This window comes from Streptococcus cristatus, from assembly GCF_001578775.1.
Taxonomy (GTDB): Bacteria; Bacillota; Bacilli; order Lactobacillales; family Streptococcaceae; genus Streptococcus; species Streptococcus cristatus_A.
Genome location: NZ_KQ969062.1, coordinates 898,001 through 948,363, shown reverse-complemented (window position 1 = coordinate 948,363; position 50,363 = coordinate 898,001). Strand labels below are relative to the sequence as shown.

At 40.4% G+C, this 50,363-nt stretch carries 69 protein-coding genes, 1 tRNA gene and 2 pseudogenes; 9 read left to right on the top strand and 63 right to left on the bottom strand.

Annotated elements, in window-relative coordinates; genetic code table 11:
- On the bottom strand, positions 1-1,584 hold a 1,584-nt coding region (locus SCRDD08_RS04740; RefSeq protein WP_231089329.1), incomplete at its 3' end, for a UvrD-helicase domain-containing protein.
- Positions 1,585-1,730: 146 nt separating this feature from the next.
- Between SCRDD08_RS04740 and SCRDD08_RS04735 the strand changes: the two genes are divergently transcribed.
- Positions 1,731-2,921: a cation diffusion facilitator family transporter gene (locus SCRDD08_RS04735; RefSeq protein ID WP_061422653.1), complete on the top strand. Its 1,191-nt coding sequence runs from the start codon at positions 1,731-1,733 to the stop codon at positions 2,919-2,921.
- A gap of 7 nt (positions 2,922-2,928) precedes the next feature.
- Here the strand turns inward: SCRDD08_RS04735 and SCRDD08_RS04730 are convergent, their stop codons facing one another.
- The 4 genes from SCRDD08_RS04730 to SCRDD08_RS11655 form a co-directional block, all read right to left on the bottom strand.
- On the bottom strand, positions 2,929-3,777 hold the full coding sequence (locus tag SCRDD08_RS04730) for an amino acid ABC transporter substrate-binding protein (RefSeq protein ID WP_061422652.1): 849 nt from the start codon (positions 3,775-3,777) through the stop codon (positions 2,929-2,931).
- An 11-nt stretch (positions 3,778-3,788) separates the two neighbouring features.
- Complete coding sequence (locus tag SCRDD08_RS04725) at positions 3,789-4,418, bottom strand: amino acid ABC transporter ATP-binding protein (protein WP_061422651.1); 630 nt, start codon at positions 4,416-4,418, stop codon at positions 3,789-3,791.
- Between the two features lie 8 nt (positions 4,419-4,426).
- The gene (locus SCRDD08_RS04720) at positions 4,427-5,068 is read right to left on the bottom strand and encodes an amino acid ABC transporter permease (protein ID WP_061422650.1); all 642 of its coding nucleotides are present in this window, start codon (positions 5,066-5,068) and stop codon (positions 4,427-4,429) included.
- 386 nt (positions 5,069-5,454) lie between these two features.
- Positions 5,455-5,601 (bottom strand): hypothetical protein, encoded by a 147-nt coding sequence (locus SCRDD08_RS11655; RefSeq protein ID WP_196756171.1) that lies wholly within the window; start codon positions 5,599-5,601, stop codon positions 5,455-5,457.
- Between the two features lie 599 nt (positions 5,602-6,200).
- On the opposite strand from SCRDD08_RS11655, the gene SCRDD08_RS04710 reads away from it, so the two are divergent.
- Positions 6,201-6,746 carry a DUF4145 domain-containing protein gene (locus tag SCRDD08_RS04710; protein WP_231089328.1) on the top strand — a complete coding sequence of 182 codons (546 nt, stop codon included), beginning with the start codon at positions 6,201-6,203 and terminating at the stop codon, positions 6,744-6,746.
- A gap of 711 nt (positions 6,747-7,457) precedes the next feature.
- Here SCRDD08_RS04710 and SCRDD08_RS04705 read toward each other — a convergent pair.
- The 48 genes and pseudogenes from SCRDD08_RS04705 to SCRDD08_RS11870 form a co-directional block, all read right to left on the bottom strand.
- Entirely contained in the window at positions 7,458-8,204 is a 747-nt protein-coding gene (locus SCRDD08_RS04705) for a CHAP domain-containing protein (RefSeq protein WP_061422648.1), read from the bottom strand.
- Positions 8,188-8,319, bottom strand: coding sequence for a hypothetical protein (locus SCRDD08_RS12085; protein WP_269139710.1), 132 nt, complete (start codon positions 8,317-8,319; stop codon positions 8,188-8,190). Before SCRDD08_RS12085 ends, SCRDD08_RS04705 begins: the two co-directional genes overlap by 17 nt.
- 11 nt (positions 8,320-8,330) lie before the next feature.
- A complete protein-coding gene (locus SCRDD08_RS04700; RefSeq protein ID WP_061422647.1) occupies positions 8,331-8,534 on the bottom strand; it encodes a phage holin in 204 nt (67 codons plus the stop codon).
- A gap of 3 nt (positions 8,535-8,537) precedes the next feature.
- On the bottom strand, positions 8,538-8,933 hold the full coding sequence (locus tag SCRDD08_RS04695; RefSeq protein ID WP_061422646.1) for a phage holin family protein: 396 nt from the start codon (positions 8,931-8,933) through the stop codon (positions 8,538-8,540).
- A 9-nt stretch (positions 8,934-8,942) separates the two neighbouring features.
- Positions 8,943-9,209: a hypothetical protein gene (locus SCRDD08_RS04690; RefSeq protein WP_061422645.1), complete on the bottom strand. Its 267-nt coding sequence runs from the start codon at positions 9,207-9,209 to the stop codon at positions 8,943-8,945.
- Positions 9,210-9,267: 58 nt separating this feature from the next.
- A complete protein-coding gene (locus tag SCRDD08_RS04685) occupies positions 9,268-11,316 on the bottom strand; it encodes a DUF859 family phage minor structural protein (protein ID WP_061422644.1) in 2,049 nt (682 codons plus the stop codon).
- Positions 11,316-14,903, bottom strand: coding sequence for a phage tail spike protein (locus tag SCRDD08_RS04680; protein ID WP_061422643.1), 3,588 nt, complete (start codon positions 14,901-14,903; stop codon positions 11,316-11,318). The genes SCRDD08_RS04685 and SCRDD08_RS04680 overlap by 1 nt, the downstream gene beginning before the upstream one ends.
- The gene (locus tag SCRDD08_RS04675) at positions 14,903-16,357 is read right to left on the bottom strand and encodes a distal tail protein Dit (protein WP_061422642.1); all 1,455 of its coding nucleotides are present in this window, start codon (positions 16,355-16,357) and stop codon (positions 14,903-14,905) included. The genes SCRDD08_RS04680 and SCRDD08_RS04675 overlap by 1 nt, the downstream gene beginning before the upstream one ends.
- Complete coding sequence (locus tag SCRDD08_RS04670) at positions 16,354-19,974, bottom strand: tape measure protein (RefSeq protein WP_061422641.1); 3,621 nt, start codon at positions 19,972-19,974, stop codon at positions 16,354-16,356. Before SCRDD08_RS04670 ends, SCRDD08_RS04675 begins: the two co-directional genes overlap by 4 nt.
- 15 nt (positions 19,975-19,989) lie before the next feature.
- Entirely contained in the window at positions 19,990-20,577 is a 588-nt protein-coding gene (locus SCRDD08_RS04665) for a Gp15 family bacteriophage protein (protein WP_061422640.1), read from the bottom strand.
- A complete protein-coding gene (locus SCRDD08_RS04660) occupies positions 20,577-20,948 on the bottom strand; it encodes a hypothetical protein (protein ID WP_061422639.1) in 372 nt (123 codons plus the stop codon). The genes SCRDD08_RS04665 and SCRDD08_RS04660 overlap by 1 nt, the downstream gene beginning before the upstream one ends.
- A gap of 26 nt (positions 20,949-20,974) precedes the next feature.
- Positions 20,975-21,433, bottom strand: coding sequence for a phage tail tube protein (locus tag SCRDD08_RS04655; protein WP_061422638.1), 459 nt, complete (start codon positions 21,431-21,433; stop codon positions 20,975-20,977).
- Positions 21,434-21,437: 4 nt separating this feature from the next.
- The gene (locus SCRDD08_RS04650; RefSeq protein ID WP_061422637.1) at positions 21,438-21,845 is read right to left on the bottom strand and encodes a minor capsid protein; all 408 of its coding nucleotides are present in this window, start codon (positions 21,843-21,845) and stop codon (positions 21,438-21,440) included.
- A gap of 2 nt (positions 21,846-21,847) precedes the next feature.
- Positions 21,848-22,192, bottom strand: a complete 345-nt coding sequence (locus tag SCRDD08_RS04645; protein WP_061422636.1) for a minor capsid protein — start codon at positions 22,190-22,192, stop codon at positions 21,848-21,850.
- Positions 22,192-22,518 (bottom strand): putative minor capsid protein, encoded by a 327-nt coding sequence (locus SCRDD08_RS04640; RefSeq protein WP_061422635.1) that lies wholly within the window; start codon positions 22,516-22,518, stop codon positions 22,192-22,194. The genes SCRDD08_RS04645 and SCRDD08_RS04640 overlap by 1 nt, the downstream gene beginning before the upstream one ends.
- Positions 22,508-22,900 (bottom strand): hypothetical protein, encoded by a 393-nt coding sequence (locus SCRDD08_RS04635; protein ID WP_061422634.1) that lies wholly within the window; start codon positions 22,898-22,900, stop codon positions 22,508-22,510. Before SCRDD08_RS04635 ends, SCRDD08_RS04640 begins: the two co-directional genes overlap by 11 nt.
- A 42-nt stretch (positions 22,901-22,942) precedes the next feature.
- Entirely contained in the window at positions 22,943-23,206 is a 264-nt protein-coding gene (locus SCRDD08_RS04630) for a hypothetical protein (RefSeq protein ID WP_061422633.1), read from the bottom strand.
- A gap of 10 nt (positions 23,207-23,216) precedes the next feature.
- Positions 23,217-24,098, bottom strand: coding sequence for a hypothetical protein (locus tag SCRDD08_RS04625; RefSeq protein WP_061422632.1), 882 nt, complete (start codon positions 24,096-24,098; stop codon positions 23,217-23,219).
- Positions 24,099-24,115: 17 nt separating this feature from the next.
- The gene (locus SCRDD08_RS04620; RefSeq protein WP_061422631.1) at positions 24,116-24,685 is read right to left on the bottom strand and encodes a phage scaffolding protein; all 570 of its coding nucleotides are present in this window, start codon (positions 24,683-24,685) and stop codon (positions 24,116-24,118) included.
- Between the two features lie 141 nt (positions 24,686-24,826).
- The gene (locus tag SCRDD08_RS04615; protein WP_061422630.1) at positions 24,827-25,975 is read right to left on the bottom strand and encodes a phage minor capsid protein; all 1,149 of its coding nucleotides are present in this window, start codon (positions 25,973-25,975) and stop codon (positions 24,827-24,829) included.
- Entirely contained in the window at positions 25,944-27,515 is a 1,572-nt protein-coding gene (locus tag SCRDD08_RS04610) for a phage portal protein (RefSeq protein ID WP_061422629.1), read from the bottom strand. The genes SCRDD08_RS04615 and SCRDD08_RS04610 overlap by 32 nt, the downstream gene beginning before the upstream one ends.
- Positions 27,516-27,526: 11 nt before the next feature.
- Positions 27,527-28,840: a PBSX family phage terminase large subunit gene (locus SCRDD08_RS04605; protein WP_061422628.1), complete on the bottom strand. Its 1,314-nt coding sequence runs from the start codon at positions 28,838-28,840 to the stop codon at positions 27,527-27,529.
- Positions 28,827-29,306 carry a terminase small subunit gene (locus SCRDD08_RS04600; protein ID WP_061422627.1) on the bottom strand — a complete coding sequence of 160 codons (480 nt, stop codon included), beginning with the start codon at positions 29,304-29,306 and terminating at the stop codon, positions 28,827-28,829. The genes SCRDD08_RS04605 and SCRDD08_RS04600 overlap by 14 nt, the downstream gene beginning before the upstream one ends.
- A 195-nt stretch (positions 29,307-29,501) precedes the next feature.
- Positions 29,502-29,885, bottom strand: coding sequence for a hypothetical protein (locus SCRDD08_RS04595; RefSeq protein WP_231089327.1), 384 nt, complete (start codon positions 29,883-29,885; stop codon positions 29,502-29,504).
- The gene (locus tag SCRDD08_RS04590; protein ID WP_061422626.1) at positions 29,882-30,559 is read right to left on the bottom strand and encodes a DUF4417 domain-containing protein; all 678 of its coding nucleotides are present in this window, start codon (positions 30,557-30,559) and stop codon (positions 29,882-29,884) included. Before SCRDD08_RS04590 ends, SCRDD08_RS04595 begins: the two co-directional genes overlap by 4 nt.
- A gap of 66 nt (positions 30,560-30,625) precedes the next feature.
- A complete protein-coding gene (locus SCRDD08_RS04585) occupies positions 30,626-31,006 on the bottom strand; it encodes a hypothetical protein (RefSeq protein ID WP_061422625.1) in 381 nt (126 codons plus the stop codon).
- A gap of 10 nt (positions 31,007-31,016) precedes the next feature.
- Positions 31,017-31,160: a hypothetical protein gene (locus SCRDD08_RS11650; protein ID WP_196756170.1), complete on the bottom strand. Its 144-nt coding sequence runs from the start codon at positions 31,158-31,160 to the stop codon at positions 31,017-31,019.
- Positions 31,161-31,178: 18 nt separating this feature from the next.
- The gene (locus SCRDD08_RS04580) at positions 31,179-31,574 is read right to left on the bottom strand and encodes a hypothetical protein (RefSeq protein ID WP_061422624.1); all 396 of its coding nucleotides are present in this window, start codon (positions 31,572-31,574) and stop codon (positions 31,179-31,181) included.
- A gap of 12 nt (positions 31,575-31,586) precedes the next feature.
- Positions 31,587-31,844 (bottom strand): hypothetical protein, encoded by a 258-nt coding sequence (locus SCRDD08_RS04575; protein ID WP_050125249.1) that lies wholly within the window; start codon positions 31,842-31,844, stop codon positions 31,587-31,589.
- 22 nt (positions 31,845-31,866) lie between these two features.
- Positions 31,867-32,238, bottom strand: coding sequence for a hypothetical protein (locus tag SCRDD08_RS04570; RefSeq protein WP_061422623.1), 372 nt, complete (start codon positions 32,236-32,238; stop codon positions 31,867-31,869).
- Positions 32,228-32,641, bottom strand: coding sequence for a RusA family crossover junction endodeoxyribonuclease (locus SCRDD08_RS04565; protein ID WP_061422622.1), 414 nt, complete (start codon positions 32,639-32,641; stop codon positions 32,228-32,230). Before SCRDD08_RS04565 ends, SCRDD08_RS04570 begins: the two co-directional genes overlap by 11 nt.
- A 7-nt stretch (positions 32,642-32,648) precedes the next feature.
- The gene (locus SCRDD08_RS04560; RefSeq protein WP_061423263.1) at positions 32,649-33,041 is read right to left on the bottom strand and encodes a beta-sandwich lipoprotein; all 393 of its coding nucleotides are present in this window, start codon (positions 33,039-33,041) and stop codon (positions 32,649-32,651) included.
- Positions 33,042-33,048: 7 nt separating this feature from the next.
- Complete coding sequence (locus SCRDD08_RS04555; protein ID WP_061422621.1) at positions 33,049-33,390, bottom strand: DUF1372 family protein; 342 nt, start codon at positions 33,388-33,390, stop codon at positions 33,049-33,051.
- A 223-nt stretch (positions 33,391-33,613) separates the two neighbouring features.
- Complete coding sequence (locus SCRDD08_RS04545) at positions 33,614-34,351, bottom strand: hypothetical protein (protein ID WP_061422620.1); 738 nt, start codon at positions 34,349-34,351, stop codon at positions 33,614-33,616.
- Position 34,352: 1 nt separating this feature from the next.
- Positions 34,353-34,790 (bottom strand): hypothetical protein, encoded by a 438-nt coding sequence (locus SCRDD08_RS04540; RefSeq protein ID WP_061422619.1) that lies wholly within the window; start codon positions 34,788-34,790, stop codon positions 34,353-34,355.
- A gap of 9 nt (positions 34,791-34,799) precedes the next feature.
- The gene (locus tag SCRDD08_RS04535; protein WP_061422618.1) at positions 34,800-35,219 is read right to left on the bottom strand and encodes a helix-turn-helix domain-containing protein; all 420 of its coding nucleotides are present in this window, start codon (positions 35,217-35,219) and stop codon (positions 34,800-34,802) included.
- The gene (locus tag SCRDD08_RS04530) at positions 35,216-35,419 is read right to left on the bottom strand and encodes a hypothetical protein (RefSeq protein WP_061422617.1); all 204 of its coding nucleotides are present in this window, start codon (positions 35,417-35,419) and stop codon (positions 35,216-35,218) included. The genes SCRDD08_RS04535 and SCRDD08_RS04530 overlap by 4 nt, the downstream gene beginning before the upstream one ends.
- 21 nt (positions 35,420-35,440) lie before the next feature.
- The gene (locus tag SCRDD08_RS04525; RefSeq protein WP_061422616.1) at positions 35,441-35,782 is read right to left on the bottom strand and encodes a DUF7296 family protein; all 342 of its coding nucleotides are present in this window, start codon (positions 35,780-35,782) and stop codon (positions 35,441-35,443) included.
- A 1-nt stretch (position 35,783) separates the two neighbouring features.
- Complete coding sequence (locus SCRDD08_RS04520; protein WP_061422615.1) at positions 35,784-36,260, bottom strand: class I SAM-dependent methyltransferase; 477 nt, start codon at positions 36,258-36,260, stop codon at positions 35,784-35,786.
- 9 nt (positions 36,261-36,269) lie between these two features.
- Positions 36,270-36,833 carry a single-stranded DNA-binding protein gene (gene ssb / locus SCRDD08_RS04515; RefSeq protein ID WP_061422614.1) on the bottom strand — a complete coding sequence of 188 codons (564 nt, stop codon included), beginning with the start codon at positions 36,831-36,833 and terminating at the stop codon, positions 36,270-36,272.
- Positions 36,823-36,999: a hypothetical protein gene (locus SCRDD08_RS11645; RefSeq protein WP_196756169.1), complete on the bottom strand. Its 177-nt coding sequence runs from the start codon at positions 36,997-36,999 to the stop codon at positions 36,823-36,825. Before SCRDD08_RS11645 ends, ssb begins: the two co-directional genes overlap by 11 nt.
- Complete coding sequence (locus SCRDD08_RS04510; RefSeq protein ID WP_061422613.1) at positions 36,996-37,535, bottom strand: MazG-like family protein; 540 nt, start codon at positions 37,533-37,535, stop codon at positions 36,996-36,998. Before SCRDD08_RS04510 ends, SCRDD08_RS11645 begins: the two co-directional genes overlap by 4 nt.
- Positions 37,522-38,559, bottom strand: coding sequence for a DUF1351 domain-containing protein (locus SCRDD08_RS04505; protein WP_061422612.1), 1,038 nt, complete (start codon positions 38,557-38,559; stop codon positions 37,522-37,524). Before SCRDD08_RS04505 ends, SCRDD08_RS04510 begins: the two co-directional genes overlap by 14 nt.
- On the bottom strand, positions 38,556-38,876 hold the full coding sequence (locus tag SCRDD08_RS04500) for a hypothetical protein (protein WP_061422611.1): 321 nt from the start codon (positions 38,874-38,876) through the stop codon (positions 38,556-38,558). Before SCRDD08_RS04500 ends, SCRDD08_RS04505 begins: the two co-directional genes overlap by 4 nt.
- A gap of 19 nt (positions 38,877-38,895) precedes the next feature.
- Positions 38,896-39,584 (bottom strand): annotated as a pseudogene (locus SCRDD08_RS04495) (ERF family protein).
- A gap of 261 nt (positions 39,585-39,845) precedes the next feature.
- Positions 39,846-40,127 (bottom strand): helix-turn-helix domain-containing protein, encoded by a 282-nt coding sequence (locus SCRDD08_RS04490; RefSeq protein ID WP_081104255.1) that lies wholly within the window; start codon positions 40,125-40,127, stop codon positions 39,846-39,848.
- Between the two features lie 100 nt (positions 40,128-40,227).
- Positions 40,228-40,611, bottom strand: a complete 384-nt coding sequence (locus tag SCRDD08_RS12195) for a hypothetical protein (RefSeq protein WP_231089326.1) — start codon at positions 40,609-40,611, stop codon at positions 40,228-40,230.
- A complete protein-coding gene (locus SCRDD08_RS11870; protein ID WP_231089325.1) occupies positions 40,596-40,760 on the bottom strand; it encodes a hypothetical protein in 165 nt (54 codons plus the stop codon). Before SCRDD08_RS11870 ends, SCRDD08_RS12195 begins: the two co-directional genes overlap by 16 nt.
- Before the next feature lie 106 nt (positions 40,761-40,866).
- On the opposite strand from SCRDD08_RS11870, the gene SCRDD08_RS04480 reads away from it, so the two are divergent.
- The gene (locus SCRDD08_RS04480) at positions 40,867-41,604 is read left to right on the top strand and encodes a hypothetical protein (protein WP_061422609.1); all 738 of its coding nucleotides are present in this window, start codon (positions 40,867-40,869) and stop codon (positions 41,602-41,604) included.
- Here SCRDD08_RS04480 and SCRDD08_RS04475 read toward each other — a convergent pair.
- Together SCRDD08_RS04475 and SCRDD08_RS04470 are read right to left on the bottom strand one after the other, a co-directional pair.
- Complete coding sequence (locus SCRDD08_RS04475; protein ID WP_061422608.1) at positions 41,601-41,870, bottom strand: hypothetical protein; 270 nt, start codon at positions 41,868-41,870, stop codon at positions 41,601-41,603. The genes SCRDD08_RS04480 and SCRDD08_RS04475 overlap by 4 nt on opposite strands.
- 33 nt (positions 41,871-41,903) lie before the next feature.
- Positions 41,904-42,110, bottom strand: coding sequence for a helix-turn-helix transcriptional regulator (locus SCRDD08_RS04470; protein ID WP_061422607.1), 207 nt, complete (start codon positions 42,108-42,110; stop codon positions 41,904-41,906).
- Between the two features lie 74 nt (positions 42,111-42,184).
- Here SCRDD08_RS04470 and SCRDD08_RS04465 point away from each other — a divergent pair, with 74 nt between their 5' ends.
- Positions 42,185-42,388 (top strand): hypothetical protein, encoded by a 204-nt coding sequence (locus tag SCRDD08_RS04465; RefSeq protein WP_061422606.1) that lies wholly within the window; start codon positions 42,185-42,187, stop codon positions 42,386-42,388.
- Here the strand turns inward: SCRDD08_RS04465 and SCRDD08_RS11370 are convergent.
- Entirely contained in the window at positions 42,385-42,528 is a 144-nt protein-coding gene (locus SCRDD08_RS11370; protein WP_153298754.1) for a hypothetical protein, read from the bottom strand. The genes SCRDD08_RS04465 and SCRDD08_RS11370 overlap by 4 nt on opposite strands.
- Positions 42,529-42,701: 173 nt before the next feature.
- On the opposite strand from SCRDD08_RS11370, the gene SCRDD08_RS04460 reads away from it, so the two are divergent.
- The 3 genes from SCRDD08_RS04460 (at position 42,702) to SCRDD08_RS04450 (ending at position 45,159) form a co-directional block, all read left to right on the top strand.
- Positions 42,702-43,451, top strand: coding sequence for an XRE family transcriptional regulator (locus tag SCRDD08_RS04460; RefSeq protein ID WP_061422605.1), 750 nt, complete (start codon positions 42,702-42,704; stop codon positions 43,449-43,451).
- Positions 43,452-43,506: 55 nt separating this feature from the next.
- Positions 43,507-43,935 carry an Ltp family lipoprotein gene (locus SCRDD08_RS04455; protein ID WP_061422604.1) on the top strand — a complete coding sequence of 143 codons (429 nt, stop codon included), beginning with the start codon at positions 43,507-43,509 and terminating at the stop codon, positions 43,933-43,935.
- A gap of 129 nt (positions 43,936-44,064) precedes the next feature.
- Positions 44,065-45,159 (top strand): tyrosine-type recombinase/integrase, encoded by a 1,095-nt coding sequence (locus SCRDD08_RS04450; protein ID WP_061422603.1) that lies wholly within the window; start codon positions 44,065-44,067, stop codon positions 45,157-45,159.
- A gap of 90 nt (positions 45,160-45,249) precedes the next feature.
- Here the strand turns inward: SCRDD08_RS04450 and SCRDD08_RS04445 are convergent.
- The 7 genes and pseudogenes from SCRDD08_RS04445 to SCRDD08_RS04415 all read right to left on the bottom strand — a co-directional run bounded on the left by SCRDD08_RS04445 (position 45,250) and on the right by SCRDD08_RS04415 (position 49,140).
- Positions 45,250-45,321, bottom strand: a tRNA-Arg gene (locus tag SCRDD08_RS04445).
- A gap of 40 nt (positions 45,322-45,361) precedes the next feature.
- Positions 45,362-45,709, bottom strand: a complete 348-nt coding sequence (gene rplS, locus SCRDD08_RS04440) for a 50S ribosomal protein L19 (protein WP_005590628.1) — start codon at positions 45,707-45,709, stop codon at positions 45,362-45,364.
- A 118-nt stretch (positions 45,710-45,827) separates the two neighbouring features.
- A pseudogene (gene crcB / locus SCRDD08_RS04435) lies at positions 45,828-46,153 on the bottom strand (fluoride efflux transporter CrcB).
- Entirely contained in the window at positions 46,150-46,524 is a 375-nt protein-coding gene (crcB, locus tag SCRDD08_RS04430) for a fluoride efflux transporter CrcB (RefSeq protein ID WP_061422602.1), read from the bottom strand. Before crcB (SCRDD08_RS04430) ends, crcB (SCRDD08_RS04435) begins: the two are co-directional and overlap by 4 nt.
- Positions 46,521-46,787: a chorismate mutase gene (locus tag SCRDD08_RS04425; RefSeq protein WP_061422601.1), complete on the bottom strand. Its 267-nt coding sequence runs from the start codon at positions 46,785-46,787 to the stop codon at positions 46,521-46,523. The genes crcB (SCRDD08_RS04430) and SCRDD08_RS04425 overlap by 4 nt, the downstream gene beginning before the upstream one ends.
- A 406-nt stretch (positions 46,788-47,193) precedes the next feature.
- The gene (sufB, locus tag SCRDD08_RS04420) at positions 47,194-48,576 is read right to left on the bottom strand and encodes a Fe-S cluster assembly protein SufB (RefSeq protein WP_061422600.1); all 1,383 of its coding nucleotides are present in this window, start codon (positions 48,574-48,576) and stop codon (positions 47,194-47,196) included.
- 123 nt (positions 48,577-48,699) lie between these two features.
- Entirely contained in the window at positions 48,700-49,140 is a 441-nt protein-coding gene (locus tag SCRDD08_RS04415) for a flavodoxin (protein WP_037586414.1), read from the bottom strand.
- A gap of 105 nt (positions 49,141-49,245) precedes the next feature.
- Here SCRDD08_RS04415 and SCRDD08_RS04410 point away from each other — a divergent pair, with 105 nt between their 5' ends.
- Complete coding sequence (locus SCRDD08_RS04410) at positions 49,246-50,181, top strand: DHH family phosphoesterase (RefSeq protein ID WP_061422599.1); 936 nt, start codon at positions 49,246-49,248, stop codon at positions 50,179-50,181.
- Positions 50,182-50,285: 104 nt separating this feature from the next.
- Positions 50,286-50,363: 50S ribosomal protein L31 (locus SCRDD08_RS11865; protein WP_231089365.1), on the top strand; the 78-nt coding region annotated here is incomplete at its 3' end.

The following is a 50,363-nucleotide window of genomic DNA, read 5'->3' as shown; positions in this document are numbered from 1 at the left end:
GCCGGATTCGTCAGCGGGATTATCTGGATGTTCATCGAAATTCTTGGTGACAGACAGGAATTCCTCGATATTTTCAATCCGAGCCTGACTTTCCAGAGTGGCCTGAGCTGCCAAGGCGACTGAGTAACCTGTCTTTTTCAGAACAAGCTCAACTAGCTCAGTCACACTATAGTCATCCAAACGATCCCGCAAGTCGAGTATCAGATTGGCAAACTCATAAACTGCCTGAGCCGCCTTGCCCTTGACTGGTGACAGCATGATATTAGCTGACGCCTCCAGCAAAGAGATTTCTTGACTGGCCGCAAAATTCCGGATCTTCTCCACCGTACCCGGCCCGACACCACGTTTGGGCTCATTGACCACGCGCTCATAGCTAATATTGTCGCTAGGATTAGCTATGAGATTGAGGTAAGAAATAACATCACGGATTTCCTTGCGGCTGTAGAACTTGGTGCCGCCCACCATAGTATAAGGAATATTGGCCTTGAGCAGGGCTTCCTCCACCGTCCGTGACTGAGCATTGGTCCGGTAAAGGACCGCAAAATCCCTATGACTGTAGCCTTCTCGGCTCAGCTGATCAATAGTCCGAGCGACAAAGAGAGCTTCGTCCTGTTCGTCATTAGCCCGATAGTAAACAATTTCCTCACCGTCTTCGTTTTGAGTCCAGAGATTTTTAGGACGGCGGTTGCGGTTGTTTCGGATGACCTCATTAGCCGCCTGAAGGATGGTTTTAGTCGAGCGATAGTTTTCCTCAAGCAAGACTACCTTGGCTTCTGGGTAATCCTTTTCAAAGTCCAGGATATTCTGCATATCGGCTCCCCGCCAGCCATAGATAGACTGGTCAGCATCTCCGACCACGCAGATATTCTTAAAGCGGGAAGCCAAGAGCTTGACCAGCTGGTACTGGGCATGGTTGGTATCCTGATACTCGTCCACATGGATGTACTGGTAACGTTGTTGGTAGTAGGTCAGGACGTCAGGATTTTGGTCAAAAAGGCGCAAAGTCAGCATAATCAAATCGTCAAAATCCATAGCTTCGGACTGACGCAATTCCTTTTGATAGGCCGTATAGCACTTGGCTACAATCTCTGTGTACATATCACCAGCCATATTTGCATAGGCCACCTCGTCAATCAGATCGTTCTTAGCATTGGAAATCGTACCTAGAATGGCGCGCTCATTCCACTTTTTAGGATCCAGATTGAGATTTTTGAAAATCCGATTCATCAGAGTCCGCTGCTCGCCCGGATCAACAATGGTGAAGTTGCGATTGTAGCCGATATGATCTGCTTCTCGTCGCAAAATGCGCACACACATGGAGTGGAAGGTGGCGATTAAGCAATCTTGGGTGGCTGGATTGAGTGTGGCTGCTCGTTCTTTCATCTCCCGCGCCGCTTTATTGGTAAAGGTAATGGCTAGGATATTCCAAGGATTAACCATCTTCTCATCAATCAAATAGGCGATGCGGTGGGTCAGGACACGAGTCTTTCCCGAACCAGCCCCCGCCATAATCAACAAGGGGCCTTCTGTCGTCTGGACCGCTTCGGCCTGACGGTCATTCATACCGTTTAATAAGGGATTCATCTTCTATCCTTTCAATATAACATCAAACTGAAAATCAATGCTTCCATTATATCAAAATTCGAGCGAATTTGTTATCGAAAAGGCAACTACCTCATTTGAAATCCAAGTGTGAAAAAGTTATAATAATAGTTTAGAAAGGGGCAACCATGAACAATCATCCAAGCGACAATCTCAAACTTGCCGAACGAGGCGCCCTCCTAGCAATTGCTACCTACATTGGCCTATCCGTTACAAAAATCATTGCAGGTGCAGCACTGACATCCTCCAGTTTGACGGCGGATGGTTTCAACAACGTCTCCGATATCGTTGCCAATCTAGCAGTCCTAATCGGCCTGCGCATGGCACGAAAACCAGCGGATAAGGATCACCGCTTCGGCCATTGGAAGATTGAAGATCTGGCCAGTCTGATTACCTCTTTCATCATGTTTTTTGTCGGCTTCAATGTCCTCATTGATACGGCTCAAAAAATCATTAACAAGGAAGAAACCTTGATTGATCCCGTGGGGGCTGTTGTCGGAATTGTGTCGGCTATCATCATGTTTGGCGTTTATCTTTACAATAAAAACCTAGCTAAAAGGGTAAGATCCAAAGCTCTGGATGCGGCTGCCAAGGACAATCTCTCGGATGCTATCACTTCTCTGGGCACTTCTGTTGCCATTATTGCCAGCTCCCTGAAATTCCCTATCGTTGATAAGCTAGCAGCCATCGTTATTACGTTTTTCATTCTAAAAACAGCCTATGATATCTTTATAGAGTCCTCTTTCAGCCTGTCAGATGGCTTTGATCAGGACCTTTTAGACGATTACAAGCGCGCTATTCTGGAAATCCCTAAAATCACACGCGTCAAGTCCCAGCGTGGTCGGACCTATGGTAGCAATATCTATTTGGATATTATACTGGAAATGAACCCTGACCTCTCTGTCTTTGAAAGCCACGAAATCGCTGACCAGGTAGAGGATATGCTCAAGGAGAACTTTGGCGTCTTCGACATTGATATTCATATTGAGCCAGCTCCGATACCTGAAGATGAGATTCTGGATAATGTCTATCAAAAGCTCCTGATGCGTGAGCAATTAGTCGACCAAGGCAGTCAATTGGAGGCACTTCTTTCCTCTGATTTTGTCTACATTTCCCAAGATGGTCGCCAGCTAAACAAAGAGGAATTTCAACTAGAGAGAGCCCAAACTTCTCCTATCAAAAATTTAGAAATTACATCCGTCAGCCAAAAGACCAAGCTGATTCGCTATCAAATCGGGGATGTCATCCATACTAGCCTCTGGCGCCGCCACGAAGTCTGGCAAAATATCTTCCACCAAGAGACACGAAAAAACAACTAGTTTTCTGCTAGTTGTTTTTATATGCTTTCACTTGGTCTGTCGAAATATCCTCTCCAAACCACTTCTCAGCGATTTTCTGGAATTTTCTCTCTTGGTATAATTTTCCAAAAGCAGTATTTACTTTTTCAACTAAAGTACGGTCCGCCTTTCTAGCCCCGACCGCAAAGTCCTCGCTCTCAAATCCAACGGAAAAGACTGAATATTGATCTAAAATGCCTTCTTCTGTCAGATAATAATTGGCATAAACACGGTCAATCAAGAGACCATCAATCCGGTCATTTTGCAAGTCAATCAACGCCTCGTTGAAGCTTTGGTACTGGGTCGCTGTATGATTTTTGACAATGGTTTTCAAAATTTCAGGATTGCTTTCAAAAGCTACGTAGCCAGAAGATCCTGCTTGAGCACCCAATACTTTTCCTTCCATATCACTGGCCTGTGAGATATGAGAGGATTTTTTGCTGACCAAAACCTGTTCATTTTTCATATAAGGAATGGTAAATTCTACCTTTTCCCTTCTCTCATCCGTCGCGGAGTAGCCATTCCAGATAAGGTCAATCGTGCCGTTGGTCAACTCTGTTTCTTTCATATCCCAATCAATCGGCTGCCATTTCACCTTAATTCCATATTCTTCAAAAACAGCATTAGCCAAGTCAATATCAAATCCTGCATAAGTGCCATCTTTTTGCTCAAATCCCATGGGAACGAAGGTATTATCAAAGCCGATTGTAATCTGTTTTTTCTCCTCATACTTGCTCCAGTTATCCAAGCCGGGGTCACTGACATTGGAACTACAAGCACCGAGCAGAAAAGTTAGGATCAAAGTCAAACAGGCCAAAAGAATATTCTTTAGTTTCATCTGGGCCTCCCTTATTTTGGTGTGACTTTTAGAATAGAATCCGCAATGTTTTCCGCAAACTGCAAATCATGTGTGACCACAATCTGTGTCATCCCCATTTCTCGATTTTGGAGGATAAGTTTTTCTACTTCCAAGCGTAAGGCAGGGTCCAAGGCAGAAGTCGGCTCATCATATCCGATAATCTCCGGGTTGATCATCATAGCACGAGCCAATGCGACCCGCTGTTTTTGCCCGCCTGACAGCGAATAAGGATAGGCCTTGGCATGCTCAGACAAGCCCAAGCGAGCCAATAAGCCCTGCGCCTTCTCTTCAGCTTCTTCTTTAGAAATGTTCATTGTATATATTGGTGATAAGGTCAAATTTTCCAAGACAGACAAATGAGGAAAGAGCTGAAAATCTTGAAAGACGAAGCCTAGAAGATTGCGCTTTTCAAGTTCAGTAACATCCAAAGTCTCTCCATTGTAAATCACTTGTCCCGAATCAATTGTCTCCAAACCTGCCAGCATACGTAGAAGAGTCGTCTTCCCTCCGCCAGAAGGTCCAACAATGGCCAATACTTGCTTTTCAGGCACAATCAAATTAAAATCCTTTAGAATCTGCTTATCACCAAATTTTTTACTAATATTTCGTAATTCTAACATAATAGCACCTACTTATAATAACTAAATTTCTTTTCGACCTGCTTGGCAATCAAGGTGGCCAAACCGATTAAGAGTAAGTAAATCAAGCCTGCAACAAACATCGGTGCCAGACTGGCATCTCGGTTGGCCGCTGTACGACTAGCCAAAATCAAATCTGAAATTCCTAAAGCATAAACCAAAGAGGTGTCTTTCACCAAAGTCATGACTTCATTAAAGACACTAGGTAGCACAATTTTTACGACTTGCGGCAAAATAATCAGGCGAATCGTCTGAACAGGAGTAAATTTCAAAACCTTCGCAGCCTCATACTGTCCAGTCGGAATGGAAGAAATGCCTCCGCGGAAGATCTCCGCAAAATAAGCCGCATAGTTTAATGTAAAGGCAATAATCGCTGCAGGAATCCGATCTAGCCGAATGCCGATACTTGGCAAAACATAGTAAATGAAGATTAACTGCAATAAAAGCGGCGTCCCGCGCATAATCCAAATGTAAATATTAAGCAGCCATTGCAGGGGCTTCAAGCGAATTTGCATCGAAAATGCTAGCATAATTCCCAAAGGAATCGAAAAAACCAAGACCAAAGCAAACACCTGCAAGGTAGTTGCCGCTCCACTTAGAAGACTGGGTAAAATTTCCAAAATATAGCTCATTCTCTTCCTCCTAAATAAATATTATACCATTATAGCAGAATTTTTAAAAAATACAACTAGAAATTACAAAAAAGTTATAGTAAGAAAATCGAAATCAAACAAAACTAAAATCCGACTCTCTTTTTAAGAATCGTTAATCAATATCTTAGAAAGATGATTGTAAATCACAAAGTTGAGATACAAGCTTTGATGGAGCAAATTCCAAATCGGAATCTCTAATATCTTCACTAGTGAGTTCAGCTAAGGCTTTCACTCTTGGCTTCATGCATTCACTAGGATTCTGATAACTCGACTTGATGATTTGTAATTGTTTAATGACATCCTTGACCCTTTTCGTTGATGGAAGGGGTCTTATTGTTTTGTACGGATATTTTCTTGATCTCATTTCATACTCTCGATTTACTTTCTAGCACCCTGAGTTCTATCTCATGGCTGACTTGTCTCAATAGCTTCTCACACGCTATTTTAGCTTCTCTGTATGTTGTGTTCTCACTAATGAAGTAATCAGCAAGTTCGATGATTTTATCTTCCATGATCGTCTCCAAAAATCAGTCTTGGGACCGATGTAACCTCTCTAAAAATATTATATGGTTATATTATCCTTAATAAGAAAGGAGCTGATGCAAATTGGCAAAATTTTTGAAGGGGGACTGTGGTTCAGTGATTCAGTTTGGCTAGGTAACCAACACGTTTTTACTGCGAGTGAGACTGCACGGAGCCTGCCGCTGACTATAAGAGGGACTGCAGCTCTGCTTATAGCGGGACTGACAGACAACTACCGGGCGGCATTCAAAGACTAGCCAAACCACGTTGATTGCAGTGCTGGACGCATGACCAGCGAAGTTTCAACCAGTCGCTTTACACCGACTGTGAAATCTTATCAAAGTGTGCAGGTCTTGATCTAGTGTAAAGTAGGTCAAGGCTTTTTATTATTCAAGTTCCCCCCTCACCCCCTTTCAAATGTGGTATAATCAAAATAAAATGATTGGAGAAATCTTATGGATTCTAGTAAACTATTCTGCTTGTTCTGCGGTTCCCCTGTTCCGTATCATAACATACCTATCGAGAAAAGAGACACTATTTCTTAGATGCTTTCCCCCACCAGAATACTTCAGAATCAAAAAAAGATGAAGTGTTAATTCAAAGCCTAAACTGTCCAAACTGTCATAAAGTTTCGATTGATATCGTGGGCGTTGGTAGTCAATTTCCAAATCGCATTATGCACTTCAATCCAATTTCACTTGCTAAAGTCTACCCAGACTACATTCCTCAGGCTATCAGGAGTGATTATCAAGAAGCTCACGCTATCTTAAATCTCAGCCCTAAAGCTTCTGCTACCCTCTCTAGACGTTGTCTACAAGGAATGATTAGAGATTTTTGGGGAATTTCTAAAGCAAGGTTAGTAGATGAGATAGATGCTTTAAAAGAGTCTGTTGACCCAAGCACTAAAAATGTACTCGATGCTCTACGAAAACTTGGAAACATTGGCGCCCATCCAGAAAAAGATATAAATCTTATAGTGGATATCGAACCGAATGAGGCTCACAAGTTGCTGAAGTTTATAGAATTACTTATGCAAAAATGGTATATTGAGCGTCATGATAACGAGCAATTACTACAAGATATTTTAGATTTGGACAAAGATAAACAAGATCAACGCAAACCTAAAAATTCTTGATAATGTGGAGGACAAGGATCCAATTCAAATATTAAAATTACTTGAAATTACTAGCCAGAAGTTAGAATACAAGTCCTATTTTATCCTTTATATAATTTCTGTGACTGGAGTTCGATTTTGGGAGTGCCTTGGCTTTACTTGGGACGATATAGACAATCAAGCGAAAAATATAGCTGTCAATAAAACATGAGATTATCATACTAATACAGGCTTCAAATCTACTAAAACCAAAAGCAGCATCCGAAAAAATTCCACTTGATCAGCACACCCTACTTTTGCTAGAAAAATATAAGAAGAAAAAATCATAATCGAATAAGAAATATTTTCGAAACTTTTGGGGCAGATTTGGGTCAAATATAACAAAAACCCTTGTTAATCAAGGGTTTTAAGTGTTGTTTAATGTCCCCTGCCGGATTAACCCCATTGTGACAGAGAATACACTGTTTTACACAAAGCTTTCTGATAGTATCTTTTCGATAATATTTCACCCAAACAAACACCTCACAAGACATGGTTATTTACAAAGTTTGCCCCTTTTTTGCCCCCTTTTATGGCGTGTAATTATACTCTATGTCCGTTTAAACGGACATTTTCTATATTTTCCATTCCAATAGAAAACCTCTAGACAAACTAGAGGTTTAGATGATCAATTGGTTCTTTCTTTTTTAGATTTAAATTAAGAAATTATTTTTTGCAGTTTCCGCTGCGTTTTTATTTAAAACTACCAAAGCTTGTCACGCGCTGACCTTTTTCTGATTGGCCAACTGCTACGTAACGACGATTTCCTGAACCACCAATGTATGTGATCCAGATATAGCCATCTTTATCACACCAGCCATCATAATTGATTTCTTGGCCTGCTGTATAGACTGCTACGATTTCGGCGTTTAAGCCGGCAGCTATTCGGACATTGAGAGCAGAAACCTCTACTGTGAATGTGCCACTTTCTTCATGAATCTCTACCTCACCAGAGAACGGCTCTGATGCCGTAGCTGGTGTATAGCTAGTGTCGTCTGTCGGGAAATAGAACCAACCAACCACACCGTCAAAATTACGGGTATTGTATCGAGCAGGGCCACCGATATACAGACTGTCTGCATTGCCATCAATGTTTTGTTCGATTGTTTTCATGGTATAGCCGTCGCTATCCTCGATCACAACCCCTGTATGACCGTAAGGATGCCCATAGATATAGACTGTCTCCATAACGAAGACCGCACTAGCACGAGGTTTACTGTCCATATTTCCTGCCTCGTTATACTCAACTTCGTAGCCCAAACTAGCTGCCGAGTTAAGCAGATCAATAGCATTGCCCCAGAGAGCCTTGCCAAAAAGCTGACTAGAGATAGCATTTGGTAAGTCTACACATTGTGTTCCCCATGCTCCATCTTGATCAACCCCAATGCCATTATCAGCTAAATTCTTAGCAAACAAAATTACATCATTTGTCGTTGCCATTATTTTCCTCCTCTAATAATACTAAAAACGGGTCAAGCATGATCGCAATAAATCCGATTGGAAACACTAACGGTATCAGTAATAGCAACAAAATCACTCTGCCTATCGCTTTCATGCTAGACCTCCTTATTGATTTTCTTCCTGATATTTTTTGCTTGACACACCAAGCACTGTCCCAGCAAACGTAGCGCATAGAGCAATTGTACCTGTAATAGCTGTTGTATCAAATTTATACAGAGCGCCAAGCCCTGTAATTAGCGTGATAGCTGCTGGCACAACAACTGTAACTGCCTTTTTTGCTACATCATACTGTGAGTTTGATAATTTCATATATCACTCCTTTTTCTTGTGGTTATCGACCCTTTCGTTTATAAACGTGGTAACATAGGGTATTTTAAGCCCTAAAATATCCAAATTTGTCACTAAGCTGGCACCGTAGCTTGCACAAAGAGCTGTTATAATCATATCAGCTAGTGAGCCGGCATTGGCAAAGAGGAAAAATGGATAACCGATTGCTGCAATAACGAAAATTGCTGAGTGGGTCACGATCCCAGTTCGAGCTTTTCGACTCGAAAAGTTTTTAAGTGCCCATGCTTTACAAAATCCTGTGACGACATCAGCCACAACTAGTACCAATAGAATGAATACGAAAAAGTGGTCGTCGATACCTGTTTCGTAAAAATCCTTTACGACATTGAGAATCGCCCAAAGTCCATCTGGTTCTTGCATCTACCACCTCTACGCTGTTTCTGCTTTGCCAGCTGCGTCAAGCTCCGCCAAGATTTCATCTTCGATTTGATAGCGTAGATTTCGCAGATTTTGCTCATCTTTGCGCATATCTTTTCGGTGTTTAGCATAAAGCTCTGGATCATGTAACGTTTCGATCACATTAGAGACCGCATTATTGTCTGTATTGATGACAGTTGTTTTCACAAGATGCTCTTGCTCGTCTTCAGTCACATAAAATTCTGCGGTGGTTTGTCGTGTTTTGGTAACTTTTAGCATAGTTACGCCTCCTTTATTTGTTTATGATTTAATTATCTCCCTCAATATGAGGGATTTTTTACTCAGTTATAGGATAAGGATCATCTGTGACATAGGACACGGTGCCTAGCCATACGGAAGTTTGCGTGACCCCGTTTGTAAGTCTTATCTCTCCTGCTTTGTTATAATGCAGAATAGCTGTACCCCAAACATTTGTATTTGCATTAGCTGTGACAACCATGCTGACATCTTGCATAGGTCGATAACCTAGCGGGATTGTCTCTTTCATTAGCGCATTTTCATACTTGGGTATGGTGGATATACGCCGGTTAAGTGAGACAGTCACAAGATTGCCGCTGCGTACTAACGTTGCATGCATGCCGTGCGGCATGGCGGTATCTTTTTTGATAATCGGCGGTTGCTTGAGCGGTTCCAAGTCTGCTGTTGTGGCCACGGTCTGCCAGGGTTTCCAAACGCTATTTAACATCACCCGATAAGCAGAGATAATACCGTTAAAATCAACGGCTTCCTGTAAGATATACTTTTCGTTATGCCGAGTTATCCGTACATAAACCCAACCGTGCATGCCGTACTTACTCGGGGCATTTTTAAGCTTGTGCCCCATATAAAAGCCAGTCATCTGGTAATTATTCCAATCACTCGTAGCATTTATGGCTGTGCCATTATGCATCGTGATTTGATGCTGCTGGATAACTTTGTTATTGGCATAGATATCCCCGCCAACATCCAGCGCGCCACGCTCCCGGACTTTCATCACGCCCACACCGTTCTGATCCATGGACATCACAACCGCCCTAGTCGGCACCTCAAAGCGATAGCTGGAGCTAGTGAAGCGGTCCTCCACCGTCCCTATGACGATATAAGACTTATCCGCTGGGTACTTATTCCCCAGATTAGCGGCAGAATTGACCAGAGAGGAAATCGTGGTAAAGTCTCCTCTTGCTGGGCCGGTATCCTCTGTAAATTTATCCGTGGCAAAAGGCGCAACCTTAAAGCGCAGCTTCATGATATTTTTCTGCACGCCATCAATCGTTAGAGGTGCGATCTGCGCATTACGGGTTACTTGCAACTGATCCGCATTAGCCCCGACCCGCCGGACATCAAAACTAATCTGCGGCAGATGGTAATCCAGGACGGTGATAGTCAGATCTTTTGGTGCGCTGACCCGTCCCCGGCTGTCTGTGACCGTCGCCCGGATAGTGGCCTGACCGGCAAAGTCCATATTGCCAAGTGTACCACCATTTTTATCCACGGAGTGAGGTTTGCCCACAATCTCTGCGTGATAGCTAACAATAGTAGAGCCATAAGCCCCTGCAGATTGTCCTAAGTTTACCCTAATGCTAGACAAAACACGGATAAAGTGATTTGGTTTGAGAAGCTGTGCAACAGTCGTATTAGTATCTGTTACACTCAGACTTGATAGTGTCGGTTTAACATTATCAGGGACAGTCAATTCTAACCGTTGAATATCCCTGCCAACCTCTGCACCGTTGTTATAGGTGATATAGGTTATCGTCCCAAACCCGCTGGTTGCGTTCGGGGTCTGCTCACATAAGGACATTTCGGGTATCCAGGAGAAGCTAGTTTCCACATTATCGCCAGCAATTTTTTTATTATAATTGCCATATTGCACCCAGATTGAATGTCTGAAATTATTATTTTGACGGTTGATAGTCAACAGTACCGGCTGACCAATCACAGCATCCACAGCACCACCAGAGCTGCCTCTGGGGATATTGGCCAAGGTCAGCCCCTCTGATGCCGAGGCTGAACCATAGTTGCTGATGTTAATGCCTAGGCTGGCCGTCATAGTGATAGATTTTGTACCGTCTGAATTGTGCGGCACCTGGTAATCTTTAGCAAAAAGTGGCTTAGTCTGCCCCTGTGAGATACCGACATCTACCTGTACATTGTCCTGGATACCGCCGATATTAAGCGACAGCGTGCGGGGATAGCTGCCAAAGATAGCCGCATAGCCATTTGCTATCAGTTTGACTTGTACATTGACGACCGAGAAATTACCAGCTTCATTCGCCTTATTCCATCCAGAGACAATCTCTAGCTGTAAGTTATGGCCCCAAGCGCCACTAAAATTACTTCTTGCCATTAGGCACCTCCTACATACATTGTTAAATTACGGTCTGGGTTGGTTGGATCTTGCATAGTCACAAAACGACCAATCCGCAAGCTCTTTACAAATACACCGTTATCAATTTTAAGCACCCCTTGAGAAATAGATGCCACCTCTTTGCCTCCTGACACAAAAGAAATTCTGTCGTGAGAAACCAAAACTTTAGATGATCCATCTTTACGACCGACAATCAATCCCTCATCAGACTGGCTCATGTAAGTATTCACAAACTCAGTAACAGTCTGTAACTCACCGACTTTTCGCTGGAGATCTATCATCCGTTCACTAGCTTTAGTTATTGCTGCCTCTGCGCTCTTTCTCCCCGCCTCCTCAACTGCTGTGAGGTTTTGGATTTTTTTTATCCATTTTTCGACTACAGACAAGGCTGCTTTTGCTTCCAACTCAGCTTTTAAAACATTATCACGCTCTGCCAGTTTGTTTAATTGCTCCTGAGTCAAACCTTGGTCTGCTTTAGAATTGATAGCCTCTTGAGTATCTTCAGGAGATTCAGAGAAATCAGTTCTTATCGTAGCTTTCTCAACTTGCACATTCCATGCACTCTTAACAGCCGACTTATGATAGGTGTTCACCCTTAAATGATATACACCGGTCTGATTTGTCCAAACAAAGATAGTTCCTTTTCCCGCTGTGTCAGAATTTGAAACGATTTGATAAATCGTAACAGACTTATTCATGAGCCAAAGAACGACAAGATCACTTTCTGTATTTGGCGAATGGTTGCTAGAAAATACACCATCGGTTTCTGCTGAAATGATATATGTTTCTCCTTGTTTTAAATATATTTCGGTTTCATTGTGATATAAAAAATTATTATCGAAATTTCCCGGTTTTTTATCGGGCTTAAATGGGCCTTTACCGCCTTTCAGCAGATTTACCCCACCGATTTTTAAATTTCCAACCATGTCCACCCACTTATACCTAGCTGGGTCTGTGCTATCAGCTACGGTATAGTCAGTGTATGTGCCAAGGTAGCGCTTGTTACCTGTCTGTGTGGTGCTGAAATCAGTCCGACCATCTGCGCTATTGGCATAAGCGAAATGCACATAAGGAGTCTTACCATCTGCTCCGGGCTTACCAGGTATTCCTTGCGCGCCATCAGAACCTCTCCATTTGTTCCAGCGATAGTCAGCGGGATTTTTGCTATCCGTAGCAATAAAGTCCTGATACATGCCAATATATGCTTTGTTTTGGTCTGTCTGACTAAAACCTCCGCCAGTAGGATTATCTGCATAGGCAATGTGGGTATATTGGGTGCGACCATCTGCACCTTTAGCACCAGGTATGCCTTGGTCGCCCTTGGGGCCTTGCAAGCCTTGAATACCGCGTTCACCTTGAGGGCCTCTGGCTCCTGTATCACCTTTGGGACCAGTATCACCCTTATCGCCTTTAATGAGTGTCCACTTATACCTAGCTGGGTCTGTGCTATCAGCTACGGTATAGTCAGTGTATGTGCCGATATATAACTTTCCAGTGCTATCAGAAACGCTAAATCCTTGAGTACCATTAGCGTTAATAGCATAGGCGATATGCAAGTATGGAGTACGACCATCTTCACCTTTTGCTCCGGGAGTTCCTTTAGCTCCATCCGCCCCCTTAATAAGTGCCCAGCGATACTTAGAGGGATCAGTGCTATCATTCTCTTTATCGTCTACATAAATTCCTATATGAGTTCGACCAGAATTGTTAGAAATACTAAAATCACCAACTAACTCAGCAACTTTTGGGATGTCTCGTGCTGGATCCCCTTTTCCCCAATTTGCCGTACTAGCTACGTAAGTTCCAGGAGCAAATTCTTTGTAATGCCAGCTGTCATTTTTTCCAAATCTGACGACCGAGTTTTTTGTAAGGGTGAAATTTCGACCCTCGTTACATAAAAAGGCCAGAGTAGCATAGGCAATGTGGGTATAGCTAGATTTCCCGTTAGCTCCAGGTAGCCCTTGGATTCCTCTTTCTCCTCTCTCTCCCTGTAATCCAGTTAAACCACGAGGGCCAGTTTCCCCCTTGTCTCCCTTATCGCCTTTGACTCCATCCCGACCGTTCTGACCATCATTGACGTTAACTAATGTGATTTCGTCTGTTGCCACCTCATCGTTTCCAATGTAAGCAACCACTGCCAGAGTCGCTGTGCCAGTTATATTTTCACCCTTAACGAGATAAGTCATGCCTACTGACGCATTGCCATCAAGTGACCAACGCCAAGTTACGTTAGCAGAAATAGGTTTTCCACCCTTGAATAGAGTTGGAGTGATGACTGTTTGTCCAGCATTGTTTTTAAAGACAATCCCGTTATCTGTTGCTAGCTTGATTGAGTATGGTTTTGTGGCCTCAAGGAAACGTTCCAGTGCTGCTTGAATGCTATCTGATAAGCTGTTTTCTAGTGCCTTAAAGTTTGATGCAGTTGTCTTGTTTCTAGTTGAATTTGTAAAACTAATTTTCTGTTCAGAAATTCTTGCTTTAACAAAAAGCACAGGAGCAAACCCACTATCATAAATCCTGATAGTATCGCCAATATCAGCATCAATAAACCCATCAATTTCGTAAGTTAGTGCTGGATAGGCATTTTTCTTTAGGTTTCTTACACCAGCAGCTCGGATCACTGATGGATTATCGCTATCAACTTCTAAATCCTTTCTGATCCACTGATCAGATTGTGTTCCAGATGTAAATGTTGATGGGTACATTTGAGCAGCAATAGGGGCATAAAGACCATTACCACTTTGATAAAACTCACGAACCCCGTCTTTATTATTTTCCGAATAAGCAGGGGTTAAGCTGCCAATAGTTACAACTTCCTCAACTTCTTCGCCCTTGTCATTCTTGACGGTGCGCTTACCAGTTGGCACAAGCATTGTATAAATGCCGGTCTTATCAATCTTTCTTTTAATTGATCTTAGGTTTTTCCCATAAGTTAGTTGGATGTCATTGCGAACTTGACCAATCCCTTGATGAGTATCATCATTCTCGTGATAGACATTAACCTTAAATGACTTGATAGAGCTATCTGCATTCAATTGAGTATCAAACTCAATCTCTGCATCAAATTTTTTGGCCAGACTTAAAAGACGGGCTAATTTTGTATCTTGCCCCTCCCATTCAAGCGAGCGTTTTCGATCTGAAATCTCATTGATGCCGACAGACAGATGGGTAAAGTTCAACAGATCCATTGCATTGCAATACTCTACAAAAGACATTGCCTTATCTGACTTGTACGGATTGGCATACTCATTGATAAGCTCTAGATTCAAGTTTTCACAGTAACACTTGATTGTTTGCTCATCTTCTTCAACGGTCATAACGCTAAACACATAGCTTTTACCCTTGTATTTGAAAGATACAAAGGCCTTTTCATTCAATAGGTTGTATGCTCTCTGTGAGATCGTATCTGATTTGATTGATTTCTTAAAGACTGTAAATTCAAACGTTGATGATCCTGTTTCAAGGTTTCTTGTCCAAGTATCATCATAATAATTCAGCGTTGTTTGTTTGTCATTATCAACAAACGCCACTTTTCTCAAATTTGCATCATGGATAGTTAAGAGCATTATAGCCACCTTTCTTCAAACTCGATTTTTACATCCGGCTTCCTTTTGCACCAGCTAGAAAAATAGACCTCTAAAGTCGATTCTCCCGTCGGAATAGCAACCCACTTAGAGGCATCTACGACATCCCCCATCTCTGGCTTTCCGTCCACAAAAACAGTATCATCCTCGCTATTGATAACAACAGATGACCCCATACGATAGCGATTAGGAATATCTCTGATACCTGTTACAAAATCTTTTCTATAGATGATACTATCCAAGTATAAGTGACTAATCATAGGATTATTTCCTATAGATGCAATAATGACTTGAATTTTAGCGGTTTTAATACCTTTTATCTCTGGCACATGAAACTGAGGATAAGTTCCCCACCAAAAGACCTGAACGACATCATCACGGCGCTGGATATCAGACCAGCCCCGCTCTGCATTAAACGGGTTGTGATGGTCGTGATGTGTGCCTGTAAAATTCCATTTCTTCACTAATCGAGGAGCACCATCTCCACGAACTAAAAAATTATATTCACATTCCAATCCGAACCATCTTTTATAAGTCTCTACCCCATAGATAAATCTTCCGGCATCATCCACAAAGTTTATTTTCATGAGCCCCATTTGATTCCCTGCTCCGAGCCAGCAAATTTGCCGCCACCAAAGATAGTCATTCAATGCCCCTCTTTGGCCAGAACTATCGACAGGAATTTCCCAGGCAATTGTTCCAGAGCTATTACCTGGAACTAGAGCTAAGTGTGGCCTTCCCCAGTTATTTTCAATTCTGAGAGCTCCAGATTCTTTTCTTGCTGCAGCAAATCCTTTTGTAATGCCGTTATTTGTGACGTAATCAAATAAGATTTCTGATTGCTTATAGCTCTGTAAGTCCGTTTCCTCTCTGTTACCAATTTCCATAGCTCCACTAGAATTAACCAGACCAACATAGCCATTTTCTGCATTATGCTTGACGGTTACAATTGGATAAGCATCTACTGTACCATTGTTTCTCAGGTTAAAAACCATCTTATCCGATGAAATAGTCGCATTAGAAAAGCTGTCAAACTTTTTATAAGCTGTACTATGAGCTACACCGTCTGGAATGATAATTTTAAACTCTGAACGCTGAAACCATCGAGTGATGTTGCTTGGTGTAATATCATCTACTGGCATTCCCATATAGTATTTGTCTGGCTCATCTCCGTAAGTGATCTTGACTGGTTCTAATACATTCAAGACACCAGCCAAATCATGCTTAAGTTGTTCCATAGCAGTACCATCAATTGTTTTCATATCAAACTTGATAGTATGTTCTTTCTCACCACGTTTCACTTGCTGGATATTAACCCCTAATAAAGGAGCGCTATCAACTGATACGCTCCTTTTGTTACCAATGGGGCGGATAATATCTGTAATTCTCAAAAAACGTGACAAGTCAACACCGTTGAATGTCATTTCTTTTATCATTTATCTATCCCTCTCATCCTGTTATAAATTTTCGTTTGCCTTTCTTGATAAGCTCTTTGTCTATCACCGGTTCTTGCAACTAAAGTATCACCATCTAAGTATGTTTCTACTGGTCGTTCTACCGCTCTCTCAGCAATATCAAGAGCCTTTTCAACCAGTTCATTAGCTTTATCTTTGGTGGATTCCACTTTAGCTTTGATCGCATTCTCAAGATCAGATTTAATCTGCACCACTTTAGACAGCTTAGATTTACCAACACCTATCACATCCTCTGCTTTAAAGTTAAATGATTGGATTTGGTCGTACATGTTACCCATGGCATCATCTACCTTGTAAGCATCCGCTAAGATTCCGACTGCAACACCTTGCGAAATATAACGACCAACATTATCCCGAAATAGCCGTGATGGCGAATGAATTTTAGCCTTGGCTTGCGCTGCTCTCTCAGCTTGCGCTACTAAGGCATTAGCTGCCGCTGTTACAGCACCTAAAGCCGAGTACATCCCTTGAGCCAACCCTTGACCAATCATAGCTCCTATGTAATGCATAGAACCTACTCCAGATAGACCGGCAGAACGAACAGCAGCAATCATAGCGTTCATGGCTGCAACTGCTAGACCAATGGTTGACATAATTCCAGCACTTACTCCTTGTCCTGACCCTTGACCTGCTTGCATCCCGCTTTGTTTCATCAGCGGGATTATGCTAGCAATGGATCTAACGAATTCTTGGCTTGCTCGGCGGATAATCGCTTGTGCTTGAGCCATAGACAATCCAATAGCTGCGACCATACCTGACATAGCGGAAGATGCCATGGATTTTAGAGCGAGAAGAGACTGCCCGACAGATAGTGTGGCGCTTGAAGTTTGATATAAGGCTGCCTGCATTTGATAGACTGCCGTTCCAAGCCTCAAAATGTTTGTCGAAGCATTTATCACATGGTTCGTCATACTCAACAAGTAGCTACCAAACATCGTTACAGATGCGCTTACTGTTGCTATAGCGCTTTGAAGAGATGTAAGGCTTGAATTAAAAGCTGTCAGGTGTCCGGCGGACGCGGACAGACCAATAAATGACGCGACAGCAGATGCAGCGAATGTCCGCATAGCTGCGCCTGCTACGGCTATGGTAGGGCCCAAAGCGGATAGGGTAGAGGATACAGTGGGCACAATACCAGCAAGAGCCCCAAGAGCTCCTGATGCTCCTGTTCCTGCTGTGCTGACCATCACCATCCCTTGACCCAGTGACTTCATCCCTGACCCAGCGCTAGCCATGCCGCCGCTAACTGCTGAGATTGCACCGACGCCAGTAGCTACGGCGGCCAAGCTGGCTGCCATGTCTCCTAACTTAGTGTTAGTTATCATAACTACACCTTGTGCCAGCAGTTTAAAACCTCGTCCAGCGTTCAAGGCTGCATTACCAATCGAGTCGAAAATACCAGCTATGCCATCAAGGATAGATTTAACAGCATTCCCGAACCCCTCTATCACACCTTTAGCGCCATCTAATACGGTTTTGATGGAATCGCCTAGGCTCGTGAATAGATTGGCTATGCTATCAATTATCGGCGATATTTGGTTGATTAACGCTGTGAAAGCTTCAACAATCGACTGCAAGACGGGAGCGAGCGATTGCACCATTTCCGAGACTGCGGGCATAAATGGCGCAAGAGCTTGCACAATCTGCACAACTACATCCGCTATTATTTGAGCAACCGAAACAAACACATTACCCACTATGTCAACAATCGGGGTGACAGCATCAATGATGGTTGCCGCGCCTTGGCTAAATGCGTCAATCACTGGTGGCAACACGGAAATAATAGAGGTTATAGCATCCCCAAGAGATGTGACAAATGGAGCGGCGGCAGCGAACGCTTGCCCAAAAGCCACAACTAGGGGGGCAAGTTCTGCAAGTGCGGAGGTGACAGTAGGAAGAACTCCCGCAACCGTGACGATCGCTTGCGCAAAGGCTCCAATGATAGCTGTTGCTACTGTGGCAAAAGCTTCACCGACAGCATTGATAATAGTTGCTACTCCTTGGCTTTGACTGGCCAGAAGTGCGAAACCTGCGGCTATAATCGCAACCCCCGCGCCAATTCCAACCGCTGCAATAGCAATAGCTCCACCGAAAGCCAGGATATTGGCCACGCCTGCAGTTTGCAAGGCTGCGCCAAAGGCTAAGATGACTTGTGACAGCCCGCTTAATGCCGCCTTGATACCGACACCTATGCCGGTTGCAGCAGATTTGACCGCTCCTCCGATAGAACTGATAACGGAGCTCAAGCTACTCAAAATCTGAGCGATTTTAGACCGTCCCTGCGTGATAGCTTCAGCTGCTCCGCTTGCAGCTTCTGTTGCATTCCTTTTGAAGATGTTAAAGGGGTTAAAGGATTTTAAAAAGTTAAAGGTTTTGAATCCAGCAACTAAACCAATCAAACCGCCTACTATTGCCTGAATTGCTCCAGCCGGCAGCGAACTGATAAAGTTAGCTGCTACAGTTGCAGCCTGAGAAAGCCACTTTACCACATTCCCAAGGACGCTAGCAAGAATGTTTAGCTCGTTTGAAGCGGTTAGACTATTCCAGATATGACCAATAGCTCCTGCAATACTCTGGATAGCGCTGATAAAGGCAGATACCGCCCCAGTGTTAGCAAAGGCAGTCCAAAAGGCCTTAACTTTTCCTGCTAGGTTTGAGATAGTGCTGCTAACTTTTGCTACAATCTTCTCTACATCAATACTCTCAAGGAATTTTCCTAGACCATCAGCCAGCTTGCCGAAATTTATTTTTTCTAGAGCGTTAGACAGGGCATTGACCGCCTTAATCCCAAATGCATTAAGTTTTTCAAACGCTGGCATGAGCTTATTAGAAAGGCTCTCTTTTGCCCCGTCTATAGCTTGATCAACCGTCTTGAACTCAGTAGCCATCTTCTGGAAAGCGTCAGAGTTCCCTGCACGGTTCATAGCGTCAAAGAAATCCTCTGTCTTGATTTTGCCATCTTGAACAGCTGATACCAGCTCAGCGGTAGACATCCCCATCTCTTTAGCAACTGCTGCCATACCAGCAGGAGCTTGCTCCATCATGATTTTAAAGTCCATCCAGGCTACTTTAGGCTTACTTGCCATCTGAGTAGCTTGAGTAGATAGTGATTTCATGGCTTGGGCTGGGTTTTCCGCTGAGGCTGCAAGCCCACCAAATGCCTTAACCAGACTACCAACATTCTTAGTACCGACTGCGTCCAGTTGAGAGTAGGTGCTTGCCATGTCCGAAGCGGAATAGATCGTCTTGGTTGCAAAGTCCTGCATCTCAGTCTTCGCTTTTCTTATTTCGTCAGAAGAGCGACCAAAGGCTTGCAAATTCCCCTCAAAGGTCTTCCAGGCTTTTTGCGAGCTGTTCAACTCTCCGACCATTTCACGGATGCCAGAGCCAACCATACCTATACCGGATGTGATAGCTGAGCTAACGAGGTTAGCACCTAAAACAGACTTAAACACTGAGCCAAGCTTCGACCCGCTCTCACTTAATCCACTAAATAGACTTTTCAGTGATTTTACTTCACCTCTAGCCTTTGTACTATCTAAATCAATGGTAATGGTTACTTTTCCATCAGAAGCCATTTAATACCCCCTTTCTTAAATATCTGGTAGCGCATATTCTTCTTGTAATTTGCGCATTCTTTGTTTTTCTTTGGGATCTTCACCCTTTTGAGGTTTCCATGCCCTGATTTTCATAACTTCAACAAATTTAGTGCCATCTGGCAGACCAGCTAATAAAGCGTTAAATTTCTGCCAATGCAACTTCCCCTGTTCTTCAATCAAATCAATTTGATAAGCTTGCATAAACGATGAAAAAATGTACTCACCATCATATTTGATTGAAAACAAAGGTTTCTCGTTACCGTCTGACTGCTCTTTTGGCTTTTTAGGCAATACATTACCCTCGATATCATATCTATCAACCTCATCAACAGCTTTTGCGACCTGTATATGTTTTCTAAACACTTCTTCATAGATTGCTAAAGCCTCTTGTGTGTCCATGTCTTTAAAACTTTCATCTTCGGTCAACTTGGCTAGCGCTAATTTAGGTTTTAGATGCGGTGGGATATGTTCTTTACTCCACATATCAAAGACCCACAGTACACGATCAAACGATAAGAAAAGCTGATACTCTGTATCACCGAGTACCAGCCTGTCATCCATTCTTTTGGAAATATCAAACATTATTCAGCAAGATACTTCTTAAATGCTTCATCGTTTTGTCGTTCTTCGTTGACTTCTCGCAAAGCATCAGCGATCTGCAAGAACAGTTTGAGATAAGAAATTGTATTCTGGCCACAAGCATCATAAAGTTTTTGTGGTGCTTCGCCATCAAAAGTTGCTGTGAAAAATTCATCTAGCAAGTCTTTGAGTTCTTTCCGCAATTCCCATTCCGTACCAGATTCATCAATCTGCTCAGCCTTTGTCTTTAATTCAGCGGATTTCTTCTCAAGAAGCTCGCTCTTTTCATCCGTTGGTTGAAATTCAAGGGTGACATCTCCAATATTGAATGTCGTAACATCCTTGAGATTCCCAAAGTTATAAGTACGTGCCATGCTTTCTATTTCCTCCAATTACTTTTTTAGATTGTGATAGCTTTTTCGATTGGCGCTTTGATCCATTTGAGTTTGCAACTAAATTCTTCATAATCTGTTGCATCACCAGAGCCAGCTTTGATTTCAGAAGCATTTGCTACTTGAGTGAGTGATTTCTTGCCATTAGACTCAATCACACGGTGCCACAAACGGCGGCCATCACCAGTCTTGTACTTCATATTTGCGATAAGTGCCTGCGCCTTATCTTCGGCATCATAGATACCCTCAGCTGTGTAAGCACCAGCAACTGATGTGACAGTTTCTTCTTTTGTGCCATCGCCATCGTAATAGCCTTTGTCATCTGTTTCTTCATCAGTATCATCTTCGATACTTTCGATATACTTGGCCAATGGGAAAAATTCGTTATCAGCCGGTACAGTCTCTGCTTTACTTGGGTCAAATGGCGCTACTAAGTGTTTGCGCTTGGCATTTTTTTGACGTGCCATGTATTTATCCTCCTGCGATTTCTAATTTAGCGGTCACTTGCAAGGTATAGACAAAGTAACCTTGTTCATCTTTTCCAACGATGCCTGGTTTCCCAACATCGAGAGAAAGAAAAGTATAAGTGTTATCTGTGCTAGGTAGCTCGATATCAAAACCTGATAAGTCTCCATTGATTCGCCAAATCGTATCACTAGCCTTTTGATTGCTCTTACATTTAACAGCAATTTCAAACGGCAGCGACACTTCTCTAGTGCCGTCCATGTACTGCTTATCAATCGAACCTCCAGGTAAAGCATTGATGACTAAATCATCTTTATCATCCTCGAAATAATCGAGGCGTGCTTTCATCGGCAGAGTATCGATTTTATTGATATGTGCTAACAGCACATCCTGAAAGTTTTTGTTATCTTGCATCATCATCTCAACCCCATTGCTCTAATAGCGACTCGTTTTAGTTGTTCAACATTGGCCTTTAATGGCTTATCCCAACGCTTGCCAGTTCCAGGGGTCGTATATCTTCTAAAGACTACAATTCCATTAGTTCCGTAAAAATGGGCTCTAGCATAAACTGTGTTATAACTGACATCCCCGTTAGATTCAACACGGCCAGATGCTCTCAGATCTCCACCTCTCATAGGGATATACGGAATCATTATTAGCTTTGCTTGGCTAGCGGCGGCTAACTTACCACGTTTTAAATTTTCTGGTGACACTTTACGTTCAACACCACCGAGGTCAACAACTACTCTGACATCAGCCATCAAATCACCTCGACTTCATAGCTAAAGACTTTACCATTAAGATAATTGGGTTGATAACCTGTGACGGTGTAATCACGCGCTCCATCATTCACAATTGCACCCAGCCAACTATCATCAACCGTCACATTTGCAAATTTTGGATAAATATAGATAACTCCTGCTTTCTGCCTCGTTTTAGAGTTGTTAGTACCAACGACACTCACTGACCTATCAAACCTTACTGGTTTAACACTCAATGGATCGGAATAACTCTCATCTCCAAAATCGTTTTTGTCCGCAACCTTTCGGACAGTAATAGCATCTTGCAATAAACGTTTATCTATCATAGTCAACAGCTGTAACGAGGCTAAAACCTGCTTGCTTCAAAATGTTCTCAGCATCCAGCGAAAGGTTGAACCGCTGACCAGCCGATCCATTTTGAGACTTGCGGTAGGAGATGGATGTGCGGCCGATGGAAACACTTGTCATAGCTTGTTTGTCATCAGCTGTTGTGATACCTGAAACATCCAGATAAGCGATTTGAAAGGCCATAGCAAGTTTTACCGCCTGTTTTCGGTAATCTGCTTCTTTATCAAAATCAATGTGCCTTTGATAAAGGCCTTGAGTATAGAGATTGATGGCGACCTCTGCCCGCTTTGCTAACTTGTCAAAGTCAGATACATCATCAAAACCTAGACCGATGAATTCATCTTTTGTTAAATAAGTCATGTGTAACCTCCCTTAAAAACAAAGGGTGTTGCCACCCCTTATTTATTCAGCTGCATCCTCTGATGCTTTTGCATCGACTTTCTTGCGACCTGGCTTTTTAAGTTTATCCTCATCAGCGGGCTTATCTTCCACTGACTCATCCCCATCAGCAAGCACCAGAACAGCAGCAACATCTGGAAATGTCAGTTTGAGGTCTTCATTGACCTTTTTAGCGTATTCTGGGTCAAGCTCAATAACCTCGTCAACAATGGCAGATTGGTCAAGACTTGTAAAAACAAGGTTCTTAGTTGCCTTATATAGTGTCATGATTTACCTCCTATACGATCGTTCCGGTCACTTTGACAATAGCTTTCTTGTTATCATCTAAGACATAAGTACCACCTTTAGCTGCCGCTTGTAACTGCACACCATCAAATGTTGTTGCTTCAATAGTACGAGTTGTTGAAATACCAACAAATGGAATAATGATGCCATCTGGTGAGAATACAGCTACAACGCCTGTGTCAAAGTATTGTGCTGGGGTCTCTACTAAAGCAAAGCCTTTGTAACGTGCAAGACCATTGTTATCAATAGATACACTTGACCCTTTAGCAGATGTATTGGCTGTCATATCAATAATCGCATTGTAAAGTTCTGGACGTAGATAAATAGTAATTGGTGCAGTGACTTCTTGATTGATGTAATAAGCATTTACTGTATTAAACAGGGCTTTTACTTTTTCCTCTGTAAAGTCAGCAAGCGCTTCTGTTTTGCCTGCACTATCAGACAGATATTTACCAATACGTTTGTTCATTTGGCGTGTCTGCGCTTCTGATTGTAATTTCAATCGGTCGGCGATGGCAGCCTGTAAGTCGTTGTTGACAGTATAGCGGTCAAGCCCCTCGTGGATAGAAAGTGTATAGCTATACTCAACGTCTGTATTTTCATACTTAATTTCAGTTAATTCACCGAAACGTGAACCTGCTCCTGTACCGTCTCCAAAACCGCCATCATTTGCGCCTGTTTTGTACTCGCCAATAACAACTGGTGTATTGTTAGTTTTCAAAGAAAAAGCTTTGGAGTTTTCTTGTACACCATCTAAGATTTGGATAGGTGATAAAGCTCCTGTAAATGCTGCGCGGACACCAAATACAGTTTGCAAAATACCCGCATATTGTTTCTCATAACGACGGGCTGAATTATTTTGATTAGCTGGCATTACTAATCTCCTTTCTTTTATTTACCGTAACCATCAATGATTGCTTGGAATGGGTCAGTCTTTCCTGCACCATTTGCTGCTGGATTTCCTTGTGTTACGATTGTTGGATTTGGTGTATTGCTGTCATCCTCTGTTTGGAAAAGATAAGGATCACTTTCTTTTAGCCCGTTGATAATTTCATCAAGTTTCGGTTTACCATTATCATCAAGCTCAATAGCATCTACATCAATAAACTTCATCAATGCTGCTGGATTGTGTGCCTTAGTATCTTTTAAAGCAAGATTGATAGCGTTCACCTTGTTTGTTTTGGCCAGTTCAGCTTCTGCATCTGCTTTGTACTTGTCATATTCAGCCTGCAACTTATCAAGAGCCTCTTTTTGCTCAGCACTTGTATTTGCATCTGCCTTCATATTTTCAAGTTGTGCCTCTGCATTCTGCAACTGGTTCTTCAGACTATCTCGCTCTTTGGTGATAGTTTCCAAGGCTGATTTGTCCTCGTTGAGCTCTTTTCCTCGCAAGGCAAAGACTGATTTAGCCTGTTCTTCTGTCAATCCAAGTTTGAGTAGTTCTTCTGTCGTAAATGCCATTTATACCCTCCTAGTTCTTTTTTAGGTGGATAACTCCCACCTCAAGCAAAATATTATTTACTTTCTCAATATACCTTTGATTAGATGGGATTTTTTACGGTTTTAGACAAACAAAAAAGCGCTGCACATGGCAACGCTAGATTATGTGTATAACTTTTCTCTGCTGTAATCTCGATACAGAAAATCATAGTTATCCACAAGATTTCTGATTTTATTCTGATACATTCTGACTTTTAGTTTTTCAGCTTGTATAAAGTCATCATCATTCATAGTATTGGCATAGTGCAAGCGCTCCTTGTGATTTTTAATAGCTCGCTCTAATGCTCTCTGTTTAGCTTCTATGCGTGCGTTTTCTTCTGCTTGCTCTGGTGTAAGGTTCTTTAGATAGTCTGGTAGGTCTGGCAACTCATTAGCACCAATAATAAAAGGTGTTAAGTAATGCCCGCAATGGACACCAAGACAGCCACCAGCAGTGCCATAGTCATAATCGTACAATGAATAGATTTTTGTGCCATTTTCTGTACGACTTTCACCTTTAGTAACAATCTTACCTTGAATCGGGCTGCACGCTGGCCGCGCTGTGCGCTTGATAGAGTAGTAAAATGTATCAATACCCAATTCTTCCGCCGGTCTAGTTCGCATTTCGTTGTACACTCTGTAAGTCGTTGTTTTGATGATAGCGCGTGCATAGCTATCAGCTCTCCACTCCCTACCTGCTGCATCTGTAAAACCGGTAAAGCCTTTTTTCTGCCAACCCATAATAGTCTCATGCAAAGCCCTATCACTTGTTTTAGTACCAGCTACCACATTAGCAACTGTCTGCTCTACTATTGATTTAAAGACATTTTGAATGCTTTTAGGTAATGTTGTATTGATAAGATTGAGGTCTTCAATAGCTTGTGATGTATAGGCTTCTAATGCATCTGTAACGCCATTTCTAACAATACCGCTATGCACGCGCCCTAAATCTTCTTCAAGCTGCTGTTTAGTGTCCTTATAGACCTTCAACCCCTCATTGGCAATAACATTTCTTAACAGGCTTTCAGCAATACCTGTACGCTCTGATATTGTTTTTAGGTTTTTATCGTTCAACATGTGCATATCATTGAGTTTTTCTAGTTGCCATACATACGGATTTTCTTGCAAGTCAGCACTACCGCGCTTTTTTAGGCGTTTAATCATGCTGTCAAATAGCTCAATCTGCATTTTAGCGTAAATATCGCTCACGCCCTGCATTTGCAGAGAAAACTGCTGATCATTAAGTGTTATCGGCCTTTTGTTCTTCTCCATCTTCTACCCTCTTATGGTTGTTATACAGCGCTAGTTCAGCATCATTTTCAGGCGGTAATTCTCCATTGATTTCAGCAAGCTCTTTCTCTGCTTCATCCTCCGTGACGTTCAGCGTCTTGGCAATACCTCTTTTCTGTGTTGCAAAGCCAGCTGCTACCATCTTCATCCAGTAATCAAGCTCCGCATGTCTATCAGTAAAGACCCCATCATCCAGATTAACTGAAATATCATCAAGTTCTGGAATGTTCCCCTTGTACAGACCAACTGCCTTACCAAGTTCACACATAGATACACAAAGCTCTTTAATAGACTGCTCAACCAGTGCAACAATGCTGTTGCGCATCTGGTAAGTATCGCTATTTTCGCTGACAATCTCGGTCGCTGTCTTGACTCCTTGACCGTCAAAGGTAAACATGCCACTAGATACCCCTATCTGCATCTCAAAGAGTTTCAGCCCCTCTGAAATAGCAGAAATGTAATCAGATGACCTAATAGGCGTTGTGAGGTCAACAATATTGCCGCTATCCATGTCACCAGCTCCTACTTGCATATACACATTTTGTTCAACATCAAAACGGTGTTTGAAAGCGATATTACCGTGGGTATCTTGCACTTTGAGTTGCGTTAGCTGCTCTGGTACAATCACGCGCCTTTGCCCCATCTTGATTTCCCACATAAATTCATCATAAGTGCGATTGATAAAGTCAATAGTGGTTTTGGCATTGTCAAAAATTGATAGGCCAAGTGGTGAGTTAATATCTTTATTATTCATACCTGGCGTTTTCAGATAAGTAAACAACGATCGTGATAGGTCTTTTAATACCGTTACTGGCTCTAGGTCTGGGTAGAGTTCTTGTAAGTTGACTCTCTGACCTAGCGATTCACCTGTATCTGATTTATACAGCTCATTAGTGATACGGTATAAGTTCTTATCCTTTGTACTTCCTATCTCGCTACCATCTTTAGTAACCCACTCGTGGAACTCGACTAAAGTATAATACACATTAGTTTTACCCTCTGATTTGATAGTCTTTGTTAAAATGGCAGCACTTGATACATCTTGCGTGTTGCTTTGCAGTGGCAAAAATACTGGTGCTTGAATAAATGCCACTCTAACTTTATCTCCGTCAATATAAGGCCTCATAGCTAGCCCACCAAGTGCCAATGCACTCTCTAAATACCGCTCAAAGTTCTTGTTAAAGCGGTCATTACCTAGCATATCATTCAAGAACTTATTCAGTGTTTCATCTTTTGCTGAAATCTCTGCTTGTTCGTTGTAAACAAGGCTGGCAATCTTTTTGGCTGCTGTGCGTGCGATCGGCAAGTGTTGCATCTTTCTGCGCTTTCTGTCTCCATCCGTATTGATATACTCAATATCTTCAAATTTAGATTGATAGTAAGTCAGATTATGCTGAATACGGCGAAATTCCTCTTGGGTCACAGCGATTTTTGGATGATCTAGAATGCTACTTAGATTTGCTGTTGTCATGTTATACCTCCCACGGTTAAAAAAATCTTTTATCTTCTGAAATAGGCTCATGTCTGCCCCCCTTATGTGTTACCCACACGCAAACCAAGTATTTTTGCATTATCCAACACAAAATACTGTGATGTGTCGCATGTGTGGTCGTCTTCTTTAATGACATTAGGATTATCTGATTTGATTGTCTTTTCATCCCACCTGTACATCCTATGTTCTTCAATAAATATCTTGTTATTCTCTGTATCAAGGTAATAAAAGCGACCTTGCGCTAACAATGATTGGAATGTATCAATCATTGTTACTTTCTTCAATTTAGTCACTGGATGCCATCTAATACTGAAATCAAGATACATCTGGTTTCTCAATGCTCCCTCTGCGCTATCAATCGTATATTGCAAGATAGGTACTCTGTACTTGCTGACAACAGATTGTATAAAGCCATTGATGTCCTGTGATAGTTGGCTAGGTGCTTTCTTTATCACTTGGCCAGCTGGTGAATAGTACCAGGTATCTAGTAAGATGACTTTACCTTTAGCCGTGATGCCAAAAGCGCAACAAGCAGTAGCTGATTGTTGATGCCCGCCGTCAAGAGCAAAGGATATGCCTATTAGCCGATCATCAGAGGGCAAAGCATCTAATGGGTGAAATGTACTCATGTTATATACATTATTCCCCAATCCAACAGCCTCACCAAGATATAGATACCTGTAATAGTCATAGTCATTCTCTTTGATGCGCTCTATATCTTCTAGCATCTGTTCTGTTACAAATCCCAGCTCATCATCAAGGTAAGTGCTTGAATGTGCTAGATAGTTCTTGTTAGTCTTGATGTTCTCAAACCACTCATTGATCCAACTATACGGATTTCTGGGTGGATTGTAAGACCAAAAAAATTGTACAAACTTAGCGCGTGGATGCTTTTGGCGCATAAAGGTTACGTTGGATTGGTCAAAATCTTCTTGACTACCAAATTCAGCAGCTTCTTCATACCAGACCGCTATTATGTTCCCAATGTCATTTGACTTGAGCTTTTGAAAGTCATCTTGGCCGTAAAAGTAAAATGTCGATCCTGTCTTTTTGTGAATGATCTGAAAAGGGCTGATAGTCTTTTTGAACCTATTAGCAACACCAAACAAGTTTAAAGCCCAAAAAATCTTATTGAAAACACTATCTCTAATAGTATTTGCAACCTTGCGAATAACTACTACATTTGCCGTCTCTCCCATTTTGATATAACGCAGCATCATGTAAGCTAGTTTCAGTGCGATTACAGACGATTTAAAAGAGTTACGTCCACCTTTCAACACATTATATGGCAATTTAGATACCCAAACACTCTTAAAGTGGGGGTTGACATTTTTTTGAATATCAATTATCCTCATCGTCACCCTCCCAGCTATCAATAATTGTGATGGTGTCATCTTCCATCTGTGTATCTGTCAACTGTGATTTTAATTTCTCAATCTCAAGCCCTAGTTTTTCGGATTGCTTAGCTGTTGGATATCGTTTTAAGATTTCAGTAATGGCCTTGATAACCGTGGCATTATCTGCTTTTTTTGTGTGCCTTTCTACTTTCCCTGTCGTTGGATTAAGTATCAAAACCTCCTCATCTCGTTTACCTCTAGCGATTTCAGAAAGGATATAGAGCGCCTCTGTCGCATCCATGATATTTGACTTATGCAGCTCTTGCATCTGCTTATTTATGTACTCTTTTATCCCAACATTTCCCAACAGTTCAGTAATACGATTATTGGCATAACTCTCACTATAACCAGCCTTAATTGCTGATTGATAGCCGTTTCCTGTCTTTATGTACTCATCTGCAAAGCGCCTCTGTCTTTCATTCATTCGCTACCTCCTTTCCAACAAAAAAATCACAAGTATTGCTACTCATGATTTCATTTTATATGCTAAAAGAGGGGATGTTTTACTGTTATTTTTGATTTAAGACACAAAAAAAGCCCCCAATTAAGGGGCTAAGATGTAACGTAGTAGCCCGGATTCGAACCGGAATCTCCTCCATCAAGGCGTAATCCCTATATACTACTCCCTACGTTTCTTAATGTGATTATACCACTCTTTTTTGACTTTTTCAACAAGTTTACGCTCTTTTGGTGTCAAATTGGTTGCTCCCTTTTTGCTTTTCTCATGCTCTGCATGATTATAGCCATGATGAGCATGTGGTTTCATACCTTTATGCACATGATCTAAGTCAATTTGCTTATTACGCTTATTTTTTGTATCAAAATAGACAATACTCTTGGGTGCGTTTTTATTCTTATCAATAAGTGCGTAAACCCTACCTTTTGTCATTGTTTCCATTGGAGTCTTTTGTGACCCGTGCCCATTTTGAGTAACAAACTTTATATTTCCTGCTTTATGTACAGTTTTGTATTCTGTACCATACTTTTTGCCTTTATGGCTCATTCCAGAGCTTGCCCCTCTACCTCCCATTTGTCCATCCTTTCAATCGTGTCATTACCAAAATAAACAACTTCGATACCTTTATAATCGTATTCAATCGCACCACCATATACCAAAATTCGGCTTGGTTGTAATCTATCAATCATGGCATCCATGCCATTCTGCCATATCTTAATACGCTGCTGACTTTTCTTAACTCCTATCGTACTAATTGCAACAGTACTTTTTGTAGGTATCCCATCAAAACAAAAATCATAGCTATCGGCATCCGCCCAGGACACCGTTGGTATAACCGTATACCCCCAATTCTGCATCATTTGACCTATCAATCTTGAGCGGTAAGTATTCCAAAGTTGCATAGCTATTGGCATGTCTGTATATAGGCTAAAATCTGGAGTAAGCACACAGTCAAAGGCCGATAACTTCTCTATATAAAAATCTGGGCGTCTCCACATTCTTTCAAACTGATAATCATCTAGGAAAAAATGAACTCCTGCTGAATAGTCAGGTTTATTCAAAACATAGTTAAAACCCTGTAATTTACTCGGTATATGATCAACCGGCTCAAGTGTAGGTATGTTATATCTACCATCTGTGCGCGTGGCATCATAATCTGGCAAATTATACTGGTTAATAGTCTTTTGCCTGTGATATGGTTTTGTTGTCAGATTATCCATATTATCCTCCTAATAAAAAACCTATGTACCTTGATTATAGATACATAGGCTAGGGGATTTTTACGGTTATATTTTTAGAGGGAGATATTTGTAAGTGGAGTAGAAATACTTATCAAACCATATGTTAAGATGGGTATAAGCTGGGCTAGGACTTAGATATAAGATTTCTTGACAAGCGCCAATCACATTGAGATTTTCGTAAACATACACCTCTTTGATGGTTTTTAAAATTTTTTCATCTGTTTTTTCTACGAATTCTGTTGTGACAGTTTTTAGATTGACTAAAAAAATCGCTTTGTCAAGTTTATTATCTAAAAAACTTTTATGAATTTTTTGCTCAAGTATTGTTTTTTTAGGATTGTCCTTGTCTCTCAAAAAATACCATTTGAGCCAGGTTATCTCTCTACGATGCATCACTGATAGGCGCTCTATTTTCTTTTTAGTCATTATGTTTGCCTCATCTATCTATCACGACATATCCGATAATTAACGCCCTCTGAATTAAATCTGGATCATCCATCAGCCCTCTTATTTCTGGATCAAAAAGCGCTTGTCGTTGATACTCCAAATAATCTGCTTGCTTCTTTGATAATTCAATCATCTATTTACCTCCAAATTGCTAATCCAGCTCAAAATAACTTTTTAACTCCCCTTTAAGTTGATCGAAGGTATCACACCGTTCAATTATATCGACAATATCCTGCAACGTGTCTTCTTTGTTCAATGTGTTCTCTGATACTGCATCGGCTACCCATTTTGGATGCGTGCCGGCATAAGAGAACTGATCTTGAGGTAATAGCTCAAGCAATGCCTCATATCGTTCCTCAAGAGCAATCAGCGCACCGAATGCATCAATGTAATCAGTATCTGATTGCTTATTTTCAAAGACTTCTGGCTGATTTTGTTTCACAATTTCAGCGTAAATAGCAGACCATTCTTTTTCTGAAAAACGTGATTTTTCAACCAATGCACCGTATTCAATCTCTTTACCATCAACTGTTACTTTATAATTCATTTTTTCTTCTCCTTATTTGTTATACAAAGTTACGTTACTTGAGTGAGTGTAATACTCATCTCCATTTTCAAAAGTGACACGGATACTATCCTGTTTCTCGTACTTCGCCCACTGTTTGACTTTGCCCTCTACGATTTGCCCATCTACCATTTTCACTTTTGCGTAATTAAAAGTGAAAGTTGTTCCAAGGACATCCTTGTTTCCACACGCTGCCAACCATACAAAAGATAAGCCAAGCAATGCGATTGCTAATAGTTTTTTAAACTTCATTTTTCTTCTCCTCATTAACTTTCTAACGCACAAATTCATTGACCAGATCGCTGATAAGAAACTTCCAATCAGATTCTCTAAAGGTCAAAAAACGATCTGCGGTCAAATTTCTAATCCTTTTATAAAAGAGTATCTTTAGTTGGATTGATTCACCAACAGTAAGGAAGATACCAGGAAATTGATGTACAGAATGCACTCTATTTCCGTATCCAGAAATATCTAAATGTATTAACATTTCTGGATATGAACGTCCAACATTAGCTTCAACTCCGAGATCAACTTTGACCTCTTCCACAATTGGAATCTCGTTAAAAATTGGTCGTGCAGAAAATAATGGCGACGAGACTTTTTGCCTTTTTCTTCTTCCTAAATATGGATATTTTTTAGGTCTCATCTTTCACCTCCTCTATATCAAACACTAATCTATAATGCCCTTTCTCCTCGCTCAAGCCACCATAAACAAAAGATAACTTTTTGATAACCTTGTGATTATCATCTACCCAAATTCCGGCATCGGTCATGCCATCTATAATAGCCTTGACTGTCGGATAAAGGTTAGGCGGATCTAGTTTAGATTTAGTAGGGCTGTAAATTGTAACTGTAACCTCACAAGGGTTAGAGGGGCTAAAAGCAGCCCTCCCTTTATCCTTGTTCATCGATGTATGCCAATAGGCAAAAGCTCTGATGCGCTTAGTAACTTTAGCTTTATCTGCCTGATGTTGCCTGTCGTTACTATTGATAACCATGTTCAGAGCTTTGTTTTTGGTGTTTCTAGGCAAAGAAAATTCAAATTTCATTTCATGCCTACTTTTTATTTGTAACTGTGAATGGCAGGATACTTTCTGGCATGTAATTGACTTCATACTTGTACTGATTTACCTCAGCCCCCTCAAGATCTTCTACAACATACATATTCCATCCTGTAAGATTTACCATGTGTTTTTTATATACGCCTTTTGCAGTTTCGACTAATATTTCAAGTCGTTTTCCATCGTTGGCCTCAGTTTCTACAGAAATTCGGCCAATAACTTCAAATTCGATTTTATCTGTTCTAGTGTTGATTACGGCAACTCGCCGAATAACATTAAAATTATCAGCTTCTTGACTGATATTGTACGATACTTTTTTACTTTCTCGGCAAGCTGCCAATCCAAGCAAGGTCATTGATACAAGAATACATGCAATCAATTTTTTCAATTTCATTTTAATTTCCTCTCTGTTTTAAATACTCTGGTATATCATCGCCGATCTCAAGACTATCATATTGAGATTTTGTGACCAAAAACTTCCCGTAAGCTCCTGCAGTTACGGTGTAATGGCCGGATATAATCTGTTTGTCAGTTATTTTTCCATACATCATTCCCCCAGCGTTATCTACCTGATGAATGATAACAGATTTTCTCTGTTTTAATTCATCGACCTGTTTTTCTAGCGCCGAGATTTTTTCTCTGTAATGATCTCTCGATACTGCTATCCCAAGATTAAATACAGCTATTGCCAAGAAAAATATCGCTAAGCAAAGGCTAATCAATTGCTTTTTGACCATTTCAACCTCCAGATAGTAATTTATAGACCGTTTGCAACAACCCAAACGCATAGATATACAGCACGAACCATAAAACTTTATCGAATGTGTTTTCTTTAAAGCTATTTCTTCCAGCGATTGCAATCAGCAATGCCAATAAAAGGCACGCTGATACAATCATAAATTTATAAAATCCAATCATACTTTTCTCTCAACCTTTAACCAGGCACTTTCGCAATGTGCTTTATGCCAAAACTGTGATATTTTCTTGGTCTGCTAGTCTTTCTTTTAAATAGGCTGCAATGTTTTCGACCGCATCAGCTACCCAACGCTTACCATCTGCCTCGAATAAAGCCATATTTGCTTGCTTATCAATCCTAAAGACGAATAGGCTTGCTGGTTGTTCAATCTCGCTAAATGTACGATATGGGCGCAATGTGACTGGGTTAGGAGCTTTGCCTTTAGCGAGACTTGCCACCCCTGTTTTAACGGTTGCCACTTGAGAGACCCCGTTATCTTCGATTTCAGCCCCATTCTCAATTTTTAGTGCGCTAGCAAACTCTAATAATGCGCTACGGTCATTGTCATCAATAAAGTTTGATTGCAACATGATGTTAAACTGCTCTGGTGATAGGAAACGGCCAAAAGAAAGCTCTGGGATGCGTGCCTTAACATCAACAAGTAATGTACGATGCTCACGCTCATCATTTTCAGACCATACACAAACCTCATCATTTTTCTCAACAGCGACAATCAAGCGTTGTTTTTTCAAATTGTTGAGATCTGTTTTGAGATAGTCAACAAGACTTGTTAAAGTTGATAGCTCCAAAGTTTTAGGATAGCGTTTAGGATCAAGTTCTTTGAGATTGAATTTGTTAGCGTCATAATACTCTGTACCATCTACTGCTGTTAAAATTTCTAATCCATTCTCATTTAGTTCTACTGCGTATTCCAATGCTGCTCTAAGATTTTCTGTTGTCATATTAGTTACCTGCTTTCTTCTTGTTAAAATCAATAATATCTGGTTTTGTTTCTGCTTGCTGTTGTTCTACTTCCTCTACTGGCTGTCCAATATCGGTTCGTAATTGAGCGTCATCATCAAAATACATCTGGCCTGGCACGCTACTTCTAAGTTCGTTTGCATGTACCATACCTGTATCATAGTCACGACCAACAAGAATAGTTGTAGCTACCGCATTCTGAGGTGCTAGCTTAGCTTTTACATCCATGATGGTATCAACTACTGTACGCTCATCATTAGATGACATTTTCAGCGTAATTGTGATAGTCCGTTTTGCTTTCGCATCTGTATTTAGGTCTAGGATATTATCAAAAACTTTCTCAAGTTCATGATCCAATTTTTCCTGTAACCCACCCTCTGCAATGTGTGATAGGTCTAAGCCTATTAGTTTTTTAGTCATTTTCTCCTCCTATTTCAATAAACTTTGCAGCTGTTTCAATTTTGATTGATCTTCAAGCAAGGACTGGTACGCCTCTTGCTTAATTAGAATGTAACCAGTTAAATCACGGCCAGTAATCACATCATCATCTGGCAGCAACTCCAATTGCTCTGATGTATCTTTTTCCGTATCAGAATCAATCCCTTTTTTCTTTTTAGTGAAAGTATTAGTAATTACAACGATATCCGCTTCATCGCTCAAAAATGCTGATACTTGGCATTTTAGAATTTCTGCAAAAGCATCAATCTCAATGGTTGTTGGATCAGTAACATTTCTCTCAATGTCACTAACTCTATTTTGAGAAATATCTAACATAGGGGCGAGGTCATACTGTGTAAGACCTGCCTCTTTACGGATAGCTCTTAATTTAGCGCCATCAAATACTTTCATTTGAAAGCCTCCTGGCCTGTTTCATAAAATTTGTGTTTGATAACATGCTGCGCAATCTTAATTTGAGTGTCAGGTTTTTGATAATAGGCAACCTGTCGTTTGTATTTACAAACAGCCTTTTTCGCAAAAGTGGTGACAATTCCTGACCACGTTGTCGTCAAAATAGCAGTTAAAATTAAAATAAGTTCAAATTTTGTCATATTGTTTCTCCCATTAAAAAATTATTGTAAGTATTCATACATACCATAAACAAGCCAAAGTATCTTTTTCTTGGTTCCGTCCGCTGCATACAAAATAGCTTCAGAATAGTATCGATGCTGTTTTAACTCTTCAACCAAAGAATCTGAAATCTCTACTGTTTCATAAATTTCATCAACGCCATACCAACGTTCTCCGCAACATGTGCAGTATGTTGTGTATTTGGAATCACCATCAAGAATTTCATCAAATTTCTCATTTGCTTGTTCTTCCGTATCTGCTTCTACGATAACATGGATGTTTACATTCTCATCTTTAACAAAATAGCCTCCGGAATTGTTTTGTCTATAAACATAAAATGTCATGTTAATTATATTCCTCCTCAAATTTTACAAACGTTAGCCAGTGCGTAGTGCCTCTTTGTTGTCCAAATAAAGGCTTAAATGGTATCACCTCTAGTAATTTTTTTACATTTATTTGGCAATCAGACCACTTGAAAACTAGCGTCCCCCCCACTTTCAGAACTCTCATACATTCTTCAAAGCCTTTGGCCAAATCCTCTGACCAGGTAACTTTATCCAACTGTCCATACTGAGCTTTCATGATAGAATTTTTGCCCGCCCATTTTAAATGAGGGGGATCAAAAACAACCAAGTTAAAAGTGTTGTTTTCAAATGGCATATCACGAAAATCACCGATAATATCAGGCTCTACGTTGACCTTTTTCCCGTGTATCTCAAATTTTTCTTGTCCGATGTCCATAAAAGTTGTATGACTCTCATTTTTATCAAACCAAAACATTCGACTTCCACAACAAGCATCAAGTATTTTTATATCTGACATCAGCGCCTCCTAGAAAGGTAGATCATCATCACTGATATCCAATGGATTTGAGGACCTACCAAATGGATTGTTATCACTGGTAAAATCAGGCACTGGATTTGTTGTATCACCCTCGAAAAAGCTACCTTGTTGTCCGTAACTATTTTCGTTTTGGTAATTGTTGTGTTGATTATTATAATTTGGCTGTTGCTGCTGATAGCCGCCCTGATTTTGTTGGTAATTTCCTTGCTGTTGATTTTGGTTATTCTGTGAATTTCTACTTTCTAACAAATAGAAATTATTAGCGATAACCTCTGTCACATACACGAGCTGCCCTTGCTGATTTTCATAATTACGGGTCTGGATAGACCCAGAAATCCCAATCAATGAACCTTTTTTAGCCCAGTTGGCCAGGTTTTCGGCTGACTGTCGCCAGATAACGCACTGGATAAAATCAGCTTCACGCTCTCCGGCCTCATTTTTAAAATTACGATTGACAGCCAGAGTAAAGGTTGCAACTGCGATATTGCTTTGCGTGTATCTCAGTTCAGCATCTTTTGTAAGTCGACCTACTAAAACAACATTATTTATCACTTTGCACCTCTTCTACTTCTGATACCTTGATTTTATTTGAACCAAACTTTAATAAGTCGGCGTATCGTTTCACAAACTCAATAGCTGCCATAAATGAATTTTCTGCATTGATTTCCGATCCCAAATCAAGATCTGCAATTTTACCACTGACATAAAAACATCTCATAGATCGGACTCCTTAACAAACACCCCATCAACCATCTTACCTGTACGGTCTTTGATTTCATCCCAAGCCACTTGTAAGCACGTTTCAAGATCCGTACCCTCGTTGATGGCAATCTTAGCAAGAATGCCTGTTAAATTCCGGATGTGGAACCGAATTTGTGTCCGTGTGTTGATGATGCCAGCGTTGAAAATTAAATCAATCATCCGATGAGCAATCAAGCCGATTTCTTTTCCGCCGTACAGCAGCAGATAATCCGTTTCTACATCATTAGCCTTGTACAGTGTTTTACTATGTTGTGTTGGATCAACCAGCCGCTCAATTTTTTCAAATTTCATTTGTTGGGATAAGATGATCAAAACGACCATCACATCACCAATGCTATCCACAAGTTTTTCTTTGTCTGATTTCGCTTTACCCGCATTCAGCTCTCCCCATTCTTCGTTGAGTTTTTGCATTTGTTTGATCGGTTCGGCCTTATCCAGACCTTTAGCAGCAGACCACCCTTGAACATTCTCGATTAAATTAGTCAAAGACATTTGAAATACCTCCTGTTAGTTCTTCTTGTGTTTTACCTTGATATAACATTTCGAAAGCCACTTGATTAGCTAACAGCCACTCTTTGAAAAGTTTGGCCTGTGGATTGCCGCCAGGAAATGTCAGTCGCAAGTCATAGCTTACTGGCTCGCTAGGCTCAAATTTTGGCAGTTCTGGCATTGTTTCTTCTGATTCTGGCATAATTGGTTCATCTTCCAAAATCTCGCCTGTTTCAGCGTCTATAGCCTTGATATTAGCGTTAGCTTGTTCTTGTGCTAGACGTTCGATTTCTGCCTTACGTTCTGCCTCTGCTTTGGCTTGCGCCTCTTGCTGTTCTTTCTGTAAGACAACAGCATCACGATCAGACTTCATTGTTTTTAAAACATCAACTAATGATTTATCATTCTCAAGGTCTCTGACATAACTATCTGCTAATAGCTCATACTCTTGAGCCTGTTCTTTAACAGCTTGAATATTTGCTTTGTGTTGTTCCAACTTGTCGAACTCTGCTAATACCAGAGCATCCATTTCATCAATCGTTGAATTTTTAAGCTCAAATTTACCCGTCTTGAAATATTTCTTGAGACTGTATTCATCGTATCGATCTTCAAACGTGGATTTTTCAAGACCTGCAACCATACACTTATCTTCAAAAGTTGCTCGTACAATATCCACGCGCAACAACCGCTCATGTTCATCGATGGCATCTCGCCCCTCACGTAACTTATCAATCAGTTCTTCTAGCGGTTTTAAAGATTTGTCAAAACGCTCTTTAAAATCATCTAACGGCTTTTTAAAATTATTTGAAATCTCTTTACGCCGCGTGTCAAGATTATCATATAAACCTTTGTAAGTCGTGATGTTTTCCTTGATGGTTTTATAATTTTCCGAACTCAATTCAAATTCTGAAAAGGTAGATAACGCTTTTTCTATTTCTTTATCAAAAGCATCAAAATCAAATTCAATCTTTGCTGGTGTTAGAACCGGCATCATAGTTTGTAAAGTATTATTCGTTACATCTTTCATTTGCTCAATGCCTCCAAAAAGTCTAAAATATCAATTTTGCTACTACGCTCTTTTGGTTCTGGTGCATCTGATCCATCTAGCATTTTGATTTCATGTGTTGCTTCGACAACAACGATATGACAGTCAAATTCCTCTGCTAATGTGTCTATCTGCTCTTTCTGTCTTTCGTAATCATCATAATCCAAAATTAAAGCATCTTGCATGCTACTACATAAACCGACTTTATAAGCCAAGCGTTTTTTGTGGTGCTCATACTCTGATACAAAATGCCCATTTTCTTTGTCTTGAAAAGCGATAAATTTTTTAGTTTGTTTCATGTTGTTTCCTCTTTCTTTTTTACAAATTATTAAAATCTTGTCCTTGAGCTTTAGCTATCTGACCATTGAGATAGCTCATAACTGTCTCAAAATGTAATTCTGGGATGTCGTGAAAGTCACGAATTTTGAAATACTGCAGCACATGGTTAGCAACCTGATCAAAACTAGCATTTTTAAGTTGTGCCCACGTTCGGATTTTTCCGCAAACCGATTTGTATTGATCAGTATTGATTAAATCTGCTTGATTAGCATTGCTATCTTGTGAGCGTTGGTGATTTGATTGTGCATCCTGTTGCTGATTTTCTTCAGCTGGATATTCATCAATATCTTTTTCGCCGATAGCGAATAGACCTTGTAAGGCATATTTTCGAGCGTATGAACTAACCGCACCTGTCCACTGTGGATCTTGCATTTGCTTGATCTGGCCTTTTTGTGTATTAAGCACTGGTACTGGACTTAATTCAGAATATGCCGTTGATTGGTATTTCTCTTCTTTTTCATTGTTGAGAGCTACCGCTGTTGCTTTGACAAATATTTTTCCTGCTAACTCAATAAGCTCATCCGTCACAATTACAGACCAATTGCTCTTTAGCTCTTTAAATGTTGTATAGATGTCCTCGGCATTTCTAAATGCGTACTTCACATCTTTTGATTTCTTTTTTCTAGTTGCATTCTTTGTTGCAGCTCTGGGAAAGTTAAGCTTGCCATTTTCCTCCTCCTTTAAAAACTCTGCAAATCCTTTATTATTTCTAATTATGATTAGATTGTTGTAAAGTTAGTATTTATTACTAAGTTAGTAATTATTATTAAATTAGTATTTGTTATAGAGTTAGTATTTATTAGTGGATAGTTTTTCAACAGTTGATTTTTTCATTTGTTGAATTTTTCAACAAATGATTTTTTCAACAATTGAATTTTTCATTTATGAAGAACTTTACAAATGAATTTCTCTAGTGAGTTATCCACAGGTCAGTCAGATATAAATTTATCCAATTGCGGTAAAATATAATCTTTAAAATACCAATCTACCAATTTGAAATCTGCAGCAAATCTATAGGTCTCAACACCCTTTTTATAACCTTTGCTCATTTTTACAGTTCTCATATAACCAATTTTTTCAAATCTCCTGAAATACTTGTCAATCGTTGTTCTGGATAGACCTGTTCGTTTGGCAATCTCATTAGGATAGATTTTCCAGGTCGACTTGTTGCTCAGTATAATAAGCATAATCCCTAGAGCCGTTGTGTCCATTTCAGGATCATTGATTAGATCGTTATTGATTACTGTATAATTTTTATCGCCGTTTTTATGGAAAGATATATTGCATATCCATTAGCTACTACCTCTCTTTCTAAGCAACCCAAGCAAAAGGCTCTGATTTTGATTTATATTTCTGATCTTCATACCAACTTTCCCAAGCCTCGAAGACTTTGACCTTAGTGCTACGACCACCCTCTTTGCTGATGTACTTTCGAGCTACTGGATCAAGCTCCATTTTTCTCAACAAATATTGGATTTGCCTTTTTTCTTTGCCAAAATGCTCAGCTAACTTTTGGTCATTCAGCCATTTTTCACCAATGGCCAGATTATCAATTTTTTCATTTACAACAGTTGAGATCACTTTCTCAACTTTTCGCATCAAAATGTTATCAATATCATCACCTAAGACATCTGATAAAGATTTTTCTAAGATTTTCTCGATATCTAGTGTGTTTGATTTTATTTGCAACTCCATAAACGCCCCTTTCTAGCTGTTGCTAAAATCGTGAGTGTATCAGCAAGCGTTAAACCTACTAAGCTGGTAATCAATACATCACTTAGTTGGTAGTATTTACGCTGCCAATTATTGACTAATAATTGTTGTACGCTGTTTAATTCTTCCATTTTGTGATATAATTTAATTAGTATTTTTTTGCGAAGCGCCTCAATAGATTGCAGTCTAGAGGTGCTTTTTTGCTATAATGTAATAAAAAACGATTGGAGAAATCACATGCTCAAATACGCCATCCCTCAAACAAACTGGTCACTTTTTCATGATCCACAAGAAGCAGATTCTAAATTTGTATTTAGGCTAGACTTTGAGTCCATTGGCTTAGTTTCAGAACGTATTTTCCCTGGATTGACCAAAGAAAAACTATCCATCATCCATGCCCCGTTTTTACAAGTACCAGTCTGTTTTCCAGAAGATAATCTGATATTCCTTTCACCAAATAACTTAATCTCTATCCCTAAAAATATTTATCAATTAGGACATGAACTTTGTCATATCTATATCAAGAACCCAACTATAAATCAGCCTATGTTTTGGTTTGAAGAGGTCTTGTGCGAGATAGCCTCGCATCTCTTTTTAGAGGAGTACGCTCGCTTATGGAGTGGATCGTCCCAACCAATACAGCAGCTAATGCCTAGCTCTCTGCAAGATTACAGTAAAGCCATGCTAGATGATAACTCTCCTTTTGATTTGACAGAACTATCTGCTCCAGATACCAATCTAATGCAGTATCTGCATAAGATACCTGATGATAGACCTATGAATACATACATAGCAAGCCAGTTTCTTCCAATTTTTAGAAAATATCCAAAGTTGATAGAATACATCCCTGTTGTTAAACATTTTCAGGATAAAAAAGATTTCCTGAAATTTTTGAAAGCATGGCAGGAAGTTCTTCCAACTATTGAACTTAAACAAGCCATCGCAGAAATTATCTCCCTGATTACAATACCTTAGCGTATTCCAATTACGCCGTAGAGGCCATTTCTAAGGTCTTCGCGGCGTTTTTTGTCTACTTTCAAGGCCGTTTTTTTACCGTAGATTGCTTCAATCTCAGTTGACGATAAACCTTGGTAGATTCTGTGATCATATCCTCCGTCTAGTCCTTCCTCCAATATAGCCTTGCCTGTCTGGGTGCTGTCTTCTATAAACAGCCTCAGTTTAGCAATTTTAACGCCTGTAAGCCGTAACTCACGACTGTATGGATATTTAGTTGGTCTCATTTTTCGTCCTCCTTTCCCAAAACAATAATTTTGTTACCGTTTTGGTGACTTTCGTGGTAAAAAAATATCTTGCAAAGGTTTATCAAAAAAGCTACGCAAGAAAAACATTTCATCCTGAGTAAAAGCACGTTGCCCTTTTTCTTTTTGACGATATGCAGTTTCGGATATACCCAATTTTTGGGCTAGTTCTTTTTGTGTAATCCCTTTTTCCTTTCGTAGTTGGTAAAGATAAATTTGCACGTTCTCACCTCCTTTTATTTTTTATTCTTCTCTCGCAATTCTGCTATAATAAAGCTAGAAAGGAGGATAAAATAATGAAAAAATATATTATTGAACATCTTGCTAATAAGTCGTCTACTCTTTCAATCGCTTTCATCAACGGAAAGAGTCATACTTTTTGTGCTGTTGTTGACGAAATTCCTGATAGTCCCAATTTAATTGAATTGAAACTATCAGATGAGCAATATGTCGTGTTAGTCAACATCGACCAAGTTTGTTATATAAACCACAGAAGCTAATCCATAGACTTCAGTAATTTATATGACTTCAATAACTCTGCAACAGCCATAATCGTTGCAGGGTCTTTTTTATCTGCTTCATCCAAAACAGCAGTTACAAACTCGGAAGTTTGATCTAAAACCAATGAATGCTTTGACATATTTCCTCTCCTTTTCCTTTCGTTTTATTTGCTTATCTCTAAGCTTGATTTAATTATATCACCATTTCGGTGACTAGTCAACATTATTTTGATTAAAAAATAAAAAATGTTGCGTTTCTGGTGACTTTTTTATATAATCTACTTATAGAATCACTGAAATTGAGGTACAAAACATGGATTTGAAAGAATACATTGGAAATCAAATTAGGATATTTCGAAAATCAGCCGGTTTTACTCAAGATGAACTTGCAAAAAGATTGAATACTACTAAACAAACAATCAGTAGATACGAAAAAGGAGAGAGAAAAGCAAATCAAGATATGCTTTTCAAATTATGTGATATATTTGATGTTTCTATCGATGATTTCTTTCCTGTTATCCCCAAAAACGTGCTAGAATCTACCCGCTCCCTCACAGAAGCTCCAGATTCGCTCACACAGCAGATAACGGATAAAGTGGTACAATTAACCACCCACAATAAAAAAATTGTGCTACGGACATCTGAGGAGCTTCTAGAGGGGCAACAACTTGAAGTCAATGAAGAACTATTTGAATATCAAGTTTTTGAAAAACTCTCTGCTGGAACCGGTGAAACTTACTACGAAGATCGCAATTATGATACCGTCTTTTTTGATAAAGAGATCGCCCACGACTTCGCTAGCTGGGTATATGGAGACTCTATGGAACCAGACTATCTAAGTGGATCCGTAGCCCTTATCAAAGATACAGGCTGGGATTACGACGGCGCTATCTATGCTGTGGACTGGGACGGTCAAAGTTATATCAAAAAAGTTTACAAAGAAAAAGACGGCTTACGGCTCGTCTCTTTGAATAATAAATACGCAGATAAATTTGCTCCATTTAGCGAGGAACCCCGCATCATTGGAAAAGTAGTTGGCAATTTCATGCCACTAGAAATCTAAAAAACAAATTATGTGCAATAACTGAACCACACTAAAAGCTGGGAGGATAAATCTTATGAAAAAATTACTTAGCTTAGGCTTGCTTAGTCTATCTATCTTCTCTCTTGCCGCATGCTCCCAAAGCTCTAGCAATTCATCTGATACTACGACAAAATCAGAAGCTAAAACAGAGCAATCAAGTGAATCCAACATTCCTACAGAGTACAAGACTGCAGTCAAAAAAGCAAAGCAGTATGCTAGCACAGTACACATGTCTAAAGAAGGTCTGCGTACCCAATTGGTAGACATCGAAAAATTTTCTCAAGAGGCAGCTGACTATGCTGTTGATAACGCTGATATTGACTATAGCAAACAAGCTATAGAAAAAGCGAAGCAATATCAAGAAACTGTCGCTATGTCTCCAGAAGCTATCCGCACTCAATTGGTAGATATTGAAAAATTCACACAAGAAGAAGCAGATAACGCAGTTGCTAATCTAAACTAAAACAAAAAAGCCCCACGCTCTCAAAAGTTTGGCGACTCTGAGCGTGAGGCAAGACAATAGTATAAGAAACTAGGCATTAAAAAGCCAGTTTTCTTGTACTCATTTTAACAGAAATGAGGCAGAAAAGCAATGTGGGTAGAAGAATTACCGAACGGGAAATTTAAGTATTTTGAGCGCTATAAAGACCCTCTTACTGAAAAGTGGAAGAAAGTATCAATCACTCTTGAAAAATGCAGCAGACAGGCCGAGAAAAAGGCTCAGGCATATTTACAAGAAAAGATAGACAAGAAATTATCCAGCAAAGTTGAAAAAAACATTACTTACGGCCAATTAAAAAAAGAATACCTGGATCAGTGGTTGCCTACAGTAAAGGATAGCACGATTAGAAACAATCTGAATTATGATAGGCATTTGCAAGGTGTATTATCTGATGATGTTTACATAAAAAACATCACAAAGAAAACTGTACGAGATATTATCACGAAACTATCTAAAAAGAATAATTACTCTATCGTCCATAAATGTCGCAAAAGATTACACGCCATTTTGAATTATGCGGTAGAGATGGACTATCTGCAGTCAAACAAATCTGATAATGTCCTAGTCCCAAAGCCAGTCGAGACTTACGAAAAAGAAAAAGTTTCTTTTTTAGCCCAAGAGGAAATAGTCGCATTAGCAAATGATATGCAGGAAAAAGGAGATGAATTAGTTCGGGATGTCATTCTTTTTATGTTTCTTACTGGTGTCCGTTATGGCGAGGCTGCCGCACTAGAGTTTGAAAAAGTAGATTTCAGTAATAACACTATTCTTGTTAATGCTACATATGATTTTAATACTAAGAAATTAACCACCGTAAAGACAACTGGATCAAACCGGACAATATCTATTTCAGATAACATCATAGAAATCATCAACAAACAAAAATCTAGGCACAAGGAGTTAGGTATAGAAACAGAGTTTATCTTTACTACAAATTCTGGCACTCCACTCATGAACTCATACATTAACAAAGTATTAAAGAGATATATGCCAGATAAAAAACTAACCACTCACATTTTTAGACACTCTCACATTTCATTTTTAGCTGAAAAAGGAGTTCCACTAAAAGCTATCATGGAAAGGGTCGGACACACTGATCCAGACACCACACTCAAAATCTATTCGCACACTACTATCAATATGCAGGATTATATCGATAAACAAACAGAATTGATTTCGATTTAATTTGCCCCTTTTGTGCCCCTTGGCCAAAAGATAGACACACTAAAACCCTTGAAAACACTGGATTTTCAAGGGTTGTTCTAATATAATATATGTCCCCTGCCGGAATCGAACCAGCAACTACTCCTTAGGAGGGAGTTGTTATATCCATTGAACTAAGGGGACTAGAGAAAAACTCTGCCAAGTGACAGAGTCATTTCTGATATTAACGACGGATTTCTTTGATACGCGCTGCCTTACCTTGCAATGCACGAAGGTAGTACAATTTAGCACGACGAACTTTACCGTAACGAACGACTTCAATCTTATCAACACGTGGAGTGTGGATTGGGAAAGTACGTTCAACACCTACACCGTTAGAGATTTTACGAACTGTGTAGTTTTCTGAGATTCCAGCACCTTTACGAGCGATAACGACACCTTCAAAGATCTGGATACGTTCGCGAGTTCCTTCGACAACTTTCGCGTGAACGCGGACAGTGTCACCAGGACGGAATGCAGGAATATCTGAGCGAAGTTGACCTTCAGTCAAGCTTTGGATTAATGGATTCATTTTTTCTCCTATCTTGCTAATCTTGTAGTTCTAGACGACAGCGGATTAGCCGTTTTTTTAGTGCATCCATTTATGCACAAAGTATATTATATCAAAATTCTAGTAAAAGTAAAGATTTTTAGATAAAAATTCCTAAAAGAATGGCTAAAAATCCTAAAAAATAGGTCAGCATCAGATAGAGGCTAAACTTCTTCTTATCTGAGAATAGCTCTACTAGTTCCGCATTAAAAGTGGAAAGAGTCGTTAAACCGCCACAAAAACCTGTTGCCAAAATGCTATACAGCTGCTTATCTTGGATATGATTATAAAAATATCCAATCAAAAAGGCTCCTAATGTATTAACCATCAAGGTGCCTACTGGCAGAGCAGCTCTGCTATTAACCTTGGAAAAAAGTAACGAACAAGAGCTCCCAGGCCGCAAGTAATGAGCAAAAACCAAATCATGCGGTCACCTTCCTTCCAGCCCATAAAGCAATACAAAGGCTGCCGCCGATACTCAAGGCAAGATATAGGAGCAATTCTGGATAACGACCCAAATCCAGCAATTTGAGCGAATCTAATAGAACTCCAGAAAAAGTCGTCAATCCGCCACAAAAACCTGTAGATAAAGCCAGTAGAAAACGCTTGGAAACTTGCTTACGACTGAGATAGCCTTTAACCAAATAGACTAAGAAGAAAGTTCCCAAATAGTTAACCAAAAGTGTCGCTAGCGGAAAATATCCCGTAAATGTGAAAAAGGATGAGCATTGATAACGAAGTAAACAGCCTAGCATCGCTGCTAGGAAGATTGCCAAAGAATTTTTTACTTCACTCATCTTATTTGCTTCTCCTGAAAAGCGCGTGAATGCTTTAGGATATCCGCAAAGGTCGCTAGAATCGTTTCTTGATAGTCCTTATTTTCAATCTTGCTCGCAACTCTAGCAAAGATCCTTTCTTCTCGCTTAGGATCTGCGACGGCCTTCCCATTCGATTTTTTAAAAGCCACAACTTGGCTGACCAGATTCATACGCTGCTCTAGTAAGACAACGAGTGCTTCATCTATTTGGTCAATTTCCTGTCTGATTTCTTCTAACGTCATCTCATTCCTCCTCATATTCTATCTATCATATCAAAAAATAGTAAAATCTTCTAGTTTTATCCTAAATAAAAAAGGTCCTAAGGACCTTAAATTAACAGAAAACTCGCTTAAGCGAGTTTTTATCTGCAAGCTAAAACAGTCCTCTGGACCTTAGATTAAGGAGAACTCGCAAAAGCGAGTTTTTATCTGCAACCTAAAACAGTCCCCTGGACCTTAGATTAAAGATAACTCGCAAGGGCGAGTTTTTATCTGCAACCTAAAACAGTCCCCTGGACCTTAGATTAAGGAGAACTCGCAAAAGCGAGTTTTTATCTGCAACCTAAAACAGTCCCCTGGACCTTGGATTAAGGAGAACTCGCAAAAGCGAGTTTTTTATCCGCAGATTAAAAAGGTCCACTGGACCTTTTTAACCAACGGACCCTTCCATACTCATGTTGATGAGTTGGTTGAGTTCAACGGCGTATTCCATTGGTAGTTCTTTGGTAATGGGTTCCATAAATCCGTTGATAATCATCGCTGTGGCTTCTTCTTCGCTGATTCCTCGACTCATCAGATAGTAGAGCTGGTCCTCAGACACTTTGGAAACCTTGGCTTCATGCTCTAGCGCGACATTGGAATTGTGGATTTCGTTAAAAGGTATGGTGTCGGAACTGGACTCGCCATCCATCAGAATGGTATCACACTCGATATGAGATTTGGAGCCAGCGCTATTCTTCCCAAAGCGAACCTGACCACGATAGTCTGTCTTGCCGCCATCCTTAGCCACTGATTTAGAAATTAAGGTACTGGAAGTCTTGGGCGCATTATGAAAAACCTTGCAGCCAGCATCTAAGTGCTGTCCATAGTTGGCAAAGGACATAGAGAGGACAGAGGTTCTGGCATTTTGGCCATTAAGAATGCTGCAGGGGTATTTCATATTGACCTTGCTGCCTAAGTTCCCATCAATCCACTCTAAGGTGCCTCCTTCCTCAACAATCCCCCGCTCCGTTACGAGGTTATAGACATTGTCCGACCAGTTTTGAATGGTTGTATAGCGGAAAAAGGCATCCTTTTTGACAATGATTTCGACATTTGCCGCATGAAGGCTATTAGTCGTATAAGTTGGTGCTGTACAGCCCTCGATGTACTGGATAGAACCACCCTCCTCGATAATCATCAAGGAACGCTCAAACTGGCCCGCATTTTCACCATTGATTCGAAAATAGGTCTGAACAGGAACTTGGCACTGGACATTCTTGGGCACATAGATAAAGGTTCCGCCGGACCAAACTGCACTATTAAGCGCAGAAAATTTATGCTCAGCATTTGAAATCACAGTACCAAAATACTGCTTGACCAAGTCCGGATATTCCTGGACAGCCGTATCCGTATCAGTGAAGATAATCCCCAACTTGGCAAACTCTTCCTTCATATTGTGATAAACCACTTCCGATTCGTACTGTGCCACAGCTCCAGACAGAAACTGCTTCTCAGCTTCCGGAATTCCCAAGCGGTCAAAGGTTTTCTTAATCTCCTCTGGGACTTCATCCCAACTGCGAGCCCGATCTCCGCTTAGTTTCTGGTAGTAGATAATATCATCAAAGCGAATACCTGATAAATCTGGTCCAAAGTCGGGCATAGGTAACTTATGAAAGAGTTCCAAAGAGCGGAGGCGATAATCCAACATCCACTGGGGCTCATTCTTGATTTCTGAGATTTCTCGAACAACTTCTTCTGTCAGGCCCTTACCAGTTGAAAAGAGTGGTTTGACATCATCATGGAAGCCAAAGGCATAGTCGCGTTCTTTCATAGGGACTCCTCCTTTATCTAAGGGATAACGCTTACCTATATTATACTCCTAATCATGAGAATTGTCAGAAAATAACACTTTAACAAAAGAAAAACGGCCACAGCCGCTTCCCATATTGTCATTTTAAACTTTACTTACCAACTCTTCCGCAAATGCTTCCAAGCGCTCAATATCATCTTCTTCTGCAGAAAGATCTACTTTGACACATTCTGAACCTTTCACTGCCCCTGTAGCCGCAAAAACAGCATCAAAATCATCAACAGCCTTGCAGAATTCATCATAAAAAGTATCGCCTGAACCGACCACTCCATAGACCTTGCCAGACAAATCCAGTCCAGACAAGTCTTCGTAGAAGTCCATCATTTCATCCGGCAGCTCACCATCCCCATAGGTATAGGTCGCTACAATCGTAATATCCGCTTCCAAGAAATCTTCTGCATCGACAGTGGTACACTCGTCCACTTCAACTTCTACATCTAGTTCTCTTAGCTTATCCGCCACAATATCGGCAATTTCCTCGGTGTTTCCAGTCATACTGGCAAATACAATTTTCGCTAAGGTCATAGTTCCCTCCAAATTATAATCTTCATTCATTATAACACATCTTTTTTATTTTAAAAATAAAAATTCTTGTGCTACAATAACTAGAGAAAGTTTAAGAGGTTTACAATGAGTATCTATAGTAAAATTCTGAAAAAAATGAAGGAATACGATAAAATTATCATCCACCGCCACATGCGCCCTGACCCAGATGCAATTGGCAGTCAAGTCGGCTTACAAAAACTTCTCCAGCTCAACTTTCCTGAAAAATCCATCAAAGTAACAGGTTACAACGAGCCTAGTCTTACTTGGCTAGCAAAGATGGATGAGGTGACAGATGCGGACTATCAGGAGGCCTTAGTAATCGTATGCGATACAGCCAATACTCCCCGCATTGATGATCAGCGCTACAGCATGGGCGACTTTTTGATTAAAATCGACCATCATCCCAACGATGATGCCTACGGAGATTTGCTGCTGGTTGATACAGATGCTAGTAGCACGAGCGAAATTATCGCTCTTTTTGCCTTCGAAAATCACTTAGAAGTAAATGACTATATCGCTAAACTTCTCTATGCTGGCATTGTTGGAGATACAGGGCGCTTCCTCTATCCGGCGACTACTGCGCGCACATTTGAGGTAGCTGGAAAACTTCGCCAATACGCTTTTAATTTTTCAGAGCTTTCTCGAAAAATGGACTCCATCACGCATCAAATTGCCAAACTGCAAGGTTACGTCTACGATAATTTAGAAATTGATGAGAATGGTGCTGCACGCGTTATCCTATCTCAGCAATTATTGAAAGAAAATCAGCTGACAGATGCTGATACTTCAGCCATTGTAGCTGCACCCGGACGGATCGAAGATGTCCAGATGTGGGCCATCTTTGTCGAACAGCCTGACGGCCATTATCGTGTGCGGATGCGCAGTAAATTTACTCCAATCAATGAAATTGCTAAGCAACATGATGGAGGTGGCCACCCACTTGCCAGCGGTGCCAATGCTTATTCCAAAGATGAAGTGGACTTAATTTATCAAAAATTAAAAGAAAGAGCAAAAAAGTAAGAAAATCATCCAAAAGACTTGTCAAATCATTTAGAATTTGATAAACTATCAAAGTAACTAATCTATGGCTCGCAAAGAGTCCATGGCAGAAAGGATTTTTTTAAATGAGAAAAGACATTCACCCAGAATACCGTCAAGTTGTATTTATGGACACTACTACTGGCTACAAGTTCCTTAGCGGT

Bases quoted from the DNA above. Each gene is read 5' to 3' on its own strand.
- SCRDD08_RS04490 (WP_081104255.1), bottom strand. From the start codon at position 40,127: ATGGACACAACGGCTCTAGGGATTATGCTTATTATACTGAGCAACAAG.
- SCRDD08_RS04665 (WP_061422640.1), bottom strand. From the start codon at position 20,577: ATGTTTGATATTTCCAAAAGAATGGATGACAGGCTGGTACTCGGTGAT.
- SCRDD08_RS04455 (WP_061422604.1), top strand. From the start codon at position 43,507: ATGAAAAAATTACTTAGCTTAGGCTTGCTTAGTCTATCTATCTTCTCT.
- SCRDD08_RS04640 (WP_061422635.1), bottom strand. From the start codon at position 22,518: ATGATAGATAAACGTTTATTGCAAGATGCTATTACTGTCCGAAAGGTT.
- SCRDD08_RS04505 (WP_061422612.1), bottom strand. From the start codon at position 38,559: ATGAAAGATGTAACGAATAATACTTTACAAACTATGATGCCGGTTCTA.
- SCRDD08_RS04720 (WP_061422650.1), bottom strand. From the start codon at position 5,068: ATGAGCTATATTTTGGAAATTTTACCCAGTCTTCTAAGTGGAGCGGCA.
- SCRDD08_RS04605 (WP_061422628.1), bottom strand. From the start codon at position 28,840: ATGAGGATAATTGATATTCAAAAAAATGTCAACCCCCACTTTAAGAGT.
- SCRDD08_RS04615 (WP_061422630.1), bottom strand. From the start codon at position 25,975: ATGGAGAAGAACAAAAGGCCGATAACACTTAATGATCAGCAGTTTTCT.
- SCRDD08_RS04645 (WP_061422636.1), bottom strand. From the start codon at position 22,192: ATGGCTGATGTCAGAGTAGTTGTTGACCTCGGTGGTGTTGAACGTAAA.
- SCRDD08_RS11655 (WP_196756171.1), bottom strand. From the start codon at position 5,601: ATGGAAGATAAAATCATCGAACTTGCTGATTACTTCATTAGTGAGAAC.
- SCRDD08_RS04675 (WP_061422642.1), bottom strand. From the start codon at position 16,357: ATGATAAAAGAAATGACATTCAACGGTGTTGACTTGTCACGTTTTTTG.
- SCRDD08_RS12195 (WP_231089326.1), bottom strand. From the start codon at position 40,611: ATGGAGTTGCAAATAAAATCAAACACACTAGATATCGAGAAAATCTTA.
- SCRDD08_RS04450 (WP_061422603.1), top strand. From the start codon at position 44,065: ATGTGGGTAGAAGAATTACCGAACGGGAAATTTAAGTATTTTGAGCGC.
- SCRDD08_RS04570 (WP_061422623.1), bottom strand. From the start codon at position 32,238: ATGAGACCTAAAAAATATCCATATTTAGGAAGAAGAAAAAGGCAAAAA.
- SCRDD08_RS11650 (WP_196756170.1), bottom strand. From the start codon at position 31,160: ATGATTGAATTATCAAAGAAGCAAGCAGATTATTTGGAGTATCAACGA.
- SCRDD08_RS04530 (WP_061422617.1), bottom strand. From the start codon at position 35,419: ATGACAAAATTTGAACTTATTTTAATTTTAACTGCTATTTTGACGACA.
- SCRDD08_RS04610 (WP_061422629.1), bottom strand. From the start codon at position 27,515: ATGAGCCTATTTCAGAAGATAAAAGATTTTTTTAACCGTGGGAGGTAT.
- SCRDD08_RS04545 (WP_061422620.1), bottom strand. From the start codon at position 34,351: ATGACAACAGAAAATCTTAGAGCAGCATTGGAATACGCAGTAGAACTA.
- SCRDD08_RS04575 (WP_050125249.1), bottom strand. From the start codon at position 31,844: ATGAAGTTTAAAAAACTATTAGCAATCGCATTGCTTGGCTTATCTTTT.
- SCRDD08_RS04580 (WP_061422624.1), bottom strand. From the start codon at position 31,574: ATGAATTATAAAGTAACAGTTGATGGTAAAGAGATTGAATACGGTGCA.
- SCRDD08_RS04680 (WP_061422643.1), bottom strand. From the start codon at position 14,903: ATGCTCTTAACTATCCATGATGCAAATTTGAGAAAAGTGGCGTTTGTT.
- SCRDD08_RS04475 (WP_061422608.1), bottom strand. From the start codon at position 41,870: ATGAGACCAACTAAATATCCATACAGTCGTGAGTTACGGCTTACAGGC.
- SCRDD08_RS11870 (WP_231089325.1), bottom strand. From the start codon at position 40,760: ATGGAAGAATTAAACAGCGTACAACAATTATTAGTCAATAATTGGCAG.
- SCRDD08_RS04425 (WP_061422601.1), bottom strand. From the start codon at position 46,787: ATGACGTTAGAAGAAATCAGACAGGAAATTGACCAAATAGATGAAGCA.
- SCRDD08_RS04415 (WP_037586414.1), bottom strand. From the start codon at position 49,140: ATGACCTTAGCGAAAATTGTATTTGCCAGTATGACTGGAAACACCGAG.
- SCRDD08_RS04565 (WP_061422622.1), bottom strand. From the start codon at position 32,641: ATGAAATTTGAATTTTCTTTGCCTAGAAACACCAAAAACAAAGCTCTG.
- sufB (WP_061422600.1), bottom strand. From the start codon at position 48,576: ATGAAAGAACGCGACTATGCCTTTGGCTTCCATGATGATGTCAAACCA.
- SCRDD08_RS04635 (WP_061422634.1), bottom strand. From the start codon at position 22,900: ATGACTTATTTAACAAAAGATGAATTCATCGGTCTAGGTTTTGATGAT.
- SCRDD08_RS04520 (WP_061422615.1), bottom strand. From the start codon at position 36,260: ATGTCAGATATAAAAATACTTGATGCTTGTTGTGGAAGTCGAATGTTT.
- SCRDD08_RS04535 (WP_061422618.1), bottom strand. From the start codon at position 35,219: ATGAAAGTATTTGATGGCGCTAAATTAAGAGCTATCCGTAAAGAGGCA.
- SCRDD08_RS04620 (WP_061422631.1), bottom strand. From the start codon at position 24,685: ATGGCATTTACGACAGAAGAACTACTCAAACTTGGATTGACAGAAGAA.
- SCRDD08_RS04690 (WP_061422645.1), bottom strand. From the start codon at position 9,209: ATGCTAAAAGTTACCAAAACACGACAAACCACCGCAGAATTTTATGTG.
- SCRDD08_RS04585 (WP_061422625.1), bottom strand. From the start codon at position 31,006: ATGACTAAAAAGAAAATAGAGCGCCTATCAGTGATGCATCGTAGAGAG.
- SCRDD08_RS04700 (WP_061422647.1), bottom strand. From the start codon at position 8,534: ATGAAATTATCAAACTCACAGTATGATGTAGCAAAAAAGGCAGTTACA.
- SCRDD08_RS04590 (WP_061422626.1), bottom strand. From the start codon at position 30,559: ATGGATAATCTGACAACAAAACCATATCACAGGCAAAAGACTATTAAC.
- SCRDD08_RS04685 (WP_061422644.1), bottom strand. From the start codon at position 11,316: ATGGCAAGAAGTAATTTTAGTGGCGCTTGGGGCCATAACTTACAGCTA.
- SCRDD08_RS04595 (WP_231089327.1), bottom strand. From the start codon at position 29,885: ATGAGCCATAAAGGCAAAAAGTATGGTACAGAATACAAAACTGTACAT.
- SCRDD08_RS04730 (WP_061422652.1), bottom strand. From the start codon at position 3,777: ATGAAACTAAAGAATATTCTTTTGGCCTGTTTGACTTTGATCCTAACT.
- SCRDD08_RS04480 (WP_061422609.1), top strand. From the start codon at position 40,867: ATGCTCAAATACGCCATCCCTCAAACAAACTGGTCACTTTTTCATGAT.
- rplS (WP_005590628.1), bottom strand. From the start codon at position 45,709: ATGAATCCATTAATCCAAAGCTTGACTGAAGGTCAACTTCGCTCAGAT.
- SCRDD08_RS04460 (WP_061422605.1), top strand. From the start codon at position 42,702: ATGGATTTGAAAGAATACATTGGAAATCAAATTAGGATATTTCGAAAA.
- SCRDD08_RS04735 (WP_061422653.1), top strand. From the start codon at position 1,731: ATGAACAATCATCCAAGCGACAATCTCAAACTTGCCGAACGAGGCGCC.
- SCRDD08_RS04510 (WP_061422613.1), bottom strand. From the start codon at position 37,535: ATGTCTTTGACTAATTTAATCGAGAATGTTCAAGGGTGGTCTGCTGCT.
- SCRDD08_RS04465 (WP_061422606.1), top strand. From the start codon at position 42,185: ATGAAAAAATATATTATTGAACATCTTGCTAATAAGTCGTCTACTCTT.
- SCRDD08_RS04670 (WP_061422641.1), bottom strand. From the start codon at position 19,974: ATGGCTTCTGATGGAAAAGTAACCATTACCATTGATTTAGATAGTACA.
- SCRDD08_RS12085 (WP_269139710.1), bottom strand. From the start codon at position 8,319: ATGAAAGCGATAGGCAGAGTGATTTTGTTGCTATTACTGATACCGTTA.
- SCRDD08_RS04500 (WP_061422611.1), bottom strand. From the start codon at position 38,876: ATGAAACAAACTAAAAAATTTATCGCTTTTCAAGACAAAGAAAATGGG.
- crcB (WP_061422602.1), bottom strand. From the start codon at position 46,524: ATGAGTGAAGTAAAAAATTCTTTGGCAATCTTCCTAGCAGCGATGCTA.
- SCRDD08_RS11645 (WP_196756169.1), bottom strand. From the start codon at position 36,999: ATGAGATGTTTTTATGTCAGTGGTAAAATTGCAGATCTTGATTTGGGA.
- SCRDD08_RS04705 (WP_061422648.1), bottom strand. From the start codon at position 8,204: ATGGCAACGACAAATGATGTAATTTTGTTTGCTAAGAATTTAGCTGAT.
- SCRDD08_RS04655 (WP_061422638.1), bottom strand. From the start codon at position 21,433: ATGGCACGTCAAAAAAATGCCAAGCGCAAACACTTAGTAGCGCCATTT.
- SCRDD08_RS04625 (WP_061422632.1), bottom strand. From the start codon at position 24,098: ATGCCAGCTAATCAAAATAATTCAGCCCGTCGTTATGAGAAACAATAT.
- SCRDD08_RS04660 (WP_061422639.1), bottom strand. From the start codon at position 20,948: ATGGCACGTACTTATAACTTTGGGAATCTCAAGGATGTTACGACATTC.
- SCRDD08_RS04555 (WP_061422621.1), bottom strand. From the start codon at position 33,390: ATGGTCAAAAAGCAATTGATTAGCCTTTGCTTAGCGATATTTTTCTTG.
- SCRDD08_RS04630 (WP_061422633.1), bottom strand. From the start codon at position 23,206: ATGACACTATATAAGGCAACTAAGAACCTTGTTTTTACAAGTCTTGAC.
- SCRDD08_RS11370 (WP_153298754.1), bottom strand. From the start codon at position 42,528: ATGTCAAAGCATTCATTGGTTTTAGATCAAACTTCCGAGTTTGTAACT.
- SCRDD08_RS04695 (WP_061422646.1), bottom strand. From the start codon at position 8,933: ATGCAAGAACCAGATGGACTTTGGGCGATTCTCAATGTCGTAAAGGAT.
- SCRDD08_RS04600 (WP_061422627.1), bottom strand. From the start codon at position 29,306: ATGAATGAAAGACAGAGGCGCTTTGCAGATGAGTACATAAAGACAGGA.
- SCRDD08_RS04725 (WP_061422651.1), bottom strand. From the start codon at position 4,418: ATGTTAGAATTACGAAATATTAGTAAAAAATTTGGTGATAAGCAGATT.
- SCRDD08_RS04525 (WP_061422616.1), bottom strand. From the start codon at position 35,782: ATGACATTTTATGTTTATAGACAAAACAATTCCGGAGGCTATTTTGTT.
- SCRDD08_RS04650 (WP_061422637.1), bottom strand. From the start codon at position 21,845: ATGCAAGATAACAAAAACTTTCAGGATGTGCTGTTAGCACATATCAAT.
- SCRDD08_RS04410 (WP_061422599.1), top strand. From the start codon at position 49,246: ATGAGTATCTATAGTAAAATTCTGAAAAAAATGAAGGAATACGATAAA.
- SCRDD08_RS04540 (WP_061422619.1), bottom strand. From the start codon at position 34,790: ATGACTAAAAAACTAATAGGCTTAGACCTATCACACATTGCAGAGGGT.